Origin of the sequence: Vibrio sp., from assembly GCF_050299255.1 — a bacterium.
In the GTDB taxonomy this organism is placed as follows: Bacteria; Pseudomonadota; Gammaproteobacteria; order Enterobacterales; family Vibrionaceae; genus Vibrio.
The window spans coordinates 1-47,250 of sequence record NZ_JBNKVP010000022.1 but is presented as its reverse complement, the minus strand read 5'-3'; the positions used below and the strand labels follow the sequence as shown (position 1 = coordinate 47,250).

Here is a 47,250-nt window from a genome sequence, read left to right as displayed (position 1 = left end):
AAACCGAAGTTTCGAATTTTGATTATCATCAACGAGTGCCCACACAGATTGATAGGTTTATATTGTTAAAGAGCGTTTTCTGTCGACTTAGAAGTAATTCCCGTGTCGTCAGGGGTGCGTATAATACGCTTCCCAAATTCGGAGTCAAGCGCTAATTTTATTTAATTCATGACTTCATCTTTCCTACACTTCGTGATTTATCTCTCACTCCGTGTCGGTGAGGCGGCATTATAGGGAGGCGATGAGGGAACACAAGCTTTTTCTGGCAAATATTTTCCAACCGCTCAAAAAAAGAGCAAAGCAGTTGAAATCGAATAAAATTTCAACATTTGAGACAAGTCACACCAATCGGTTGGAAAAACCACAATCATACACGTAATATCCAATGTATCTATTTTGTTAAAAGTAGGTACTTGTCTTTTAAATTGAATAAGTTGTATTCCAATATGAATTCTACCAAAACGATGTTACTGATTGTCACTGTGGCCGTTATAGGAGCATTTCTTTTCGCTCAGCTCGATTTAACCGCCGCGTTTGCTTTTATTGCTGGTGTTATTGCTACTTTTTTGGTTTTCACCTTTTCTTCAACTTCAGCACAAATCGAAAATGAAAACGGACTGGACTCCGATATCAATAATTCAACCAAAACTCTCTATGTAGGTAACTTGCCTTATAAAGCGAACGAAATGAACGTTAAAGAGCTGTTCGCTCAGTATGGTGAAGTGTTTGCCGTGCGTTTAATGAAAGATAAACGCACAGGTAAGAGACGAGGGTTTGGTTTTGTCGTTATGGCTGCGGGCGATGCCCAACCAGCAATAGAGGCACTGAACGAAAAAGAATATATGCAGAGAACGTTAAAAGTACGGATCGCCAACGACCCTAAACACCCTCAAGAGGATAGAGACGAACAGGATTAAATTCGAGTCCCGCTAGCATCTCATTCAGCGCTTCTTCCTGCCAGGGAGGAGCGCTGGCAAAAATTTGTCCGTTGCCGACAACGCTGTTCTGCTCCCCATTGATCGCCAGCAAGGATTTCACCCGGCGGGCAATTGCTTCTCCAGAATCGATTAACTGCACTTGTTGACCCAACACCGCCTGTATCTCAGCTTTTATCAGCGGGAAATGAGTACAACCCAGCACAGCGACATCTACTTTCTGCTTTAACGGCGTCAGTATTCCGTCCAGTTCAACCAGATCTATCGGTTTGCCACGCAACTTTTCTTCCGCCATATCCACCAGCCGGGTGGAACCAAGCATTTCGACATTCTTGTCCATTGCAAAATCGCGGATCAGATCTCTGGTATATTCACGAGTCACCGTTGCCGGTGTCGCGATCAGCCCCACCGCTTTATTGGCCAGAGACGATGCCGGTTTTATCGCAGGGACGACACCCACGACCGGGATGGTCAGTTTTTCCCTCAGCTTGGGTAGTACTATGGTACTGGCGGTGTTACAGGCGATCACCACCAGGTCAACCGGGTTTTGCTCCACCAGCCGCGTGATACAGCCAACGACTCTTGGGATCAGAACCTCTTGTGCCAGCTCACCATAGGGGTAAGCCTGGTTATCAAACATATAGATATAGTTAAGCCGCGGTAGCAACTTTTTGATTTCCTGATAGACAGACAAGCCGCCGACGCCAGAATCAAATATCAGTACGGTTTGGTTGGGTTGTTGTGACACTCTGAGGTTCCGTCAAAAATAACCCAGTGATCATAGCGGCTGTTTTTTATTTGGCAATCACTGTTGCATCATAGCGCAGGTGACTGAAACGCGGCCCTCGCTCCAACAGGCAATTGCTCAACGCCAATTGCCCGCTAAAACTCGGAGCAGACAGCACCAGGGTATGAAACTCGCCATTTTCGCCACAGGGGTCGACTCCGGCCGGTAATGCCGCAACCCAAGGCAGGTTATATTGCTGGCCACAGTTTTCAGCCAGCCGCGACTCTCCATCGCAAGTCACCACTACCGCCTCAATTCCGCGTTGAATAATCTCTTCTGCCAACGCCATACTGTCTTCCCCCATTAACGGAAACAGGCATTGCCAACCCGCCGGCTCGATGTAGCTACGTCGGTACTGGGCAATACCGTTGTGGAACATATCGCCAAACGCCACCAGCGAAAAATCCAGATTACTGCGACGTAACCCTTCCACAACCCGCTGTTGATAGACAGGATTAGATGGAAAAACCTCCGGGAGCACTATCTTAACTAACGGCAGGCCGATTAAATCAGCCTGCATCTCAACAACGTCTATCGGCGTTACCTGAAACGGTACCTCATCGGCGACATAAGTGGTAAATAGCCCGACTACCTGATAATCCGGGTCGGCATTCAGCCGCTCCAGCACCAAAGCCGAATCTTTACCACTGGACCAACTGATCATTACTTTGCGTTTCATCGACTCTCCTTGAGAAAAAACCGCCCGAAGGCGGTTAATTGTGATTAAAACTGATAACGACCGGTCAGCATAAAGCGGCGGCCATCGCCGGGGTAGTAAGCCCCCCAATTATTGGCGTTGGCGGCATATTTCTGATCAAACAGATTGTCGACTCGCAGACTGGCTGTCCAGGCCTGGCGGGTATAGTTCACCGCCAGGTTACCCAGCCAGTATGCCGGTAGCTTGGCGGCGCTGTTAGCGGTATCGCCATCTTTATAACGGCTGCCGGTATAGACCCCTTCAACAAACAGCTGCCAATGTTCACTGACATCGAAGTTGCTAAACAACCGGCCACTATGACGTGCCACCCAAGGCAGTTCCTTACCCTGATTAACGCCGTTGGTAAACTCAGCATCGATAAAACTGTACTCTGCCCCCAGCAGCCAGTCTTCCAGCAGGTACAGATCGCCGCTCCAGGTCGCCCCGCGGCGCTCTGACGACTCGGCATTGACATTGGCCCCCTGGAAGAAGCCACCAATCGGTGTCGGTGCGCTGGAGTCAAAGATGATTTCATCTTCCAGCGCCAACTGGAACAGATCCAGCTTTACGCTGTAGGACGGTTTCATCAGGCTCCAACCCGCTTCGATTGACCGTCCGGTTTGTGGTTTAAGTCCCCGAACTCCCGGTGACGTATAAGCCTGCTCATCGATCTTAGCAAAGCGGAAATTGGTATCGGCACGCAGATAAGCACGCTGCTCGGCATTGATCTTGTAGTTCAGGGCCGCTTCATAGGCATCTTTCGACGCGGTCAGCGTTTCACGGTTAGGATAGATAGCCATATCGTACAACCGATCTTCAACAGCGCTGTAGCGGCCACCTAAAGTCAGGGTCAGCTTTTCCAGCAACGGATAGTTGAACTGACTATATATACTGTAACTGGATTGATCATTATCTCGGTTACTAAAGCTGGCCAGATACTGGTGAGACCGGTCTGCCCCATCCAGACCAATTAGTAGGTTGCCAGCACCGCGTTGGTTATTGAAGCGGTTTTCTAGCTTCACCGCCCCTTCTAGCTGGCGGCTGGATTTTTTGGTGTCACTGCCGTAAGAGAGACCGGACGCGGTACTGCGGTCGTAAAATGCGCTGCTATCCAGCGACCAGCCCGCCTGCAACGGCTGCTTATAACCGATCCGCACCGCTTTGGTGATATCGTGTGAATAGTCGGTATTGCTTGGTGAACTGGCCTGACGCGGGTCTTGCTGGTATTGCTGCTCACTTAGCGAGCCAGCGTACTGGCGGTTGTTGTCGTAATAGCTGGCTTCAGTATAAAACTCGGTCAGGTCGCGCTGATAGCTTACTCGTCCCAGCAACACGCCCGTTTCACGGCGGTTGTGCTGGCGATAATTATCGCTGTTGTCCTGGCTGGCGCTCAGATAGAGACGCCAGTCATCGCTGATGTCCGTCGAAACACCGGCTGAACCAGCAAACGAATCATAGTTACCGGCACCAATCGACACATGGCCACGCTCACCCTGGCCGCTCTTGGTGATGATATTGATCACGCCGCCGACCGCCTGATCGCCATACAACACACCAGCACTGCCGGACAGAATTTCCACCCGCTCAATCTGGCTGATCAGAATCGAACTTAATTGAGGGCTACTTAAGTCCTGCTTATTCAGGCGGCGACCATCCAGCAGGATGAGAGTATTGTGACCGGCCTGCCCGCCGCTGAATCCGCGCATCGCAAAAACCGGGCCGCTGTTAGTATCGGAAATTTGAATCCCGGCGCGGCCACGTAACAAGCCACTTAAATCGGTGGCGCCGCTGGCGGCAATTTCATCGCTGGTCAGTACCACTACGTTGGCGGGTATATTTTCGATGCTGTTATTAAATTCACTGCGGCCAATCACCAGCATGGTTTCCTGGCTATCAGCCTGTGCGGCGTGTGAAAGTGAGGTATACGAAAGCAGCGATGCTACCGTCACCGCTAAGATAGATTTGTCCATTATGTTATCCTAAGTCGCGTAAGTCCTGCTGAGCGACACTGTCTGTGCCTTTACTCAGCCGGCTGGCAGGTCTTCGGACTCAAGAGCAGGGGGGTATTCTCCCACCTTCCACCCGACTTCCCATACCGGAGTACAGTGTCTGCTGAGTGGTCGTTCTCTCTTACCGCTGCGCGTCAGTTCTGGATTCGCACCAGATTCCCTATTAAGCCATCTAGATATCTAGCATGGCACCAGCTTGGCGCTCATCGTATTGACGACATGATGGTTTGTCCAGCCCAAATTGGCATAAGCTATAGTTTTATCAGCGCTTTGCCCTTATCAACTCAACGGCTTAACCAGACAAAATGGAACAAGACTGGACATAGCGCTGAGATTGAATAAAATCTGCGCTCTTTATAGATGCACCACAAAAGGTAAACCGATGGCTTCTCTTGATGTAAATCCACAGCACTACCAGCAACAGTTGGCGGAAAAGCGCGAACGTCTGACCACCATGTTCGCCGAGTTCAACGTGCCAGCGTTGGAAGTGTTTGAATCTCCAGAGCAGCATTACCGGATGCGGGCAGAATTTCGGGTCTGGCATGAAGGCGATGAGCTTTACTACATCATGTTTAATCAACAGACCCGTGAAAAATACCGGGTTGACCAGTTTCCGGCAGCCAGCCGCCTGATCAACGACTTAATGCCGTTGTTAATCGATGCCATGAAAGAGAGCCCGGTGTTACGGCGCAAACTGTTTCAGGTCGATTTTCTGTCTACCCTTAGCGGCGAAATACTGGTGTCACTGCTGTATCACCGCCAACTGGACCAAGAGTGGACCGAACAGGCGAAGGCACTCAAGCAGCGCCTCAATGATGAAGGGTTTAACCTCAATCTGATTGGCCGGGCGCGGAAAATGAAGGTTGTCCTCGACCGTGACTACGTAGTGGAAAAGCTCTCTGTAAACGGCGACAGCTATGTCTACCAACAGGTGGAAAACAGCTTTACCCAGCCCAACGGTAAAGTCGCTGAAAAAATGCTTGAGTGGGCAGTGGACTGTACTCAGGACAGCCAGGGTGATCTGCTGGAGCTGTACTGCGGTAACGGTAACTTTTCGCTGGCTCTGGCACAGAACTTTGACCGGGTACTGGCGACAGAGCTGGCCAAGCCTTCGGTCGACTCTGCCCAGTATAATATTGCCGCTAACCAAATCGACAACGTGCAGATCATTCGCATGTCTGCGGAAGAGTTTACCGAAGCGATGGAAGGTAAACGTGAGTTCCGCCGCCTCAAGCAGGCCAATATCGACCTTAGCAGCTATAACTGCAACACCATTTTTGTCGATCCACCGCGGGCCGGTATGGATGATGATACCTGTAAGATGGTTCAGGGTTACCAGCGTATTCTGTATATCTCCTGTAATCCGGATACGCTAAAACACAACCTGGCGATGTTAAGTGAAACCCACAAAGTGACCCGCTTTGCCCTGTTCGACCAGTTCCCCTATACCCACCACATGGAGGCGGGTGTGCTGCTGGAAAGAAAGTAATTATCCGTTGTACAAACAAAAAACGAGCCATCAAGGCTCGTTTTTTATTGGATCAGTTAGTTAATCATTGCGGCGACCGATAAAGCCCATCTTTTTGCCAATCCAGACCATCAATAGCAGCACAACGATAATGGCAAAGAAGTTGGACCCCGATTCCGGATACTGAGCTTTGATAAAAGCCGAATGACCAAAAGCGCCGACAAAGAAGCAGGCCAGTCCCACCAGAGGGATATCTTCCGATACCGGGTGGCGTAAATACTCCTGATACAGCGCCTGCAGTGCCAGCACTAACGCTATCAGAGGAAAAATGGAAAAGCTCACTTCACTCATGGTTAGCCAGGACAACAAAGCATCACCACACATACCGGCGACAATCGCCAAAATTAGAGTCTTTTTCTCTGAACCGCTATTCACGGAAATATTTTCATTCGACATCAGCTAGTCCCGCCTTTTACTTTATTTCGATCACGTTCTCTGCAATACAAATGCGCCCCTTTGGCGATCATTCGCAACTGAATAATCAGACGCTCTGCCAGTACTTCCCGCTCACGCCTGTCTAAGTCGAGTGCCTCCGCTCCGGAACTGAACACCAGGGTAACCGAAGCCTCCGCCTGAGCGTACGCCTCCTCCCGGCCAGTGCCACTACTGATCAAGTATTCGCTCAATTCAGCGACAAAATGTTGAATTTCCCGTGCCACCGCGGCACGAAATTCGAACGAGGTCCCAGACCGTTCCCGTAGCAGCAACCGAAACACGTTCGGACTGCTTTCGATGAACTCCATAAAGGTTTCCACCGAAGTGCGAATCACACTTCCTTCCTTGACAATTCGCTGTCGAGCCTGACGCATCAACTGTCGTAATAATAGACCACCTTCGTCAACCATGGTCAGCCCAAGCTCATCCATATCTTTGAAATGGCGATAAAATGAGGTGGGTGCAATACCAGCTTCACGGGCCACTTCTCGCAAACTCAGGTTGGAGAAACTGCGGTCAGCACTGAGTTGACGAAATGCCGCATCTATTAACGTCCGGCGTGTTCTCTCTTTTTGCTGTGCCCGAATGCCCATCGACTTCATTATTGCCTGCTGTTTCCATGTTAACTGTGCGGAAGGCTACTATAGCGCGAATCCTGCCAGGCGGTAAGCCATACCACCCAAGTCCGTTGCCGGTCAGTAAAACGGGGTTTACCATAAATTTCAATCTTAAAGATGTAAATTGGAGACCTGTCGCACCCGCTGAGCAATTTAGCAGCAACTGGCTAAGATGTCGTGATCGCCTCCACTGTCTGGTAGGCACACCATTTACCCGCCGGCAGTTTCGGTTAAAATATCGCAACAGCAATGTTAAGTATTTATAACAAGGAAAACCTATGACCAGCAGCAACCACTTTGATGTCATCGTAATCGGCAGTGGCCCCGGCGGCGAAGGGGCCGCGATGGGATTAACCAAAGCCGGACTCAACGTGGCGATCATCGAAAAAGAGAGCAGCGTCGGTGGTGGTTGCACCCACTGGGGTACTATCCCCTCAAAAGCACTGCGTCATGCGGTTAGCCGGATTATCGAATACAACAATAACCCGTTGTTTTGTCACAATAACACCAGCCTGCATGCGACTTTCTCGACCATCTTAGGTCATGCCAAATCGGTGATCGACAAACAGACTCGCCTACGGCAGGGTTTTTATGATCGCAACCAGTGTACGCTGATTTTTGGTACTGCTCGTTTTACCGACAGCAATAAGGTCACGGTCACCCAGCAGGATGGCACCGAGGAATTTTACAGTGCCGACAAATTCGTTATCGCCACCGGCTCGAGACCGTATCAGCCGAACGATGTCGATTTCCAACACGAGCGAATCTACGACAGCGATTCCATCCTCAGCCTCAAACATGACCCGCGCCACATTATTATCTATGGTGCCGGTGTGATCGGCTGTGAATATGCGTCAATCTTCCGCGGCCTGGGGGTGAAAACCGACCTAATCAACACTCGGGACCGACTGCTGGCATTCCTGGATAACGAAGTTTCCGACGCGCTGTCTTACCACTTCTGGAACAGTGGTGTAGTGATCCGGAACGATGAAACCTACGAGCGGATAGAGGGCACCGATGACGGCGTGATCGTTCACCTGCAGTCCGGCAAAAAGATGAAAGCCGATTGCCTGCTGTACGCCAACGGCCGCACCGGCAATACCGATAAGCTTAACCTGGAGGCAGTCGGGCTAGAGGCCGACTCCCGTGGCCAGGTTAAAGTCAACAGCAATTACCAGACTGAAGTGGATCATGTCTACGCGGTGGGTGATGTGATCGGGTATCCGAGTCTGGCCAGCGCCGCCTATGACCAGGGGCGCTTTGTCGCCCAGGCCATTACTCGCAGTGAAGTGCAGGGGTATCTGATCGATGACATCCCAACCGGCATCTACACCATTCCGGAAATCAGTTCCGTCGGTAAGACTGAGCAGGAGCTTACCGCCGCCAAAGTGCCTTATGAAGTAGGCCGCTCGTCATTCAAACACCTGGCCCGGGCGCAGATCTCCGGCAAAGACATCGGCAGCCTGAAAATCCTGTTCCACCGCGATACCAAAGAGATACTCGGCATCCATTGCTTTGGTGAGCGTGCCGCCGAAATTATTCACATCGGTCAGGCGATCATGGAGCAGAAAGGCGAAGCGAATACCATTGAGTACTTCGTCAACACCACTTTCAACTACCCGACCATGGCGGAAGCCTACCGGGTTGCCGCGCTGAATGGCCTGAACCGATTGTTCTAAAACCATATTCGGTACTTAATCAAACCGCAGCCTGGGCTGCGGTTTTTTATTTAGACAAATTCGCTCCGTTGCCACTGATAGCCGAACACCAGCGCCAGCGTCAGCCCCCGTACCGCCATAAAGGTCAGCATCGCTAGCCAGAGCGCGTGGTTTTGCCAGCCTGCCATGATAAAAAACACCAGGAAGAAGCTGGAAGTGGCAACGAACATGCAGTTTCTCATCTCCCGTCCTTTGGTCGCACCGATAAAAATACCGTCGAGCAAGAAACACCACATCGCCACCAGCGGCATCGCCACCAGCCAGGGCAGATATTCATCGGCCTGGCGCTGGACAGACGGGATGTCGGTGATCAAAGCGATCAGGCTGGATCCCTGCCAGGCAAATACCAGCGTTAGCGCCACGCAAATGATTAGGCTCCAGAACGTTGAACCGACCATGGCACTGCCGAGCTGTTCGCGGTCTTTGGCGCCGACCGCTTTGCCCACCATGGCTTCCATCGCATAGGCAAAGCCATCCATGCCATAGGAGATCATCATCAGAAAGCTCATCAGCACCGCATTGGCCGCCACCACCTGGTCACCATAGCTGGCACCCTGAAAAGTCATGAAACTGAACGCCGCCTGCAGGCACAACGATCGCAGAAAAATATCGCGGTTCAGCTTCAGCATTCGCCCGGCACCATGGCTGGCCTGGCCGATCAGGGATATCGGCGACGGCAGCTTGCTGGTGCGCCAGATACGCCAGACACACCATAAGCCAAAACTCATACCGAGATAATCGGCCAGCACCGACGCCAGGGCTACCCCTGCCACCTGCCAGTTAAAACCGACCACAAACAACAGATCCAACACGATATTGGCCAGGTTGGTAATGATCACCATCCACATCGGTGCCCGGGCATTCTGGGTGCCCAGCAGCCAACCCAGGATAACAAAGTTAGCCAGTGCCGCCGGCGCGCTCCAGACCCGGATGGCAAAATATTGCTGACCGTACTGTTTTACCTGTTCGCTGGCATCGGTGAGCATGAACACCCAGTCATTAAGCCAGGGATGCAGCAGCAAAAAGGTGACGGCCAGCGTGAGTGCCATCATGATGCCCTGGACAAACACCAGTGCCAGTTGACGTTGATTGCCTGAACCATAGCTTTGCGCGCACATACCCGTGGTGGCCATGCGCAAAAACCCCAGCAGCCAGAAAGTGACGCTGATCATGGTGCTGCCAAGCGCCACGCCCCCCAGATACCAGGCGTGTTCAAGGTGGCCGATCACCGCCGCATCCACCAGACCCAATAGCGGGATGGTGATGTTGGATAGCACCATAGGAATAGCGAGCAGCAGTACCCGCTTATGGATAGAAGCATCAGAAAGGATGGCTAGGATCGGCACGATGAGTCTCTTGTCAGTTTTTTTGCTGACCCGAGTGTAACCGGATCACCAGTTAAGCTGAACCAAAACTGGTGTAAGTCGATATTTTAATGCAGGAAACTTAGTGGCCCAGCGTTGCCACCATGCCAAACGTCGGCAGTCACGGTCGAAGGGGGCAAAACAACTGACTGCACGCGCCCAAGGCAGGCAGTCCAGTACGGTCTGAACCGGGTCGCTGACACCGTGAGCGTAGTGAGATGTCCCTAGCTTTCGACCGATAGGCTTATTGGCCAGATCACCCGCCAACACTAAGCAGGCACTGGCATGGACGAAATCCCGTCCCAGCGTCTGGATAAACTGACGCACCTGCTGAATGTCGCACTCGAGTAGTGCCGTCTCACAGACGATCATCACCGCCGCGTTGTCGGGAATGGTCACCTGTTCTAGCCAGCTAAAGTCATCCACACTGCCACATATCTGTTGGTACCGTTCACTGGGATGGAACAGCTTTTCACGCCACAACAGATTGCTGCTGATATCCAGTTCCAGCCAGTGACAGCGTCCGTTATCGAGCCGATAGAATCGGGTATCCAGCCGGGCACCGACGTTGATCACCCAGCCATCGGCGTGCTGGTGCAAAAAGTCAGCGATACGCTGATCGCACAGGGAGGTTAACGATGCCGTCAGTAGCTGCTGCTGTTTGAGCGCCGCCATGTCACAGTCCGGCGAATAATGGCAGCGGCGACAGGCGGAAGCCGCGATAGGGTCATACAACAAACCATCATTCACCAAGCTTTCCTGACCACGTAGCCAAAGTGGCTGCATCAGATGCTCGGGGACCTCCCAGGCGGATGAATCAGGCTGGTTGAGTTTGCTGTTCGATTGCGGACCGGTCATTATCATCTCCTTTTATGACAAGAAGATGATAATGAATATCAATTAGATTGGCAAGTAATTGCGAATTAATCTCAACAAGTTACATCCAATCGGTGTTACGAATGATGCCGACCGCCAACCCTTCAATCGCCATATGTTGGCTGGTCAGATCAACCTTGATCGGAGCAAACTCACTATTCTCTGCATGCAGCAACACTGTTGAACCTTTTCTCTCCAGACGCTTCACCGTAACATCGTCATCAACCCTTGCGACCACGACCTGGCCATCACGGACATCCTGAGTTTTATGCACCGCCAGCAGATCGCCATCCATGATACCGATGTCTTTCATACTTTCACCATGCACACGCAGCAGAAAATCGGCTTGCGGTTTAAACATGGCAGGATCCACCTGATAGTGCGTCTCGACATGTTCCTGTGCCAGGATAGGTTCACCGGCGGCTACCTGACCGATCAGCGGCAAGCCGTGCTCTTCCTCATTGGCGGAATCATCCAGCAGAATTCGCAGACCGCGAGACGCTCCCGGAACAATCTCAATCACTTGCTTACGCGCCAACGCTTTGAGGTGTTCTTCAGCAGCATTGGCGGAACGAAATCCCAACTCGCGGGCAATTTCCGCGCGGGTGGGTGGCATACCAGATTCTTCGATCTTGGCTTTGATCAGATCGAATACCTGTTGTTGGCGTGGCGTTAAAGGCTTCATAAGGCACCTGTCTTTTTATACAGTTAACTGTGAGTATATCCAGTAATTTGTCTATTGCCAAGCCAATTGACTGTTTTTTCGCTGCCAGGAAAAAAGTGACTCATGCGTCGATTAAGCTGCTGAAGGATAAGCTTTATCTCATTAGCGATGCACAGCGATGAAATTTCAACCCGGATGTTTAACTCACCCTGTTCAGCGCCCGTCTTATGGGCTAATAGTAATATTGGTGAGTTTGAAACCGGGCTATTCCCCCATGACAGAACTGCGGCGAATTTTAATTAAAAGGTTGGACCAGTTTCTGGTATCCTTGCCGCTAAAAATTTCACTCAGATCCCGCATCGTTCGCGTCACTGTCGAACTGGGGTCTTTGCAAGCTAATATTTGAGGTCTCGACCTTTATGTCTACAGGACTTACGTTTACTCAGTCGCTGCTTAAGCTTCCTTTGTCGCTGCTGGTCAAGGGAGCCACGATTCCGTCTAATCCGATTGACGATCTGGACATCGACCTCGACAAGCCGATTGTCTATGCCCTACCGTTTCGTTCTGGCGTCGATCTGCTTACCCTGCAGCGCCAGGTTGTATCCCTTGGATTACCTGATCCACTCGCCCCGCTGGAAGTGCACGGCAAGCAGTTTAAACGCTATGTATTTACTTCCGCACGGCCCACTCTGGTACAGGATGATCAGCAGATCCCGAGCGCATCCATCCGCCAGTTTTCTGAATTGCTCCAGCTCCACCGGGATGACAGTCAACTGGATGTTCAGGTGATCCCGGCGACTGTGCTGTGGGGACGTAAACCCGGCAAAGAAGGCAGAACCCGCCCGTATCTGGAAGCGATGAACGGGCTGCAGAAAACGCTGGCGGTGTTAGTGGCTGGTCGCGATTGCATGGTAAGGATCAGTCCGGTGGTATCACTGCGTTATATGGCGGATTCCCATGGCACTGATCACTCCATCGCCCATAAACTGGCCCGGGTAGCCCGCATCCATTTTTCCCGGCAAAAACTGGCGGCATCCGGCCCCAGCCTGCCGGACAGAGAAGCATTGTTCCGTCGGCTGCTGCAGTCCGAAGTGATCCAGCAAGCGATAGAAGATGAAAGCAAAAGCAATAATATCTCGACCGATAAGGCGCGGCAGAACGCCCACGCCATCCTGGATGAGATCGCCGCCGATTTCTCCTATTCGCTGATCAAAAACGGGGAACGACTGCTCGGCTGGCTATGGAACCGTATCTATCAGGGGCTGAATATTCACAATGCCGCCACGGTGCGCAAACTGGCGCAAGACGGCCATGAAATCGTCTATGTGCCCTGCCACCGCAGTCATATGGACTACCTGCTGCTCTCTTATGTGCTCTACCGCGAAGGCCTGGTACCGCCCCATATTGCCGCCGGCATCAATCTGAACTTTTTCCCGGCCGGACCAATTTTCCGCCGCGGCGGCGCATTTTTTATTCGCCGCAGCTTCAAAGGCAATAAACTCTATTCGACGATTTTCCGCGAATACCTGGCAGAGCTGTTCAGCAAAGGCTATTCGGTGGAGTACTTCAGTGAAGGCGGGCGTTCTCGCACCGGTCGCCTGTTGCCCGCCAAAACCGGCATGCTGGCGATGACCATCCAGGCGATGCTGCGCGGGCTGAACCGTCCGGTCACTCTGGTGCCTGTCTATATCGGCTACGAACATGTGATGGAAGTGGCCACTTATGCCAAAGAGCTGCGTGGCAAACGCAAAGAAAAAGAGAATGCCGGTCTGGTGCTGCGCACCATTCGCAAACTGCGCAATTTTGGCCAGGGCTATGTCAACTTTGGCGAACCCATCTCGCTCAATCAGTACCTGAATGAGCAGGCCCCCGAATGGACCCAGGATATCGACCCGCTCGGAGCTAGCCGCCCGCAGTGGCTCAGCCCGGTAGTCAATCAACTGGCCAACAAAATGATGACTCACATCAACGATGCCGCCGCCACCAACGCTCTGACGCTGTGTGCCACCGCGCTGCTGGCGTCCCGGCAGCGGGCGTTATCGCGCGACAGCCTGATCAAACAGATCGACTGTTACCTGTCACTGCTAAGTAACGTGCCCTATTCCAGCACCTATACCCTGCCGGAGCAGAACGCCGAACAGCTGGTACAGCACGCGGAATCGCTGGATAAGTTTGTGATCGAAACCGATAGTATGGGCGATATCGTCTCTCTGGATCGCAATCAGTCGATCCTGATGACCTACTATCGCAACAACATCATTCATCTGCTGGCGATCCCATCGCTGATTGCTCAGTTACTGATCCGCCAGCAGCAGCTCACGCAACCGCAGCTGCAGCAGCAGGTAGCGATGATCTATCCATTCTTGCAGCGGGAGCTGTTTTTGAGCATCGAACCCGAACAATTGGCTGATAAAGTGCAGGCTTATCTGGATGAGCTGCAGCGCCAGGAGCTGCTGACCCAGAACGAACAAGGTGTGGCGATCAACCAGGCCAACACTCAGCGGCTGATGCTGCTTGGCCGTACCATCAGTGAAACCTTGCAGCGCTATGCGATTGCGGTCAACCTGCTGGTCGACAATCCTGAACTGGGTAAGTTAGACCTGGAGCAGAAAAGTCAGGGCATTGCCCAGCGGCTGGGGCGGCTGCACGGCATTAACGCGCCGGAATTCTTTGATAAAGGGGTATTCTCCGCCATGTTCAGCACCTTAAAACAGCAGGCTTACCTGGACGTCAATGGCGACTGTGAAGTGGAAAAATGTCGTCAGCTGGCTCAGCTGCTCTACACCAGCATCTACCCGGAAGTGCGTCTGACTATCCAGGAAAGTGTGTTTCAGAGCCAGTAAGCTCACTGACCTATCAGCAAAACTAAAAAGGCATCCAAACGGATGCCTTTTTTCCCCTGCCAATAGCTAGCTGGTGTTACCACAGCGCCACCAGTAACCCCAGCGTAATCACCATGCCGACATAGTTGTTATTCAGAAAGGCCTGAAAGCAGGCTTCGCGCTGACGATGACGGATCAACTGCTGCTGATAAACAAACAGCGCCCCCACACCCAACAGGCTCCAGTAATAACTGCTGCCAAGTTGATACCAGTCGCCGAGCTGCATCAGCAGCACTAAGGTCAGCAGTTGCAGGACACCGATGATCAGTTTGTCAAAACGGCCAAACAAGATCGCGGTAGATTTGACCCCGATGGTCAGATCGTCATCCCGGTCAACCATAGCGTACTGGGTGTCATAAGCGATGGTCCATAAGCCATTAATAACAAATAGCAGCCATACGGTTGGCGGCAGTTCATTGGCCTGAGCCGCCCAGGCCATCGGAATTGCCCAACTGAACGCCAGGCCAAGAAACAGCTGTGGCAAATGCGTGAATCGCTTCATAAACGGATAGATGAACGCCAAGCCGATGCCGATAAAAGAGAGCTGAACCGTCAGCGGGTTCATGGTCAACACCAGCAGAAAAGACGCCAGCGCCAGCACAACGAATAAGCTCACCGCTTCCCGGGCGCTGACCAGCCCGGCCGGGATCGGCCGCTGCTGGGTACGTTTAACGTGGCCATCGACATTTCTGTCAGCAAAATCATTGATCACGCAACCGGCTGAACGCATCAGTACCACCCCGGCGACAAACACCAACAGCACATCGAGCTCGGGAATACCTTCCGCAGCCAGCAGCAACGCCCACAACGTTGGCCATAACAGCAGCAGGGAGCCAATCGGTCGATCCATCCGCATCAGTTGCCAGTAAGCACGGGCTTTTACGTTAGTCATTCACCTTCTCCTTGGCGTAAATCGGTGCATGCGGCAAAAACAGCTCTGCGACCAGCATAGGTTTGTGATTCATCCACAAGCGGGAGCGACGGGCCAACAGGCGGCCCTGCTCACAGTCTATCCAGCCCACCTGCATTGCGTCTCTGGTGACGTTCTCGGCACTGAATACCGTCAGACCAAGCGGGATCTCCCCCTGCTGAGCCAGATCATACGGCTGGTCGAGCAGCGAAGAGCGTGGGATCAGGGTTCGTCCCAATACCCAAGCGTGCAGGTCACCGCTTAATACCACTTTCCGCAGTAAGCACGATTCCGCACTGAGCAGCTCAATCTCCTGCTGATCCAACTGCGCAGCAGGTATCTCGCCATTATGTAACAGATCGACACTCAAGGTCTGGCAGTGCCGCTCCAACAGCCGGGACAGAGAGCCGGGTTCCAGTAGCCACAGGCGTGCTTTTTCGCTCGGAAAGTCGAACTCTTCCGGCCGTTGCCAAATGACTTGTCGTAAAGCCGTGAGATAGGTCGAAGTTAATTGATTCATACTAGTATTCAATAAGCCACTGTATCGTCGTACAATAAAGCTACAGTCTCGGTAATTACCGTCGGCTTAACCGCGTTGTTGATACATATTGATGCTCTATTGTAACAAGTCTCAGCCGATTCGAGTATCGCCAATAAAACAAAGAAAAGTTAGAAATATGCTTAAACGTTATGTAGTGCAAATATTGATCGTCCTGAGTAGCTTGCTCGCCCTGCCGGTTATAGCTGAGCAAGAAGATGTGCCTAAACTGGCTTACTTCACTCTGGAGCCGGATTTAACCACCAACTTCTATACCAAAGGCAGTAAACTGGGTTACATCCAGGTCAGAATCGACATTATGGTCGCCAGCCCGGCCGACTTGCCGGTGGTCGAACTGCATCAGCCGCTGATCCGCGATGCGGTGATCGAACTGCTCGGTCAGCAATCGGAAGACACCATCAAATCGCTGGCGGGAAGAGAAGATTTACGCAAAACTCTGGTTGAGCAGCTTAACGCTATCCTGATCCCGGAGACGGGCAAAACCATTATTGCCGACCTGCTGTTTACTAAGTATCTGTACCAGTAAATATTAAACGGTCTAAAAATAAGCGGCTCAGGCCGCTTATTTTGCTTGTAGTGGCGTCAGTGACCACCAGCTGGTCAGCGACGCTGATATTTTGCTTTGCTGGCATCCAACAGCGCCAGTATCAGCCCGGAGCCAAAACCAACCAAGTGGGCGGTATTGGCAATCGCCATGTACGGCTGCACAAACCCTAGCACCATCCACACCAGCATAAACACCAGTATCGGTTTGGGTATGCCGAGACCAAGCTGCGGCGCCCGCACGCCGATCAACCACAGATAGCCGACCAGTGCATACACCACTCCGGATAAACCACCAAAATTGGCGCCTTCAACCCAAAACTGTCCCGCGCCGGACAGGGCGGCGGAGACCAGCATTATCTGCAGCAATTTCGCCGGGCCAAGCCGCTTTTCCACATCACCACCCAGTTGCCACCACCAGAGTAGATTAAACACAATGTGCAGCACGCTAAAATGCAATAGCGCATGAGTCACCCAGCGCCACAGCTGCCACTGCTGGCTTGCCACGGCGGGGAAATGGAGCAAATTAAATACCGGATCGGCCATACCAGCGATAAACAGCACGAACACCAGCAGGCAGATAACCATCACAGAAAGGGTTACCGGGCCCGCTTTGGCTTTCAGCAAGCTGAGCATACTGGGCGAATGATAGGCAAACTTTTGCTGACGTGTCTCGGCCAGCTCCCAGGACGCGGCCTGATAGCGCGGCGCCAGTGGATCCTGAATAAACCGCTGCCACTCCGCTTCGACTTGCATTTGGTGCTCTTCGCTTAGCAACCAAAGCGCAAACTGTCCCTCGCCTTCAGGCATCATCGCCACCTCGACACCCTGGCTGGCCATATAGTCGATAAAGGCTTGCGCCATTCTTGGATTATTGATGCTGGCTAAGCGTAACATAACGATTCCTAGTGATTGTCGACCGGCAAGTTGGCCCGCTGCCAGGCTTCAAACCCACCATCCACACTGTACACCTGCTCAAACCCCTGGTTGACCAGATACTGCGCCGCACCCTGACTGCTGATACCGTGATAGCACATTACCAACACAGGTTGATCGAATTCGACCTGATCCATAAAACTCACCAGACTATCGTTGGTCAGGTGGAAGGCCGATTGGGCATGAGCCAGGGCATAAGATTGCGGATCGCGGATATCCACCAGCGCCGCCTGCTGTTGTTCGATCAGGTTTAATGCGCCCTGCACATCGATTTGTTTAAACTGCGCCATCTGTCATTTTTCTCTCTCAATGATTTGCCGTCATTGTAACCTATCCATAGCCAGACAAGTACACGGTGTGTGTAAGGTTATCCACTCCTGTTTACTTTACCACCATTTGTGGATAATTCTGTGGATTACGTTGATAAAGTGTTCTGTGATAAATAGATCCACAAGATGTAGTAATGATCTTTATTTTTCTGTGTGTAATTCTGCACATATCCCCAGTGAAAAAGTCGCTCTGATGCCAGTATTTACCCCGCTTGCTGACAGTTGGCAAAGAAATTTACCACAGAGTTACCCACAGGCTAGTGGCACTGAGAGATCCCGCTTTCGATCAGGCATAAAAAAACCGAGATCATCTGATCTCGGTTTTTTCAATCTTACGTTAGACGCTTACGGTCAGAGTTCGCCGACCGCCAGCTTAAGCTTTTTCATTGCGTTTTTTTCCAACTGGCGAATTCGCTCTGCAGAAACGCCATATTTATCGGCCAGATCCTGTAAGGTCGCTTTGCTGTCCTGCAACCAGCGCGAGCGGACGATATGCTGGCTGCGATCATCCAGGCTGGCCAGGGCTAAACCCAGACGGTTGTTGGTATGCGCTTCCCAGTTGGCCGCTTCGACATTGTCTGCGACATCTGAATGCTTATCTTCCAGATACAATACCGGCGCTGAATAAGAGCTGTTGCCCTCATCGTCGTCACTCGGCATGTCAAAAGTGGCATCTTGTGCCGCCAGTCGGGATTCCATCTCGCGCACTTCTGCCGGCTCTACACCTAACTCACGTGCGACGGTTTCAACTTCACCGTTACTGAACCAACCGAGACGTTTTTTAGACTTACGCAGATTAAAGAACAATTTACGCTGTGCTTTGGTGGTGGCGATTTTCACAATCCGCCAGTTACGCAGCACATATTCATGAATTTCAGCTTTGATCCAGTGCACGGCAAACGACACCAGTCGCACACCCACTTCGGGGTTAAAGCGTTTCACCGCTTTCATCAAGCCGATATTGCCTTCCTGAACCAGGTCGGCCATTGGTAAGCCGTAACCGGAATAACCGCGCGCCACATGCACAACGAAACGCAAATGCGACAGAATCAAGCCTTTCGCTGCATCAATTTCACCTTGATAATGCAAACGTTCAGCCAGTTCACGCTCCTCATCAGCGGTCAGCATTGGGTAGCTGTTCACTGAACGGATATAGCTGTCTAAGCTATCTTGTGTTACGACTGTCATTGGATATGCTTGGTTAGTCATTCATTTCCTCATCATGTCTGATCTGGAGTCTGGTTAACCCATCAATTCTGTACTGAATTTAATCAACTTGCAAGCTGAAGGGGGGACTCATTATCCACAACCACAGCAGCAGTACAAGGCTATCCGTATAAGAATGCGGGGGCTTTTTTCATTTGTATGACCACATCACATCAGACAGGTTCAATTTCATCCAGATGGCGCTTGGCCGACAGCCTGGCAGCCAGGCAGCCAAGCAGGGTGCCGAGCATGACGAGCAGTAAGGACTCGTCCCAGTTGAGGCCAATCAGGCGAAACGGACTATCGTATAACTGCGCCAGTTGTGCAACGCTGCCGTTCAGCAATACCGTGATCAGCGCGGTCAGTACCCAGGCAGTGATGCTGCCCAAAACGCCAAACCACATGCCGGAGTATAGGTAAGGACGCAGAATAAAACTGTCAGTGGCGCCGATCAGTTTCATAGTCTGGATCTCATCTTTGTTGGCCTGGACATTAAAGCGCAGTGTATTGCCCACAATCAGAAACACCGCGGTCAGCATCAGTGCTGATAACACGGCCACCACCAGCGTCACCAGGTTGCGCAGCGCATCGAGACGGCTAATCCAGTCCTCATCCAGACGAACATCGCTAATATCCTGCTCCTGCTGCATTTGCTGCGCCAGCGCGGTGATCTTCGCTTGCTCGCTGCTCGCCGGGGTAATCACCAGCACTCCGGGCAGGGAATAATCGTCCAAAAGACTCAGAGCCTGATCAAAACCGGAAAAGCGGCTCAGGTCGTCCAGACCTTGTTGGGGGGAAATGTATACAACTTGCGCTACCTCAGGTAACGATTCCAGTTGATCTTTTAACACCATTACCCGGGCTTCCGGCACCTGCTCATTCAGGTAGCCACTCACCTGGGCGGGTTGTGTAAAGTCCTGCGACACGGCGGCAACATTCTTGCCGAGCAGGTACAGGCAGGCTGGCATCGCCAGCGCCATCGAGATCACCGCCAGCGTCAATAAATTACCCAGCGGACGAACCCACAGCGCGGTAAAGGCAGCTTTGGCCTGCTTGATATGCACGGTAATAAAGCTGTCGGTTTTGACCTTGTGTTTGCTGCGATTTTGGGTCGACTTTTTCTGCACCCGTGCGTTAGCGGCCATAATCTTCCACCTCGCTCAAAAATCCCTGGTTCAGCTCCAGATGGCGATACTGAGGACGGGTATTGACCAGACCAATATCATGGGTCGCCAATAAAATGGTCACCCCGGCGCGGTTAAACTCTTCGAACAGGCGCAATACCCGGTTGGACAGTTCCGGGTCCAGATTACCGGTTGGCTCATCGGCCAGCAGCAGGGTTGGCCGGTTGACCACTGCCCGGGCAATCCCGACTCGCTGCTGTTCCCCACCTGACAGCTGGCTGGGCAGACAACGGGCCTTATCCAACAGCTCGGTTTTATCCAGCGCCGCCGACACGCGGCGCTTGATTTCATTTTCAGCGATCGACTCTATTCGCATCGGCAGGGCGACGTTGTCGTAAACCGTCCGGTCCATCAGCAGACGATGGTCCTGAAAGACGATGCCGATATTACGCCGCAATAGCGGGATATCTTTGTTGGGAATACGGGTGATGTCGTGACCATTAAACCAGATCTGGCCGTCCGTCGGCCGCTCAATGGCACAAATCAATTTCAACAAGGTACTCTTACCGGCACCGGAATGACCGCCGAGAAACGCCATTTCACCTCTGCGTAAATGAAAATCGACTTTCTGCAGCGCCTGGCGGCCGCCTCGATACGCCTTACTGACATGCTGAAATTTAATCACCCGTCAAACTCTCCTAATCCCAGGCTGGCTGCCGTGTTCGCGCTGTTAGTCTTCGCGACTGAACAGGGCATCAATAAACTGCTCGGTTTCAAATGGACGCAGATCGTCGATCCCTTCGCCTACACCAATAAAGCGAATCGGGATCTGGAACTGATCGGCAATGGCAAAGATCACCCCGCCTTTGGCGGTTCCGTCCAGTTTGGTCAGCGTGATCCCGGTCAGAGGAGCCGCTTCACTGAACAGCTTGGCCTGGCTGATGGCGTTCTGGCCAGTACCGGCATCCAGCGTCAGCATAATTTCATGCGGTGCGGAAGGATCAATTTTCTTCATTACCCGGACTATCTTGCGCAGCTCTTCCATCAGGTTACTCTTGTTCTGCAACCGTCCGGCAGTATCGGCGATCACCACATCGACGCCGCGCGCTTTGGCCGCTTCAATCGCATCATAGATAACCGATGCGCTGTCCGCCCCGGTGTGTTGGGCAATCACAGGCACATTGTTGCGCTCGCCCCACACCTGCAGCTGTTCAACCGCTGCAGCGCGGAACGTATCACCCGCAGCCAGCATCACCTTCTTGCCCTGAGCCTGGAACTGTTTGGCCATCTTACCGATAGTGGTGGTCTTACCGACCCCGTTCACACCAACCATCAGGATCACGTACGGCGTTTTTTCACTATCGACTTGCAGTGGCTGCTCAACCGGGCGCAGGATCTCGGTCAGTTCCTGCTTCAGCAAGCCGTACAATGCTTCACCATCTTTCAGCTGCTGACGGGAGGCGTTTTCTGTCAGGTTTTCGATGATTTTCAGCGTGGTGTCCATGCCGACATCGGCCACCAGCAACTGCTCTTCCAGTTCTTCGAACAGGTCTTCGTCGATCTGTTTGCCTTTAAACAGGCCGAAGAAACCGGCACCGATATTGGCTTTGGTCCGGCTCAGGCTGCGTTTGAGCCGGGCAAAAAAGCTCTCGGTCGGTTTTTCCTGCTCCTGCACCCGAGCAGTTTCAACTTGCGCTTGTTCCGCTTCAATCTCTTCTGGTTGCGATGTTTCCGCCTGCGGCTCTTCGGCAACCGGCTTTGGCGCCAGTTCCTGTTCGGCTTCGACTTGCGTTGCTTCCGTTTCGCCTTCGCTATACTTTTCGGCGTCTTCGCTCTCAAGGCCGGCAACTTCTGCATCAGCAACAGGCGACTCTGATTCCGCTTCAACCTGCTGGGATTCTTCTACCTGTGGTTTTTTCTGCTCGGCCGTCTGGCTATCGTCGTCTCCAAAACCAAGCCATGAAAGGAGGCCGCGCTTCTTTTTTTCCGTCATCTGGGGATATCCTAGATTGTCTAAACTGTTAATGGCACTGTTGTTACTGGGCAACCCCAAGTGGACCAAGTCACCTGATGACTGTAGTCATATCGAGATACACATTGGCGCGATCACGCCAGGTGCTCTCAACGTCAATTCAGTATACACTCTGTCATCATGTTGTTTTCAGGGCTATCGTCAAGCCTGCCACTTGGCTAAAGGCGTATAGTACCACTTTATTTACGGTCGAAAAATCTATGCTAAGACGTCGCCAGCAAACCCCATCACAAAAACGACCTCAAACAGGATTTGTCAGAATTATCAGCGGCCTGTGGCGGGGACGAAAATTACCGGTGCACAATGCCGACGGACTGAGACCAACCACCGACAGGGTGAAAGAGACTCTGTTCAACTGGCTGGCGCAAGATGTGCCGCGTTCAAGATGCCTGGATTTGTTTGCCGGTTCCGGCGGTTTAGGCTTTGAGGCCGCTTCGCGTCAGGCGTCAGAGGTGGTGATGGTTGAACTCAATCCCGCCGCTTTCAGACAACTGCAGCAGAATATCACCAGCCTGAAGGCAGATAACCTCACCGCGATCAATGCGGATGCGCTGCAATATCTGCAAGCCACGGCCAATCCTTTCGATGTGGTGTTTATCGACCCGCCATTTCGTCAGGATCTGCTCGCCGATACGGTTCAGTTGCTGGAAGCCAACGGCTGGCTCGCCCCTAACGCGATGATTTATATTGAGACAGAAAAAGAACTCCACCTAACCGGTATCCCTGAACACTGGCAGCTGTATCGTGAAAAAACCGCGGGCCAGGTCAGCTACCGCTTATATGAAAGGACCACTCCATGAAAGCACTTCTCCTGTTAGCCAAGTGTGCCATCGCCTTTGTCTGGCTGGTGCTGTTGATCAACATCGTCCACCCCTTCCCGGGCAAAGCGGCTATCGCACTCTATATCATGACGGCATTTTTGTTCATCATGCATGGTCTGCAGATGCTGATTTTCATCGGCGCGTTTGGCGATAAAGTGAATTTAAGCCGCTGGGAACAGTGGTCCATCCTGGCGTTTGGCATCTTTGCCCTGCTGGATATCCGGCGTAAGCATATGATGTAAGCCAAATAGTAAAGCCGCCCAATCGGGCGGCTTTTTTTATGACAGGTAACTCTTCACGCCGTTGAGGAACATCTGGGTCGAAATCATCACCAGCAGCAGCCCCATCAGTCTTTCCACCGCTTTTAGCCCCCGCTCACCGAGTATGCGGTGGAAAAAGCCATAAAACATCAGAATGAACGACGTCGCACTCCAGGCCAGCACTACCGCACCGGATAGTTGCAGCAATTTGTCCGGGTGCTGGGTAGAGAGCAGCAACAGTGCCGCGATTACCGACGGCCCGGCGATCATCGGGATCGCCATCGGCACAATAAATGGCTCTTCACCGGCCGCCAGTCCGGTAATACTGCCAGCACTGGGGAATATCATCTTAATGGCGATGATAAACAGGATAATCCCGCCAGAAATACTCAGCGTTTCCGGCTGAACATGCAAAAAGTTGAGAATGCTCTGGCCGGCAAACAGGAACAGCATCAGGATCACCAGGGCAAAACAGAGCTCCCGGATCAGCACTTTGCGCCGGCGTTTAGGGTCAAGATGCTTGAGAATCGACAGTACTATGGGCAGGTTGCCCAAGGGATCCATGATTAAGAACAGCATGGTTGCTGCAGAGAGAATTTCCATCACCTGATAGCCTTATCGATTGAAACCGCCGAAGTATAACACCTGCCTACGTATTTTCGATGACTCTCAAGCAATTAAAAAAGCAGCGAAAAGTTTCGCTGCCAGTACAAGATTGCCTTGGTCGTAACCGTTCTGTTTAATGGGAACAGACTCGCGCCTGGTTAAGCATCCACTTGCCATCCTGTTCAACAATCTTCTCGTGGGTTTTGAAAAATACCAGCAGTGCATCTAGGTTAAAACCATTCAGTGAGCAAGTATGAAACCGCGCCTGTTGGCCAAATTCTGCTGTCACCGCCTGGCGCAAATCAGATTCTGACATGGCCTGTGCAGCCAACATATTAAGCACTTTATGAGCATGAATTTCTTGAGTCATCGACTATTCTCCTGATTGAATTGGCTGAGCATAGCGATTTATCCAACCGACGTTTTGATTTCAGATAATCAAAGCACCGATCATCAGACTGTAAGCCAGCAGATAACTGCCTGAGGTCCAGAACCGGCCATAGGCATACTGTTTACGAAAATCGTAAACAAGTACCAGCGCCGCAGACAACGTCAGCATCATGGCCCCGGCCAACGCAAGCAGACTGGCGGTCGAACGCATCAGCAACCAAACCTCCACCGCAACCCAGTTTAACTGGATCAGCATGCCTCCCATCACCACAATAGGCAGAATAAATCGGTCGATTTGCGGCAATAAGAGCAAAAAGATCACTATGGCTATTGCCAGCATCATGATCGGCACCCACCAGACAAACTGGCCGGATAACAGACTCCAGAAGGCGCCACTCAAACAGGCTTGTGCCGCGACAAACAGTGAAAAGCTCAGATTGTGATGTTTGTTGAACAGATACAAACCGTCGGCAACAGCAGATACCAGTAGCGCCAGTGTCATCCAGCCTAACACTGGCAGAGAAGCATCACTTCCGCTCCAGAGAATCGCGAGTAACATCAGCAAACTGAGTGTCTTGAACACTACTGCTTGCTTGAGCTGGTTTGATTGATGAGCAGTAATACTGATATAGCCTGCAAGGGCAACAGACAGCCAACTCCACATAATTACCTCAACTATGAAATGCGCCGCCAGTGTAGGCCCCGAGTATCAGATGTCCAGAAGCAAGTCGCAAAACTTGGATCTTGATTAGCCTTCTTTCAATTCATTGCATATTTGCTGGTGAAAATGTGCTGCGGGCTCCGCAGGGCCGGATTGGCCCGCAAGCCAACCCGACAATAAATCTTACAAACTAACCCTTAACTAAAAATATCCAATTTAAGTGACATTGTTGCCATTTTGCGAGCAAAAAACAGTCCAAAAAACCAAAATTATTACAAAATAATCAATAATTTCATTATCTTAAATAATTTTTCAGTTGTGCAAAATAGTCGCAATCTGCAATTTACTCTCCTTAAATTTATCAACCGCACCTTTTTTAATCAGACTTACCAAACTGACAAGCTTATGGCAGACTAAAAATAGCACTCATACCACAATATTCGCACACTAATGATCAACACATTAAAAACAACACTATTATGTTTTCAATAAACTTCAATAAACAATTTAAAACCATTAAATACAACAAGTTACAGAAACAATAGGTGACAAAATAAACAAATAGAACACAAATAAAACAGCACAATTTCCTGACTTTACCTGACGCTTTCCGGACATATCACCGAGAGGTTTTTGTGGATTTCAAGCTTTTTATCCTGAAATACTTGATCAAGCCAACAAATGAGTGCTATTCTTTAATACATAGTCTTGAACATCAGAAAAGAGGAGCAGTGTTATGATTTCATCTTCACAAAAACAAGGACTTGTTATGATCGCAGTAATTGTTGGCCTAATGACACTGCCAATGATGTACTGAGTGAATACATAAAAACAAAAAGGGACGCATTTGCGTCCCTTTTTGTTTTTATCCACGATCTACTCAGTTAATCTGGCCATAATCCAATTATTATCGATATTTATCCACATCAGCTTATCAAGCCATTTTAAACCTTAGCGAAGCAAATTACTTCACAATAGATGTTTTGATAAAATATCCCAGTTGGCATAATAAAAAGCCAGCGCGGCCAGGGTCATCAGCATCATTAACATGATGGCGACACGCCAGATAAAACGGCCGCTTCTTGGGGTCAGCTCTTGCTCGCACTGTTCACAAACTTCAAAAAAATCCTTAATCGCATCAGATGAGTTTTCCTCATCGTGGACCAGTTTATTCTTGATCGTAGCCACATAGCGCAACTTGGCGATAACGTCATGAGGCAGGCGGTCTTCACAGCTGGTGATCAGTTGGTGCAGCCCTTCTCCCTCGGCATGGTATCGAACCCGAAGCAATGTCTCTAACTTACGTGTGCGCAGTACGACTCGTTCAAATTCAGACATATTCGCCTCCGTAATGGTAAGTATAGTGTGGATCAACCATAGAGCGATCATCGCTGTCCCTGTCGTTATTTCAACCATAACACTTAGTGTTATCAATCGGCTAGGTCAATCTGACAATGTGAAGCGGGTCTAAAAATTGTCGCAATCTGCACGGAGGAGGACAAACAGCTGGCGGGCTAACAGCACTAAAACGTCACTGACCATATAATCAGTAGCAGCAAATAAGAGAGGTAAGCGGATGCCCATTGAACTCACCCTGATGATCCTGCTGTTAATCACCGTATCCGGCGGCCTGTTTGGTTTTGTCTATCGACGCCATGTCCAGGGCCGGCAAGCCCCGGAACGTCAGTTGGAGGTAACCATTTTAGATAAGCAGGTAATCGACATCGAAGCTGCCCTGCCCGGGCAGGAGCAGCAGCAATATTGGATCTACGTTCAACGCGGCCAGTTCGGCAGCAAGCGTGAATTCCAGGTCAGCGTCCACTACTACCACGCGCTCAACCCGGGAGATAGCGGTCTGCTCACCTATCAGGGCGATCGCTTCATTCACTTTGCTCTCAAGCGCTAGGGCAACAGCCAACGGGTCAGCTTGGATTTTGACAGCAACCAACTGGTGGCCAGCGATCCGGCACCACTGATCACAATCCACAACGGGATCACCCAGCCAGGGTGGCCCTGATGCCAGCCAAACGCTTTCATCGGCCAGAGGAAGATCGGGTGCAGCAGGTAGATACCCAGGCTGTGACTGCTGATCAGGCTGACCAGCTTGTGCAGTTTGGCCGACAGACGATCAGCAAACGCCCGGCAGAGCATAAACACCATACTGGCAGCCAATACCACATTCAGGGTCTTATAAGACAACCAGCGACCCACGGTGTACTCGCCCTGAAGTAAGCTGAGCGAGACGACCGACCAGGCGGTCAGCAGCAGCGCCAGCCCGCCCAGTAAGAAGGAAAGCGACACCGTACCCCGGTTAAGCGGAACCCGCTGGTAGAGCAGATAACCCAGCGGCAGGTAGCCGGAATAGAGCCACAACTCATGACTCCATGGGCCGTCAAATTTAAGCAGATACAACAGCGTCGTCAGCAGCCACATCGCCACATAGGCATACAGCGCACTGATATCGTAGTGCTTGCGCACATACTGAAAAATGGGGATCAAAAAGTACAGCGGGATAAAATAGTAGAAAAATCCCAGGTGGTAGTAAGTTTCATGCTGAGGGGCATCTGCCAACACCTGCCAGGCCAGGCTGGCATCAAAGCCGTCTAAGCTCCAGCCAGACAGATAAGCATAAAATAGCGACCAGGCGGCAAAGGGAACCAACACTTTACCCAGCCGACGCTTCACGTAGTAGCCGAAATCAAACGGCCGGTCATCACTGAGCAGCAGAGCGCCGGAAATCAGAATAAACACCGGAACAGCCCAGCGGGTAACGCTGTTGACGCTGACGGCAGTCAGCCATTGGTCAAACGGGATCTGACCCAGTTCATGCCGGTAAGGGGCCAGTACATGAATGGCAACGACCGCCACCGCGGCGACGCAACGCATCAAATCAAAAAACACTACCCGTTGTTTCATTCGCAGACCTCAACTACCTGATGAGTGTTGACTATATCAGCAATTGCCCTTTTTCACTGCGCTGGCCGGTTAAAATATGGTTAATTATCAGCCTCAGGCGGTCGCAGCCGAAGTCGGTTTCGGTAGCCAGAACGAGATAACGCTGGTCAGCAGCAAAAAGGCAAACGACACCCAGAGGCAGGCCGCCAGCCCGGCGATCTGGAAAATCCAGCCGGACAAAATGGTACCCACTAGCCGGCCCATCGCGTTGGCCATATAGTAGAAGCCGACATCCAGTGACACGCCATCTTCTTTGGCATAGCTGACGATCAGATACGAGTGCAGTGACGAGTTAATGGCAAAAATCGCGCCGAACAGCAGCAACCCGACCACGATCACCAGTTGCGGCTGCCAGCCAACCTGCACTGCATACGCGATGACCCCGGTGACCAGGCTCAGCACGGTCGCCCAGTAGATAGCCGCGTGCCCGTCCGGCACTTTACCCGCCGCCTTGCCGGTCAGACGCGGCGCTATCCCCTGGACAAAACCGTAGCCTATGACCCAGGTGGCCAGAAAACCGCCCACCCACAAGTGATCCCAGCCGAACACGCTCCCCAGGTAAACCGGCAGCGCCACAACAAACCAGACGTCGCGGGCACCAAACAGAAACAGCCGCGCCGCAGACAGAATATTCACCGCTGGTGATTTGGAAAATATCTGGCTGAACTTAGGTTTTGACTTGGCTTTGCCAAGATCAGACTCGAGCCAGATCAGGCTGCCGATAAACACCAGCGTCAGTAGAGCCGCCATCGCCAGCACCGCATGAGCGAATCCAAGCCAGGATAAAAGTAGCCCGCCGACAAAAAAGCCCGCTCCCTTCAGGGCATTTTTAGAACCGGTTAAAATCGCCACCCATTTATACAATGCGCCTTGCTGGTTGGCCGGCACCAGGGTTTTGATCGCACTCTTGGCGCTCATTTTATTCAGGTCTTTGGCGATCCCCGACAGCGCCTGGGCGGCCATCACCCAGGGAATCGTCAGGTAGCCGACCGGGACCGCCAGCATACTGAGTGCGACGATCTGCATCGCCAGCCCCAGGTTCATGGTCCGGTTGAGGCCTAGCCGGGCCCCGAGCCAGCCGCCGACCAGGTTGGTCACCACGCCGAAGAACTCATAGAACAGAAACAGCGAAGCGATTTCCAGCGCGCTGTAGCCCAGGTCATGAAAATAGAGCACCACCAGCATGCGCAGCGCACCGTCGGTGAGAGTAAAGTTCCAGTAATTAAAGGTTACCAGCATGTACTGGCGAACCGATTGACTCAGCTGACTTATCATACTTATCTCTGTGACTAGGGGCGCGGCTATTAAGGAGGCGCCCCGGGATGGCTATTCGCCGCTAGCGTTCGCAGCCAGCTTGGCCTGCTCGCGGATGTAGTCCAGTTGTACCGCTTTAGTGAAAGCGCCCGGGCGCAATGACTGCACCTGGGTGATGATCTGCTCCAGTGGCCAGCCCTGCTCAAGCAACAGGTGAGCCGCCAGCAGCCCGGTACGACCGGAGCCGCCCATGCAGTGCAGCGCCAGTTTATGGCCTTCCGCCATCAGGGCGTGCAACCGCGGGCTGGCGTCGGCCCACTGGCGGGTAAAATCATCGTCGGGGGCACAGTCATCTTCAATAGCCAGGTGGAACCACTGCATACCTTGCTGCTGCACTTGCTGGCCAAGGCTCTCAACCCCTTTTTGCTCCATCTCGTGCCGGCTGATGGCGGTGACCACCGCGGCCACGCCAAGTTGCTTCAGCTGTGCCAAAGATTCCTGCAGGGGCACGCCTTTCGTCCCCGGGCAAGGCGTCAGCACCAGAGCAGAACTATCCAGTTCCAGTTGCCAAGTAGGATGTTGCATCTCCGTCTCCTTACGCCTGGCCAACGGTACGTACCAACTCTGCGGTACGGGTGGCGTAGCCCATTTCGTTGTCATACCAGGCGTAGATCTTCACCATCCGGCTGCCAACCACCATAGTGGACAGCGCATCGACCACGGTAGAACGCTGGTCACCTTTGTAATCGATCGACACCAGCGGACGCTCTTCATAACCCAGGATACCTTTCAGATCACCCTCAGCGGCCTCTTTCAGCAACGCATTCACTTCCTCCGCGGTGGTATCACGTTTAACGTCGAAAATAATATCGGTCAGTGACGCATTAGCCAGTGGAACCCGCACCGCGTGGCCGTTGATCTTGCCGCTCAGCTCAGGGAAGATCTCCACAATGGCGGTCGCACTGCCGGTGGTGGTCGGGATCAGGCTCATACCACAGGCCCGGGCACGACGCAGATCTTTGTGCGGCGCATCCAGAATGGTCTGGGTATTGGTCAGGTCATGGATGGTGGTAAATGCACTCTGCTCAATGCCCAGTTTTTCATGGATCACTTTTACTACCGGTGCAATGCAGTTGGTGGTACACGACGCCGCGGTAACAATTCTGTGCTCTGCCGGGTCGAAGATGGCATCATTGACGCCGACCACTATGTTGGCGATGCCTGGTTCTTTCACCGGCGCGGATACCACAACGCGCTTAACACCCTGGTCCAGATACTTCTCCAGCAGCGCCCGCTTACGGTGAACACCAGTGGCTTCGATCACCACATCGCACCCAGACCAGTCGACCGCGTCGATGTCACGCTGCTGGGTGGTGTGAATACTCTTACCTGCGATCACTATCTGGTCACCTTCGCAGTTTACCTGGTGATGCCAGCGCCCCTGTACTGAATCAAACTCCAGCAGGTGAGCTAAGGTCGCGGCGTCGCCGGCAACATCATTGATCTGGACAAATTCCAGCTCCGGCCAGTCAAACGCCGCGCGCAGAGCCAAACGGCCAATACGGCCAAATCCATTAATTCCAACTTTAATCGTCATGATTCTCTTCTCTGAATTGGTGGTGATTCGTTACTGACAGCAGACCGGGCGCTCATGCATTTGCTGTAAGCGCTGCTGGTCGGCCTGATACTGCTGCTGCAGGCAATTAGACGCGACCAGGTCGTCAATTAATTTGTTCATCCAGCCCGGCTGGGACTCAGCCAGACGATAAAATACCCACTGCCCCTGTCTGACATCGTGCAGCAATCCGCTGGAACGCAGCAGCGCCAGATGGCGGGAGATTTTGGGCTGACTCTGTTGCAATGCTGCGGTCAGCTCACCCACCGACAGACACTGCTCACGCATGATCAGCAGCACGATCCGGACCCGGGTTTCATCCGCGAGTAATTTAAAAAACTGATGGGGCAACATAGGCAAACATTCTTATATATGGATAAGCGTATATATTAGAAAAATAAAAAACCCCGTCAAGACGGGGCGTGCCGATGTCATAAAAATTTCATCTGCCGTTAGAGCAACTGGTAGATATCCTGACTCCATTTCTGCGCCGCACTGAGATTGTCGAACACCTCATCCAGCTCCAGGTCCAGTTCCTGACAGCCACGCTGTAAACCCTGCCAGTCTGCCTGCTCAAAACACTCTTCTACATTGAGCAAAGCGCCGTAAGGGCCGTGTCGCTCCAGCAGTGCCAGTTTAATCGCCTGGGTCAGCGGCAGTTGCTCCACCAGATAATCGAGTGACGAATCCAGCAGCGCGTCCATAATCGAGAATAGCCCGATCAAAAATGCCTGATCCTGGTACTGGGTACTCGGTAACTGACCGGACATCAGCCAGCAGAACTGGGCCCGCTGCAACGCCAGGTGGTACAACTCTTTGGGCTTTTTCGCCGAGACATAGGAAGCCACCGCCAGGGCGACAAACAGGCGCAGTTTATCTTCGCCCAGATAGACCAGCGCCTGACGAAATGAGGAAATGGTCACTTCCAGCCGGCTGGACATGGTATTAACAAACCGCAGCAGCTTGTACGACAGGGCGACATCTTTGGCGACGATCTGTTCCACCCTGGCAAAGTTGACCTCAGGCAGGCTGACTTCCCGAAACAGCTCCATCGCTATCATCTGTTCGGGGCTGATATAGCGCTGCTTGATCAGCTCAGGATGACTGAAAAAATAGCCCTGAAAAAACTGGAATCCGGCTGAACGCGCCGCCTGAAACTGGGCTTCGGTCTCCACTTTTTCCGCCAGAAACTTTTTCTTCGAGCCCTGACTGCGCCAGCGCTTAACCAGCTGACAGGCCTGCTCTAGCCCCAGCGTCATTATGTCCAGTTTGACGATATGTACCAGCGGCAGAAAACGCTCCCACTGCGGGCTGTAGACAAAATCATCCAGTGCGATCAGATAGCCCTGCTGATTGAGCTCTTCGACTACCGCAAACAGCTTGTCATCGGCTGGGCAGTTTTCCAGAATCTCCACCACGATTTTCTCTTTCGGCAAGCTAAACGGCAGACGGCGCAGCAAACTCTGGTAGGGAAAGTTGATAAAGCAGCGTGAAGCCTCCAAGGCTGGATTGGTGCCGATAGAGAGAAAGTTTTCCACGATCAGACGATAGGTCGCCCGGTTGGATTCGATATGAGCCGGGAAGCCATTGTGCTCCCCATCACGGAACAATAATTCATAGCCAAGCGTTTGCCGCTTGGCATTAAAGATCGGCTGGCGGGCCACATAGGTATGGGTCATGTCAGTCTCTTGCTGCTATTTACTGGTGGCCAGCAGCGCACCGAAACCGACAAACAGCGAACCAAATACCCGGTTTAGCCGGGTCATTGCCCGCTGTGAGCGGACGAAGTGGCCCATTTTCGCCGCCAGGCTGGTATAACCCAGCATCACCAGCGTATCGACGGAGACCGTAGTGATACCCAATATCGCCAACTGGCGCAGCTGATCACCGGCCGGATCGATAAACTGCGGAAACAGCGCCACCAGAAAAACGATCGATTTGGGGTTGGTCAGGTTGATCAGAACCGCCCGGCTCATCAGCGCTTTAGCACCAAGAGTCTTTTGTCCTTCCATTACAGCCAGGCTGTGGTTGTCCCGCCACTTCTGGATGCCCAACCAGATCAGATAGCCGGCACCGATCCACTTGATAACACTGAATGCCGTGGCAGATTGCGCCACCAGCGCACCCAGTCCGGCGCCCACCAGCACAATGTGGATTGTCAGACCGATCTGCAGCCCGGCAATGGCGGCCAGTGATTTGCGGGTACCATAGCAGAGACCATTGCTGATTGAGTTTACGGTGCCGGAGCCCGGCGCCAGGCTGAACACCACCGCGGTGACCAGGTAGGCCAGCCAAATATGCAGATCCATCGAATTTCCTCTTAACTATCTTATTGAACAGTCTGGCGATTCTGCTTCAGAATGCGAAATGGTAGAACACATTTTCTCGATTCAACAGCTGACTATTCTGGCAAAGGAACTTAACATAAGCGGTAGAGTTGCTACAACCCAACGCCATACTGAACAATTATGCACAAGTCGCACGAAGTATCCCCAAGCTATACGCAAGAATCGGACTTTACGCAAGCAATCAATACCCGCATTGGTCAATTTTGGTCAGAGCGTCAAGAAGGCTTTATTTCCGCTAAAGATAAAACACCTCTGTTCTGGTGTTCGATGACTTCACCACGACACGAGAAAGCCGTCGTCGTGGTCAACGGCCGTATCGAATGCTGCTGGAAGTATCAGGAGCTGTTTTATGACCTGTTCCAGCAGGGCTATGATGTCTATTCGTTCGATCATCGGGGCCAGGGCTTATCCGGACGCCTGATCGAAGACCAACAGATGGGCTATGTGGAAGAGTTCGATGACTATATCCAGGATATGGCCCAGCAGGTTGAGCACTTCAACCTGGATCGCTATCGCCATCGAATGATACTGGCCCACTCCATGGGGGCAACCATCGCCACCCGTTACCTGCAAACCCATCCCCAACATGCCTTTTGTGCCGCGGCGCTCAGCGCACCGATGTTTGGTATTCACCTGCCCTGGTACCTGCGGCCAATTGCCATGACCATAGGTCAGGTGCTGACCGGGTACCATGGCAAGCCGGTGTATGCGCCGGGCCACCGCGCCTATTACGCCAAACCGTTTGAGCAGAACCCTCTCAGCCAGAGTGAAGTGCGCTATCAGTGGTTCCGCGACCTGTATCAGCAGCAACCGGTACTGCAGATCGGCGGGCCGAGCACCCGCTGGGTCTGGCAGAGTTTGATGGCGGCCAAGCTGTGCTACCTGCTGACCCGACAGATCAAACTGCCGCTGCTGATCATGCAGGCCGGCGACGATCAGATCGTCAGCAACCCGGCCCAATACCGCTTGTACAAAAAACTGGTCAAAACCAATCCCGCTTGCCAGTTTATCCGCATTGCCGGCGCCCGGCACGAGCTGCTGTTTGAGCAGGACGTCTACCGCAACCAGGCGCTGGATACCACGCTGGACTTCTACACTGCCCAGCAAAAATAGGGAAATTTCGCCCACTGAAGTTGGCCTCTTTTTTTTCCCGCTTTTGCATTACACTGACTGCGTTGTCACCACGCTCAGCTTGAGCCTGGTTCCGTGAATTGAACTCGAGGGTACTATGACCGAATATCGCAAAGAGACGCCGTTTACTATTGTCGCTTCTGACCTGGATGGCACCTTACTCGCCCCCAACCACCAGCTCAGCGACTTTAGCAAGCAGACCTTGCAGCGCCTGTATCAACAGGGCTTCAACTTTATCTTTGCCACTGGCCGACACCATGTTGATGTGGCCGAGATTCGACAGCAGACCGGGATCCCAGCCCATATGATCACCTCTAACGGGGCTCGAGTTCACGATCATAATGATCAACTGCTGTATAGCAAAGATGTCCCCTCAGACCTGGTTCAGTCGGTGATCGACGTGATCAAAAATGAGCAGGATATTCTGATTCACGTCTACCAGAACGAAAGCTGGCTGATGCATCAGGACGATGAAGAGTTACGCCATTTCCATAAGGATTCCGGCTTTAATTATCAGCTGTTCGATGTCGACAACGCTCCGACCGACGGAATCGCAAAGATCTTTTTTACTCACCGGGCGAAAGATCACGACCACCTGGCCAACTTCGAAGCGCGGCTCAACCAGCTGTTTGGTGACCAGATCACCGTGGCATTCTCTACACCTTGGTGTCTGGAAGTCATGGCGGCAGAAGTATCAAAAGGTGAAGCCCTCAAAGCGGTGGCCGATTCGCTGGGCTTTGGTCTGGAACATTGTATTGCTTTTGGCGATGGGATGAACGATGTGGAAATGTTATCTATGGCGGGATGCGGTCTGGTGATGGGCACAGCACACGTTAAAGTTAAGCAAGCACTGCCAGATAATCTGGTGATTGGCTCTAACGAGGAAGATGCGGTGGCCCACTACCTGCTGGAGCACCTGATTAACTAGCCCCCTAAAAAGCAAAGGCAGCGCATGAGCTGCCTTTATTTTTACTATTCCATTGCCAGTATCGCCTGCCACTGCTGTTCACTGACCGGCATCACCGACAGACGATTACCCCGTTTGACCAGCGCCAGCTCATTCAGGGCCGGGTTGGTTTTCAGCTCTGCCAGAGGGATCAACCGCCGGCTATGGCGCTGATACTCGATGTCGACCATATACCAGCGTGGATTGTCCGGATCGGATTTGGGGTCAAAATATTCGCTTTCGGCATCAAACGCAAAATGGTCCGGATACGCGGCTTTCACCACTGTAGCGATCCCGGCCACACCGATTTTCTGGCAGGAGGAGTGGTAAATCAGCACTTGGTCGCCAAGCTGAATTTGATCTCTGAGCATATTGCGCGCCTGATAGTTGCGCACGCCTTCCCAACAGGAAATGCCTTGCCGTTTCAGGGTATCTATCGAAAATGTATCCGGCTCTGTTTTGAACAACCAATATGCCATAATAGTAATCCATTTCGTTCAGTAATCAGGAAGGTATACCATGAAGATGGTAAGAATCCTAACCGCTACTCTGGCTTTGCTATTCATCCAGGCGTGTAGCCAGCTTTCAACTTCACCTTCAGCGCCACAGCCAGTGACCGTCGCCACACTCGGGCAACCGGAAACCATTCAGCCGCAATCGTTCCTGCTGCGCGGTCAGTTGGTGATCGGCCCGGAAGTGCGCAGTTTTACTCCGTGCGGCAGTCAGCAGCAGTACTGGCTCGATCTAACTTCCGCTCAAGCTGAGCAATTGATCCCGCTGGCCCGTGCGCCGTATCAGCCGCTTTATGCTGAACTTATTGGCACCCTGACCATTCCGTCCGAAACTGGCTTTAATGCCGATTACGTCGGCCGTTTTCAGGTCCAGACGCTGAACCTGGTCAGTGCGGAAAACCCGCAGCGCTGTCAGCTCGCCGCCAGTGGCAGCCGGATGTTTGGCACCGAACCGTTCTGGTCCGCCCGTTTCGTACCAGGTGCGGTGGAATTTGAGCCTATGGGTCAGACAGCCAGTCGCCTGCCGATAACCAGTCAACAGCTCAGCGCAACTGAGCGCCACTATCAATTACAGGATGGCGAAGCCCGTATCACCGCCCAGTACTGTAATGACGGCATGAGCGACAGCCTATACGGCTGGCAGGCCAGCCTGACTATTCGCGGTGAACAATACTGGGGTTGCGCCAGCCTGGGCAATCAGGACGGTAGCCGTAACTGGGTCGGCCATTATTTTGCTTCTTCCACCCAAACCAGCCAGTTTACCATCAGCCTGGAGCTAAAACCGGACCACAGCGCCAGCACCCGCTACGAATATAACAATGGAGATCCGGCCATTTTGGAAACTGGCTTCTGGCAACCGCTGAATGAAACTCAGATACTGGTGGTAATGACCCAGCACCAGGGCCAGTATCTGGTCTCGCAACGCATCTTTACCCTCGATGGAGAACAGCTATCGGCCAAACAGGAACAGGTTGGTGACATCGTCTACCCGATCGCCGATGGCGGTCTGGTGCTGTTTCGCGGCGGAGATGAGGCTGCAACAGGCTCAAGCAGCAACATGGCGGCCGGCGGATGACCGCCTGCCCCGGCTGCGGCCTGCGCCATCAGTGCCTCTGCAGCCTGCTGCCAAGCTTATCCAGCCCGCTGTCACTGGCACTGCTGACTCATGCCAATGAGCTCAACCGCCCAACCAACAGCGGCCGCTGGCTGTGGAAAACCCTGCCGCAGTGCCGACGGTTTGTCTGGAGCCGCACAGCGCCGCCCGCCGAGTTACTCGACTGGATACAGCAGGACGATTACCAGCCGCTGGTGCTGTTTCCGGCCCCCGATAGCCTGCCGCTGACGACCGAGACACTCAGCCGTACAGCACAAAAACAGCCGCGGTTTATTGTCTTGGATGCCACCTGGCAGGAGGCGGCGAAAATGTGGCGCCAGAGTCCCTGGCTGAGAAAGGTTCAGGCGGTCCGACTGGAGACAGCACCGCCATCTGGCTATACCCTGCGGCGTAATCAGCAACCGGGCAATCTATGTACTCTGGAAGTAGCTTGTGAGCTGCTCAGACTGCAGAATCAACCGCATCAGGCAGAGCAGTTAACGACGTTTTTTCATCACTATATGCGAGCTTATCAGGCCGATAAAAGCGGTCACCGGCTAAAACAGTAACAACAGCAAGCAGAGATGTTTTTTACAGCAACAGCAGCTCATCCAGCCGCTGAATCTCAACGTGGGGCAGCAAGCGGGTTTTCGGACTGAACAGCGTGTCCTGCCACTGGTCATTGAACCAGCAGGCCTGCATCCCGCACGCCAGTGCGCCGGCAACGTCTTTAACCGGATGGTCGCCGACGTGCAGTATCTGCTCAGGCGGAACCTGCAGCCCGGCAATCGCCTGCTGGAACATATCCGGATACGGTTTGGCGCGCCCGTGGGGGCCGGCTTTGAAATCGAGCTGGAAATATTCGCTTAGGCCAATCCGCTCCAGATCGACATTGCCGTTGGTGATCGCCACCAGCGGAATGCGCGCCGCCAGTTCCGCCATCACACGGTGGGTTTGCTCAGGCACGGTAAAATCACTGCGCCAATGGTGCACTTTTTCCATCGCTGCGTCAGCGACCTGACAAGCTTGCTCATTGTCGTAGCCCAACAGACGCAGTCCCTGTTGCAACTGCCGATGGCGCAAGATAGAGACATTGTGCCGCAGCTCTGGCTGCTGTTTCACCAGCGAACGTTTGATCTCCAGCCACCAGCTCTGCGACTGGGTTTCGGTGACCGGGTGATTACGGTGCAGCCAGTCAATCAGTTGCTGCTCCATGCGGACGATAACCGGCCGGTTGTCGTACAAGGTGTCGTCCAGGTCGAAACTCTTTGCCCGCACGGGATTATATTGTCGATAAATCCGCATTAATCGTTCCCCCGTTTTTTCTTCGCCCGAGGATGTGCCTGATCATACACCTGCGCCAGGTGCTGGAAATCCAGGTGGGTATAGATCTGGGTGGTGGAAATATTTTCATGACCCAGCAGTTCCTGTACCGCCCTGAGGTTGTGGCTGGATTCCAGCAGATGGGAAGCAAACGAGTGACGCAGCTTGTGTGGGCTGATATGACTGGCGACGGCCTGCTTTTGGCCCCATTCCGACATTCTCTTCTGTACGCTGCGGTGGGAAATGCGCCGGCCCAGTTTGGAGACAAACAGCGCCGCTTCGTCCGGGTCGGCCAGTTGCTGGCGTATGGTCAGCCACTGATTCACCCACTGCTTAGCCAGACCGGTAAACGGCACCTTACGCTGCTTGTCGCCTTTACCGATAACGCGAATTTCATCGTCGGACTGACGCACATGGCCCACGTCGATACTGACCAGCTCCGCCAGTCGCAGTCCGGCGCCGTACATCAGCTCCATCATGGCGCGATCACGCACCGCCAACGGGTCATCCGGATCGACATCCAGCAGCTGGCCGACTTCATCCACATCGAGGTTTTTGGGTAACGGGCGCTGTTTTCTCGGTGCCGAGACCCCTTTGGCCGGGTTGGCATTGATGTCGCCTCGCAGCAGCAGAAAATCAAAAAAGCTGCGCAGGGCCGACAGCCGGGTCGCCAGACTGCTGGCTTTCATCCCTTCCCGCATCCCTTTGCTGGCCAGCTGACGTACCCAGGCCGCATCCACTTGCTGCCAGCGCTTGATCCCCATCTGCGATAAATGCTGCGCCATGGTGGTCAATTGCTGGCGGTAGTTGCGCTGGGTATGCAGGCTGAGTCCTTTTTCGGCATTCAGATACTGGTAAAAGCGCTCCAGTGGCTGAGCCAGTCCATCAGGCAGTTGGGGTGCAGCGTCGTTCATCTTGCCGGTGCCATGGTAGAGTGAGCAACAGATGGCTGAATACCAGTGCCAGATGGCGCAGGAACAGCGTATCCATATGGGGCTGGAAATGACCACCATCTTCACTGGCAAACGCCAGCACTCCCAGCAGCTTCGACTTCACTAGCGGCAGAATCACGTAAGAGCCCATCTCCGGCGTGTGGCTGTCCTGCAGCAGACCATTGCGATCGGCCTGGCGCAAGCGGCCGAGGTAAGCACTTTTGCCGTTCAGGTGACTGGCAGCGAAACGTTGATAATGGTCCGGGCATAGCCGCAGCCTGGTCTGTTCGCAATCCACCAGACGCACGTAGCCGGCCAAACCAAGCTGCTGAGCTTTTTTCTCAATCGCCTCGATCGCGCTGTCTATCGAATCACACTTGAGCAGTTGCTCCTGCAGCTGCATGAACTCATGGAAGGTTTTGTCGTTATTGGCCGCCAGCGACATCAGGGCGGTAATTTCTTCTTCCAGTTCGCTGATCCGTTCCCGCTGACGGTTGAGCTGGATATGCACCAGAGAAACCGCGCCCGGTTGTTCAACCGGTAGCCTGAGCTGCTCAACCAGCTCACGTCGCTGCTGGAAAAAATCTGGATTATCCCGAAGATACTGTGCGACGACTTCCGCCGTCAGTGCGTCTGCTTCAATTTCAGCCACGCCGGTTCCTTCTGTTAACAAGAGAGTTGTCCATCAAATACGTGACTGGCCGGGCCGGTCATATACAGAGGTTTTCCGGGACCCTGCCAGCGAATTTTCAGACTGCCACCTGGCAGATGTACCGTCACCTGGTCATCGAGCAGCCCCTGCAATACACCAACCGCTACGGCACCACAGGCACCGCTGCCACACGCCTGCGTTTCTCCTGCGCCTCGTTCATACACCCGCAGTTTCACTTCGTTACGGCTGATCAGCTGCATAAAGCCGGCATTGACCCGCTCCGGAAAACGCTCGTGCGACTCCAGCAGAGGCCCTAAGGTATCAACGTCGGCCAGGTCGATATCATCGACAACCGTAACCACATGAGGATTGCCCATGCTGACGGCACCGCAGAACAGGGTCTGTTCACCAGCGCGCAGAATGTAAGTTTTTTCCTGCTGCTTGGCGCGAAACGGGATTTTTGCCGGTTCAAATTCCGGGATGCCCATGTTCACGGTAACCTGATCATCCTGTTCGATGTTAAGAATCATCTTGCCTTTTTTGGTGCTGACACTGATGCTGTACTTATTGGTCAGCCCTTTCATTCGCACAAAGCGGGCAAAACAACGCGCTCCGTTACCACACTGTTCCACTTCACTGCCGTCGGCATTAAAGATCCGATAGTGAAAATCCGTCTCAGGATCGTACGGCGCTTCCACCACCAGCAATTGGTCAAAGCCGACACCGGTATGGCGGTCAGCCAGACGGCGGATCAGCTCTGGTGAGAAGAAGATGTTCTGAGTAATGCAATCCACCACCATGAAGTCATTACCCAGACCGTGCATTTTTGAAAAATGGAAATGCATATTGTTGTTTTTACTCCGGCAAAATATTTTCTAGCGCCCACAGGCTGGCTAACTCTTCACGCTGACGCACCAGATGGGCTTTGTCACCATCGACCATCACTTCCGCGACGCGAGTACGGGTGTTGTAGTTAGACGACATAACAAAACCATAGGCACCAGCCGAGCGCACGGCCAACAAATCGCCCTGCTCTAACACCAAAGCGCGATCTTTGCCAAGAAAGTCGCCGGTTTCACATATCGGCCCGACTAAATCGTACGTCACAGGTTCACCCTGACGAGGGCAGACCGGCACAATATCCTGCCATGCCTGGTACAGGGCCGGGCGCATCAGGTCGTTCATCGCCGCATCGATTATGGCAAAGTTTTTGTGTTCGGTATGCTTGAGAAATTCCACCCGAGTCAGCAGCACCCCGGCGTTGGCCGCCACTGCGCGACCGGGTTCAAACACCAGTTCCAGCTGCTGATGGTTTTCCAACCGGGCCAGCAGCGCTTTGGCATATTCGGAAGGCTGCGGCGGCAGTTCGTCACGATAGACGACGCCCAGGCCACCACCCACATCCAGATGCCGGATGGTAATTCCCTGGGCACACAGATCGTCGATCAACGCCAGCAGGCGATCGGTGGCATCAATAAACGGTTCGATGTCGGTCAACTGGGAGCCGATATGACAATCGATGCCTTGCACATTGAGGTTAGGCAGACTCTGAGCAAACTGATACACCGCTGGTGCACGGTCAAAGGCGATGCCGAATTTATTGTCGCGCAAGCCGGTAGAGATATACGGGTGGGTATTGGCATCCACATCCGGGTTAATGCGCAGTGAAATCGGCGCTTTCACACCCAGCTCACCGGCAACCGCATTCAGGCGTTCCAGTTCCGGCTCAGACTCGACGTTAAAGCATTTGATACCCAGTTCCAGCGCACGGCGCATTTCCGCGGCCGTCTTACCGACGCCGGAAAATACCACTTTGCTCGGGTCGCCACCGGCGGCGATAACACGCTCCAGTTCTCCACCAGAGACGATATCAAACCCGGACCCCAGACGGGCCAGCGCATTTAACACCCCCAGGTTAGAGTTGGCTTTGACGGCATAGCAGACCAGGTGGGGATGATCACCGACCGACTTGTCAAAGGCGTGCCAGTGTCGTTCCAACGTCGCGCGCGAATAGACATAAAGTGGCGTGCCGTATTGTTCGGCCAATTGGCTAAGTGGCAGTTGCTCGGCCCACAGCTGGCCATCATCCTGATAGTTGAAGTAATCCAAAATGCTTTCCTTTTAAATTCGAGTCTGACTTACTGGCCTGGTTCATTCTGTGGTGCCTCTTCAGGCATATAGAGCGGACCGGTCTGACCGCATCCGGCGAGTCCTAATACAGAGAAGAGAAACAGCACTAAAATTGATTTTTTCATTGGCCTAATCGTGATTATTATTCAGATGCCCCCTATAATCGCACCACAATCAGGAAAAGCAATAGGATAGATAGGATGAACGATACTGAATTTCATCAACTGGCTGATGTACAAATGCAATTGATCGAGCAAGCGATTGATGATTCAGGCGCGGACATTGACTATGAGACCGCGGGCAACGTGATGACGCTGGAATTTGATAACCGCAGTCAGATAATCATCAACCGTCAGGAACCGATGCGCGAGATCTGGCTGGCGTCGAAATCCGGTGGTTTCCATTTTCAGTACCAGAACAACCAGTGGGTCTGTTCAAAAACCGGTATTGAGCTGATGACGATGGTCAAACAAGAGTGCGAAAAACACGCAGGCGAAGCCATCGACTGGGAATAGATGGCAAAAGAGCACCTGTAAAGGTGCTCTTGGCAGCTATCAATTTTTAAGGCTGGGCCGAGCTATGCATTTACCGCGCGCGATGGCTTGGGATGCACCAGGTTGTCGTTGCGGTATGGCACCACATAAGCTTCACCGTCTTCAGGATGCACCACCTGGTAGTACTGCGGCAGGTTAAAGTTGATCAGCTTAGCCGACAGCTTATTGTCGTCCCGAATCGAGGTGTAAAAGCCATTCACGCTGGCGATCATGTCATCTTTTTCACCACTGTACTGGTGATACACTTCCAGCCGGTTGGCTTCATCCAGCACGAAGATATTAAACCCGCGTTCGGTATCTTCGAAGAAGAACTGAATCAGCCCTTCACTGGCAAAACTTTCCACCACTTCCGGCAGGCGATAACTCTGCTCACGGTCCAGCATCAGTACCGGTGAACCCTGCACTTTGCTGCTGGAGATGGTGCGGTAGAAATCGACCGAATTTTCCAGTTTCTGTACCGACACGCCACGGCGTTCGAAAAACAGGCCGTACATCTGCTGGCCAATCCGAATCGCTTTAAAGCGGCGACGTTTCTCCTGTTCCATCGGTTTCAGGCGCATATCGATACATTCGGCCACCAGTTGGTAGACCATGTTGCGCATCACGCCGCGTAAGTTCTTGCTGTAGCAGAATACGTCCACAGACTCAGGTGGCAGCGCGTCCTGGTGCATTTTGCCCAAGATGGTTTTCAGCGCTTCCAGCATCGCCGTTTCACCACGGAAATGCATGGTTCTCACTTCATGCCAGGAGTTGCGGTAGACCAAATCGACGCTGCCGACCAGGCTCTCGCCATTCGGGCCGAAGCTGTGGATATCGATGTTTTTCAAATCCACTTTGAGTGACTGGCCGGACAGTTCGCAGGTGGGATCATTTTCCACATTAACAAACATGGCCAGCTGGCGGATTTCACACGGGCTTGCCAGCGCCTGCATGCTCGGACGACGCTTATTGAGTGAGAAAGTATTGCGCAGGTCACTGACCATCTGGTAGAGCTTGTCGATATCCAGGTGCGCATCTCGAACCACCGCATGTAATCGGCTTGATTCGGTTAACAGACCATTGAAAAACGCCCAGGCGACCAACTTGCTCAAGTACTCATGATGCTCAAGGTATGGCTGCCCCAGAATTCGATGCGGTACCAGTGGCTGCTTGTACAAGTACCAGCCTTCCTGGTTGGTCCGCCCCTGGCTGACCTGGATAAAGGAGAGATCCGCTTCATGCAGATCTGGGGTAATTTGCGGATTCAGCAGTGTCACTTTACCTGGCAACACCTCAAACGCCGCGTACAGCTTGCGCGCCAGGATGGAGATATCTTGTGGACTGATGGCTGAAGTAATGTCATTACGACGGGCAAACTGGATAAGGTTTCGGTAACTGAGCATTAATGCATCCAGCAATGCATGGTGCACCACTTTCACCTGCTCTACTTTCCAGTTACGACGATCATCCAATTCAGCTATCACAGAGCTGTCCCAGTCCCAGCGCTGTATCATGTCGGTCAACGCTTCACGACGCCAGGCCACCGAACCCACGCCAGGCTGACGGGACAGTTTTTCATGGGTTTTGAGATAAAAGCAGCGACGAACCAGATCGAGCCGGCTGTGATCGCCGATACGCTCCAGGTAACGGGTCACTTTTTCCAGCATCAGATAGTACGCGTCCATACCGTACAAGTCCGGCTCCTGAGCGAAGAAGCGGCGCTTAGTATCGATACTCAACAGTTGGGTATTCGGGTATTCCCAGGAATAGGCTTCGAGCAGAATCGCTTTCAGCACCGATTTGTACGGTGAATCTATGCTCTTATACAGCTGCCACAGGTTGGAGCCGAAATACTCTTCCGCCGGAATGCGGTTTAGCTGGCCAAAATCGATCCACTCTCCACAATCGATGATACCTTTACTGCACAACTCGGCCACGTAGCTGTCGTAGCACTCTTCCATTTCTGGCGGAACAATTTGCCATAACAGCCGCTGGCCGGCCAAGCGTACCGCCGAGCGATAAAATTCATCCAACAACAGCAAATGCTGCGAAGAGCCGCAGTTGTCACCGGTCATCTCTTCGGAGAAATTGTTGCGGAAACGCTCTTCATCCATCAGGAAAAAGTTCGCTTCGACGCCCTGGCTTTTCGCCCAGTCAGTGATTAACAGACATTTATTGGACAGGCTTTCGCGTTCTTCTGCCGACATGGCGGGAGAGATACAGACCCAAATATCCAGATCACTGGTGGTGCTCTGACCTATAGACGAGGTACTGCCCATGGTATACAGGGCTAAAATGGCGGGGCGGTCAGAGGTCGGCAGCGGTTGGCCGATGGTTAACTGGGCATCATCAATAAACTGCTGTTGAACCGAATTGTATTCCAGTCCGTACACACCAAAAGGAACCTGATGGTCATAATAGCCGGGAAGGGTTGGATGGTTGAAGTGCAGCAGCGCCGGAATAAGGTGAAAAACCCGCTGACTTTGCAAGTCCATAAGAGCCAGCGCACGCTCGCAGCGTTGCCGGTTAAGATCATCCAATCTCTTAATTAATGTCTCGGTGTAAGCCTGCAAGGTTAAATCCTTGATAATGATATAATTTGATGCCCTGACCAGAAATCACTCGAAAGCACCGATAAAACGTGATCAATCTATCATTTTTATCCGCACTGGTAAAGATTTATGCGACATCCCTAACACATAACCTTAACCCGATGAGGTCCACCAACGTTGCGACATAGTTTGGTACGTAAATCTCTTTTCTGATAATAGCTCATTTTTGTAGCGTGAGCCAAATCACACATATTTAATCATATTGTGCTAGTTCGGTATCGGTTCGGCATTGGTGCGATCTTGTAGTAAGACTTTGGTTACGACAATGGTAGGATGGTCATCATTGACCATTCAATTTACCAAGTTATCAAGCAGCCAATGACACAATCTACACCGATCCGAATCGCTACCCGCAAAAGTCCTCTTGCCTTGTGGCAAGCCCACTATGTTAAAGATGCCCTTCAAGCCGCTCACCCCGGCCTCGACGTCGAACTGGTTACTATGGTAACCAAAGGAGATGTCATTCTCGATACCCCTTTAGCCAAAGTCGGTGGTAAAGGGCTGTTTGTGAAAGAACTGGAAGTGGCCATGCTTGAAGGCCGCGCCGATCTCGCGGTGCATTCAATGAAAGATGTGCCGGTAGATTTTCCACCAGGATTGGGGCTGGTCACCATTTGCGAACGTGAAGATCCGCGCGATGCGTTTGTCTCAAATACTTATCAGAACATCGATCAGCTGCCGCAAGGCGCCGTCGTGGGGACCTGCAGCCTGCGTCGTCAATGCCAACTGAAAGAAGCCCGCCCGGATCTGCAAATCAAAGAGCTGCGCGGCAATGTCGGCACCCGGCTTGGCAAACTGGATGCAGGTGAATACGATGCCATCATACTGGCGGCGGCTGGTCTGAAACGACTCGGACTGGAAGAACGTATCAAAAGCTTGATTGAACCGGAACAATCGCTACCCGCGGTCGGCCAGGGCGCGGTAGGTATCGAGTGCCGTCTGGATGACCAGCGACTGATTGAACTGCTCAAACCACTCAATGACACCGATACCACCGATCGCGTCTTGTGTGAGCGCGCGATGAACCTGACTCTGGAAGGTGGTTGCCAGGTGCCAATCGGCAGTTATTCCCTGCTGGACGGCGACCAGATTTGGCTGCGAGCTCTGTTCGGCGAGCCAGACGGTTCTAAAATCGTCCGTGGTGAAATCCGTGGCCATCGTCAGGATGCAGAAGCGCTGGGCGTTCAGCTCGCTGAACAGTTACTCGCGGATGGAGCCAAAGAGATTCTGACTAAACTCTATCAAGAGCACGAATAATATATGGCAGTCTTGGTCACCCGTCCAGAGCAGCAAGGGCAGCAACTTTGTCAGCAGTTAGCCGGCGCGGGGATCGAGACCTATCACCTGCCATTAATCGAATTTCTTCCCGGGCAACAATTAGCTGCGTTGCCCGGTAGCATCAGCCAGTACCAGATCATTATCGCAGTCAGTCAACACGCGGTCGATTTTGCCCAGCAGACACTAAACGAAGCGGGCGTCCCCTGGCCCAGCCACTGTGTATACCTTGCCGTTGGTCAAAAAACCGCACAGATATTAAGCAAAGCCTGTCAACACACAGTACACTACCCCTCAATAAGTGACAGCGAACACCTGCTGGCGATGGATGTTATGCAAACTGTTCATAACCAACAGATTCTTATTCTAAGAGGTAACGGTGGTCGCGAGTTAATTTACGATACACTTATACTCAGAGGTGCAAAGGTCGACTATTTAGAAGCCTATCAGCGTAAAAATGTCGCATTTGATGCCCACAACCTGGTACCTGCCTGGCAAGCTCAGGGAATCGACAGCTTGATTATCACCAGCAGTGGCCAGTTGACACATTTTGTGTCACAAATTGATGTCCAAGACCTGCCATGGTTGCTCACACTGCGCCTGTATGTCCCCAGTGAGCGTATCGCCAGTGACGCCAGGCAACTCGGTTTTTGCGACGTGATTAATACCGGCAGTGCGGCGAATGCTGACATCGCCGCAGCTCTCCAGCCTTCAACCAGGACTTTAAGCAATGACAAGTAAAAAAAACAATCAGCATAATGACCCTGAATCCCTCGATAACCAGGTAAAAGCCGAAACAGAAGCTGAGCAAACCAAGGATGACAACTCGCCAGCCGAACAAGCCAGCTCTGACGTTGAAGAAAAACCAGCCCAAGATACCAGCACTGAGTCCCAACCTGCTGCAACGCCAAACAAAAAGTCCGGCAGTAAATTAGGGGCCGTCGCGATCGTACTGGTTGCCATCGTACTTGTGTCACTGCTCGGGCTGATTCCTCCTCTTCTATACCGTGCGCTAATCGACGATGTACTACCAAACGGAGATATGCGCAG

At 52.6% G+C, this 47,250-nt stretch carries 51 protein-coding genes, 1 pseudogene and 1 riboswitch; of the genes and pseudogenes, 17 read left to right on the top strand and 35 right to left on the bottom strand.

What is annotated here, in order from left to right; genetic code table 11:
• Positions 1-446 precede the first annotated feature (446 nt).
• Positions 447-917, top strand: coding sequence for an RNA recognition motif domain-containing protein (locus tag ACQY6F_RS08575; protein ID WP_428773656.1), 471 nt, complete (start codon positions 447-449; stop codon positions 915-917).
• Here ACQY6F_RS08575 and murI read toward each other — a convergent pair.
• From murI to ACQY6F_RS08560, 3 genes are read right to left on the bottom strand one after another with little or no spacing between them, the layout of a single operon-like run.
• Positions 880-1,683, bottom strand: a complete 804-nt coding sequence (gene murI, locus ACQY6F_RS08570; protein WP_428773654.1) for a glutamate racemase — start codon at positions 1,681-1,683, stop codon at positions 880-882. The two genes, ACQY6F_RS08575 and murI, sit on opposite strands and share 38 nt — an antisense overlap.
• Before the next feature lie 46 nt (positions 1,684-1,729).
• Complete coding sequence (locus tag ACQY6F_RS08565) at positions 1,730-2,401, bottom strand: ATPase (protein WP_428773652.1); 672 nt, start codon at positions 2,399-2,401, stop codon at positions 1,730-1,732.
• A 44-nt stretch (positions 2,402-2,445) separates the two neighbouring features.
• Positions 2,446-4,389 (bottom strand): TonB-dependent receptor, encoded by a 1,944-nt coding sequence (locus ACQY6F_RS08560; RefSeq protein ID WP_428773650.1) that lies wholly within the window; start codon positions 4,387-4,389, stop codon positions 2,446-2,448.
• Between the two features lie 47 nt (positions 4,390-4,436).
• Positions 4,437-4,639, bottom strand: a riboswitch (cobalamin riboswitch).
• Positions 4,640-4,810: 171 nt separating this feature from the next.
• Between ACQY6F_RS08560 and trmA the strand changes: the two genes are divergently transcribed.
• Positions 4,811-5,917, top strand: coding sequence for a tRNA (uridine(54)-C5)-methyltransferase TrmA (gene trmA, locus ACQY6F_RS08555; RefSeq protein WP_428773648.1), 1,107 nt, complete (start codon positions 4,811-4,813; stop codon positions 5,915-5,917).
• A 60-nt stretch (positions 5,918-5,977) separates the two neighbouring features.
• Here the strand turns inward: trmA and ACQY6F_RS08550 are convergent, their stop codons facing one another.
• A complete protein-coding gene (locus ACQY6F_RS08550; protein WP_428773646.1) occupies positions 5,978-6,352 on the bottom strand; it encodes a YijD family membrane protein in 375 nt (124 codons plus the stop codon).
• Positions 6,352-6,993 carry an HTH-type transcriptional repressor FabR gene (gene fabR, locus ACQY6F_RS08545; RefSeq protein WP_428773645.1) on the bottom strand — a complete coding sequence of 214 codons (642 nt, stop codon included), beginning with the start codon at positions 6,991-6,993 and terminating at the stop codon, positions 6,352-6,354. The genes ACQY6F_RS08550 and fabR overlap by 1 nt, the downstream gene beginning before the upstream one ends.
• Positions 6,994-7,286: 293 nt before the next feature.
• Here fabR and sthA point away from each other — a divergent pair, with 293 nt between their 5' ends.
• The gene (gene sthA / locus ACQY6F_RS08540) at positions 7,287-8,687 is read left to right on the top strand and encodes a Si-specific NAD(P)(+) transhydrogenase (RefSeq protein ID WP_428773643.1); all 1,401 of its coding nucleotides are present in this window, start codon (positions 7,287-7,289) and stop codon (positions 8,685-8,687) included.
• Positions 8,688-8,737: 50 nt separating this feature from the next.
• On the opposite strand, the gene dinF is transcribed toward sthA, so the two are convergent.
• The 3 genes from dinF to lexA form a co-directional block, all read right to left on the bottom strand.
• Positions 8,738-10,072, bottom strand: a complete 1,335-nt coding sequence (dinF, locus tag ACQY6F_RS08535; RefSeq protein ID WP_428773641.1) for an MATE family efflux transporter DinF — start codon at positions 10,070-10,072, stop codon at positions 8,738-8,740.
• 45 nt (positions 10,073-10,117) lie between these two features.
• On the bottom strand, positions 10,118-10,948 hold the full coding sequence (locus tag ACQY6F_RS08530; RefSeq protein ID WP_428773639.1) for a class I SAM-dependent methyltransferase: 831 nt from the start codon (positions 10,946-10,948) through the stop codon (positions 10,118-10,120).
• Between the two features lie 79 nt (positions 10,949-11,027).
• Positions 11,028-11,651, bottom strand: coding sequence for a transcriptional repressor LexA (lexA, locus tag ACQY6F_RS08525; RefSeq protein WP_428773637.1), 624 nt, complete (start codon positions 11,649-11,651; stop codon positions 11,028-11,030).
• 398 nt (positions 11,652-12,049) lie between these two features.
• Between lexA and plsB the strand changes: the two genes are divergently transcribed.
• Positions 12,050-14,473, top strand: coding sequence for a glycerol-3-phosphate 1-O-acyltransferase PlsB (gene plsB, locus ACQY6F_RS08520; protein WP_428773636.1), 2,424 nt, complete (start codon positions 12,050-12,052; stop codon positions 14,471-14,473).
• A gap of 76 nt (positions 14,474-14,549) precedes the next feature.
• Here plsB and ubiA read toward each other — a convergent pair whose 3' ends face one another.
• Together ubiA and ACQY6F_RS08510 are read right to left on the bottom strand one after the other, a co-directional pair.
• On the bottom strand, positions 14,550-15,404 hold the full coding sequence (ubiA, locus tag ACQY6F_RS08515) for a 4-hydroxybenzoate octaprenyltransferase (RefSeq protein ID WP_428773635.1): 855 nt from the start codon (positions 15,402-15,404) through the stop codon (positions 14,550-14,552).
• Complete coding sequence (locus tag ACQY6F_RS08510) at positions 15,397-15,942, bottom strand: chorismate lyase (RefSeq protein WP_428773633.1); 546 nt, start codon at positions 15,940-15,942, stop codon at positions 15,397-15,399. The genes ubiA and ACQY6F_RS08510 overlap by 8 nt, the downstream gene beginning before the upstream one ends.
• Before the next feature lie 157 nt (positions 15,943-16,099).
• Between ACQY6F_RS08510 and ACQY6F_RS08505 the strand changes: the two genes are divergently transcribed.
• A complete protein-coding gene (locus ACQY6F_RS08505) occupies positions 16,100-16,507 on the top strand; it encodes a flagellar basal body-associated protein FliL (protein ID WP_428773632.1) in 408 nt (135 codons plus the stop codon).
• A gap of 74 nt (positions 16,508-16,581) precedes the next feature.
• On the opposite strand, the gene glpG is transcribed toward ACQY6F_RS08505, so the two are convergent.
• The 6 genes from glpG to ftsY all read right to left on the bottom strand — a co-directional run bounded on the left by glpG (position 16,582) and on the right by ftsY (position 22,112).
• The gene (gene glpG / locus ACQY6F_RS08500) at positions 16,582-17,421 is read right to left on the bottom strand and encodes a rhomboid family intramembrane serine protease GlpG (protein ID WP_428773631.1); all 840 of its coding nucleotides are present in this window, start codon (positions 17,419-17,421) and stop codon (positions 16,582-16,584) included.
• An 8-nt stretch (positions 17,422-17,429) separates the two neighbouring features.
• Entirely contained in the window at positions 17,430-17,750 is a 321-nt protein-coding gene (gene glpE / locus ACQY6F_RS08495) for a thiosulfate sulfurtransferase GlpE (RefSeq protein ID WP_428773629.1), read from the bottom strand.
• A 390-nt stretch (positions 17,751-18,140) separates the two neighbouring features.
• On the bottom strand, positions 18,141-18,998 hold the full coding sequence (gene rpoH, locus ACQY6F_RS08490) for an RNA polymerase sigma factor RpoH (RefSeq protein WP_428773628.1): 858 nt from the start codon (positions 18,996-18,998) through the stop codon (positions 18,141-18,143).
• A gap of 170 nt (positions 18,999-19,168) precedes the next feature.
• Positions 19,169-20,140 carry a permease-like cell division protein FtsX gene (gene ftsX / locus ACQY6F_RS08485; protein WP_428773627.1) on the bottom strand — a complete coding sequence of 324 codons (972 nt, stop codon included), beginning with the start codon at positions 20,138-20,140 and terminating at the stop codon, positions 19,169-19,171.
• Complete coding sequence (ftsE, locus tag ACQY6F_RS08480; protein ID WP_428773626.1) at positions 20,130-20,804, bottom strand: cell division ATP-binding protein FtsE; 675 nt, start codon at positions 20,802-20,804, stop codon at positions 20,130-20,132. Before ftsE ends, ftsX begins: the two co-directional genes overlap by 11 nt.
• Before the next feature lie 45 nt (positions 20,805-20,849).
• Positions 20,850-22,112 (bottom strand): signal recognition particle-docking protein FtsY, encoded by a 1,263-nt coding sequence (ftsY, locus tag ACQY6F_RS08475; RefSeq protein ID WP_428773625.1) that lies wholly within the window; start codon positions 22,110-22,112, stop codon positions 20,850-20,852.
• A gap of 16 nt (positions 22,113-22,128) precedes the next feature.
• On the opposite strand from ftsY, the gene ACQY6F_RS08470 reads away from it, so the two are divergent.
• The 3 genes from ACQY6F_RS08470 to ACQY6F_RS08460 are packed head-to-tail and all read left to right on the top strand — an operon-like array spanning position 22,129 to position 23,214.
• Positions 22,129-22,323 (top strand): hypothetical protein, encoded by a 195-nt coding sequence (locus ACQY6F_RS08470; protein ID WP_428773623.1) that lies wholly within the window; start codon positions 22,129-22,131, stop codon positions 22,321-22,323.
• Positions 22,324-22,351: 28 nt separating this feature from the next.
• Positions 22,352-22,951: a 16S rRNA (guanine(966)-N(2))-methyltransferase RsmD gene (rsmD, locus tag ACQY6F_RS08465; protein WP_428773622.1), complete on the top strand. Its 600-nt coding sequence runs from the start codon at positions 22,352-22,354 to the stop codon at positions 22,949-22,951.
• A complete protein-coding gene (locus ACQY6F_RS08460; protein ID WP_428773620.1) occupies positions 22,948-23,214 on the top strand; it encodes a DUF1145 domain-containing protein in 267 nt (88 codons plus the stop codon). The genes rsmD and ACQY6F_RS08460 overlap by 4 nt, the downstream gene beginning before the upstream one ends.
• A gap of 36 nt (positions 23,215-23,250) precedes the next feature.
• Here the strand turns inward: ACQY6F_RS08460 and ACQY6F_RS08455 are convergent, their stop codons facing one another.
• The 4 genes from ACQY6F_RS08455 to ACQY6F_RS08440 form a co-directional block, all read right to left on the bottom strand.
• Positions 23,251-23,835, bottom strand: coding sequence for a YhgN family NAAT transporter (locus tag ACQY6F_RS08455; protein ID WP_428773618.1), 585 nt, complete (start codon positions 23,833-23,835; stop codon positions 23,251-23,253).
• Between the two features lie 136 nt (positions 23,836-23,971).
• Complete coding sequence (locus ACQY6F_RS08450; RefSeq protein ID WP_428773617.1) at positions 23,972-24,208, bottom strand: YecH family metal-binding protein; 237 nt, start codon at positions 24,206-24,208, stop codon at positions 23,972-23,974.
• A 60-nt stretch (positions 24,209-24,268) separates the two neighbouring features.
• Complete coding sequence (locus tag ACQY6F_RS08445; RefSeq protein WP_428773616.1) at positions 24,269-24,892, bottom strand: lysoplasmalogenase family protein; 624 nt, start codon at positions 24,890-24,892, stop codon at positions 24,269-24,271.
• A 966-nt stretch (positions 24,893-25,858) separates the two neighbouring features.
• Complete coding sequence (locus tag ACQY6F_RS08440; protein WP_428773615.1) at positions 25,859-26,227, bottom strand: DUF4145 domain-containing protein; 369 nt, start codon at positions 26,225-26,227, stop codon at positions 25,859-25,861.
• Positions 26,228-26,465: 238 nt separating this feature from the next.
• On the opposite strand from ACQY6F_RS08440, the gene ACQY6F_RS08435 reads away from it, so the two are divergent.
• Positions 26,466-26,795, top strand: a complete 330-nt coding sequence (locus tag ACQY6F_RS08435) for a DUF2500 domain-containing protein (protein ID WP_428773614.1) — start codon at positions 26,466-26,468, stop codon at positions 26,793-26,795.
• Here the strand turns inward: ACQY6F_RS08435 and ACQY6F_RS08430 are convergent.
• From ACQY6F_RS08430 to rhtB, 7 genes are all read right to left on the bottom strand, one after another.
• Positions 26,792-27,805: an acyltransferase gene (locus ACQY6F_RS08430; protein ID WP_428773612.1), complete on the bottom strand. Its 1,014-nt coding sequence runs from the start codon at positions 27,803-27,805 to the stop codon at positions 26,792-26,794. The genes ACQY6F_RS08435 and ACQY6F_RS08430 overlap by 4 nt on opposite strands.
• Positions 27,806-27,898: 93 nt before the next feature.
• Positions 27,899-29,119 carry an organoarsenical effux MFS transporter ArsJ gene (gene arsJ, locus ACQY6F_RS08425; RefSeq protein WP_428773611.1) on the bottom strand — a complete coding sequence of 407 codons (1,221 nt, stop codon included), beginning with the start codon at positions 29,117-29,119 and terminating at the stop codon, positions 27,899-27,901.
• 51 nt (positions 29,120-29,170) lie between these two features.
• Positions 29,171-29,683, bottom strand: coding sequence for a phosphatase (locus ACQY6F_RS08420; RefSeq protein ID WP_428773609.1), 513 nt, complete (start codon positions 29,681-29,683; stop codon positions 29,171-29,173).
• A gap of 10 nt (positions 29,684-29,693) precedes the next feature.
• Entirely contained in the window at positions 29,694-30,695 is a 1,002-nt protein-coding gene (locus tag ACQY6F_RS08415) for an ArsJ-associated glyceraldehyde-3-phosphate dehydrogenase (protein ID WP_428773607.1), read from the bottom strand.
• A 30-nt stretch (positions 30,696-30,725) separates the two neighbouring features.
• Positions 30,726-31,067 (bottom strand): metalloregulator ArsR/SmtB family transcription factor, encoded by a 342-nt coding sequence (locus ACQY6F_RS08410; RefSeq protein WP_428773605.1) that lies wholly within the window; start codon positions 31,065-31,067, stop codon positions 30,726-30,728.
• A 98-nt stretch (positions 31,068-31,165) separates the two neighbouring features.
• Entirely contained in the window at positions 31,166-32,392 is a 1,227-nt protein-coding gene (locus ACQY6F_RS08405) for an EAL and HDOD domain-containing protein (RefSeq protein ID WP_428773603.1), read from the bottom strand.
• A gap of 15 nt (positions 32,393-32,407) precedes the next feature.
• Positions 32,408-33,022 carry a homoserine/homoserine lactone efflux protein gene (gene rhtB, locus ACQY6F_RS08400; protein ID WP_428773602.1) on the bottom strand — a complete coding sequence of 205 codons (615 nt, stop codon included), beginning with the start codon at positions 33,020-33,022 and terminating at the stop codon, positions 32,408-32,410.
• 159 nt (positions 33,023-33,181) lie between these two features.
• Here rhtB and ACQY6F_RS08395 point away from each other — a divergent pair, with 159 nt between their 5' ends.
• The gene (locus tag ACQY6F_RS08395) at positions 33,182-34,174 is read left to right on the top strand and encodes an alpha/beta fold hydrolase (protein WP_428773600.1); all 993 of its coding nucleotides are present in this window, start codon (positions 33,182-33,184) and stop codon (positions 34,172-34,174) included.
• A 115-nt stretch (positions 34,175-34,289) separates the two neighbouring features.
• The gene (locus tag ACQY6F_RS08390) at positions 34,290-35,120 is read left to right on the top strand and encodes a Cof-type HAD-IIB family hydrolase (protein ID WP_428773598.1); all 831 of its coding nucleotides are present in this window, start codon (positions 34,290-34,292) and stop codon (positions 35,118-35,120) included.
• Positions 35,121-35,164: 44 nt separating this feature from the next.
• Here the strand turns inward: ACQY6F_RS08390 and ACQY6F_RS08385 are convergent, their stop codons facing one another.
• Positions 35,165-35,617: an EVE domain-containing protein gene (locus tag ACQY6F_RS08385; RefSeq protein WP_428773597.1), complete on the bottom strand. Its 453-nt coding sequence runs from the start codon at positions 35,615-35,617 to the stop codon at positions 35,165-35,167.
• A 40-nt stretch (positions 35,618-35,657) separates the two neighbouring features.
• Here ACQY6F_RS08385 and ACQY6F_RS08380 point away from each other — a divergent pair, with 40 nt between their 5' ends.
• Together ACQY6F_RS08380 and ACQY6F_RS08375 are read left to right on the top strand one after the other, a co-directional pair.
• Positions 35,658-36,725, top strand: coding sequence for a COG3650 family protein (locus ACQY6F_RS08380; RefSeq protein WP_428773596.1), 1,068 nt, complete (start codon positions 35,658-35,660; stop codon positions 36,723-36,725).
• A complete protein-coding gene (locus tag ACQY6F_RS08375) occupies positions 36,722-37,312 on the top strand; it encodes a tRNA-uridine aminocarboxypropyltransferase (RefSeq protein WP_428773594.1) in 591 nt (196 codons plus the stop codon). The genes ACQY6F_RS08380 and ACQY6F_RS08375 overlap by 4 nt, the downstream gene beginning before the upstream one ends.
• 22 nt (positions 37,313-37,334) lie before the next feature.
• Here ACQY6F_RS08375 and yigB read toward each other — a convergent pair whose 3' ends face one another.
• The 6 genes from yigB to lptM are packed head-to-tail and all read right to left on the bottom strand — an operon-like array spanning position 37,335 to position 41,905.
• A complete protein-coding gene (gene yigB, locus ACQY6F_RS08370) occupies positions 37,335-38,048 on the bottom strand; it encodes a 5-amino-6-(5-phospho-D-ribitylamino)uracil phosphatase YigB (protein WP_428773593.1) in 714 nt (237 codons plus the stop codon).
• Positions 38,048-38,980 (bottom strand): tyrosine recombinase XerC, encoded by a 933-nt coding sequence (gene xerC / locus ACQY6F_RS08365; RefSeq protein ID WP_428773592.1) that lies wholly within the window; start codon positions 38,978-38,980, stop codon positions 38,048-38,050. Before xerC ends, yigB begins: the two co-directional genes overlap by 1 nt.
• Positions 38,952-39,650, bottom strand: coding sequence for a DUF484 family protein (locus ACQY6F_RS08360; RefSeq protein WP_428773591.1), 699 nt, complete (start codon positions 39,648-39,650; stop codon positions 38,952-38,954). The genes xerC and ACQY6F_RS08360 overlap by 29 nt, the downstream gene beginning before the upstream one ends.
• Before the next feature lie 14 nt (positions 39,651-39,664).
• Positions 39,665-40,495, bottom strand: a complete 831-nt coding sequence (gene dapF / locus ACQY6F_RS08355) for a diaminopimelate epimerase (RefSeq protein WP_428773590.1) — start codon at positions 40,493-40,495, stop codon at positions 39,665-39,667.
• A gap of 10 nt (positions 40,496-40,505) precedes the next feature.
• A complete protein-coding gene (lysA, locus tag ACQY6F_RS08350) occupies positions 40,506-41,759 on the bottom strand; it encodes a diaminopimelate decarboxylase (protein WP_428773589.1) in 1,254 nt (417 codons plus the stop codon).
• A 29-nt stretch (positions 41,760-41,788) separates the two neighbouring features.
• On the bottom strand, positions 41,789-41,905 hold the full coding sequence (gene lptM, locus ACQY6F_RS08345; protein ID WP_428773588.1) for an LPS translocon maturation chaperone LptM: 117 nt from the start codon (positions 41,903-41,905) through the stop codon (positions 41,789-41,791).
• Between the two features lie 75 nt (positions 41,906-41,980).
• On the opposite strand from lptM, the gene cyaY reads away from it, so the two are divergent.
• A complete protein-coding gene (cyaY, locus tag ACQY6F_RS08340; RefSeq protein ID WP_428773587.1) occupies positions 41,981-42,295 on the top strand; it encodes an iron donor protein CyaY in 315 nt (104 codons plus the stop codon).
• A 62-nt stretch (positions 42,296-42,357) separates the two neighbouring features.
• Here cyaY and ACQY6F_RS08335 read toward each other — a convergent pair whose 3' ends face one another.
• On the bottom strand, positions 42,358-44,886 hold the full coding sequence (locus ACQY6F_RS08335; protein WP_428773585.1) for a class I adenylate cyclase: 2,529 nt from the start codon (positions 44,884-44,886) through the stop codon (positions 42,358-42,360).
• Between the two features lie 357 nt (positions 44,887-45,243).
• Here ACQY6F_RS08335 and hemC point away from each other — a divergent pair, with 357 nt between their 5' ends.
• The 3 genes and pseudogenes from hemC to ACQY6F_RS08320 all read left to right on the top strand — a co-directional run.
• Complete coding sequence (gene hemC / locus ACQY6F_RS08330) at positions 45,244-46,182, top strand: hydroxymethylbilane synthase (protein ID WP_428773584.1); 939 nt, start codon at positions 45,244-45,246, stop codon at positions 46,180-46,182.
• A gap of 3 nt (positions 46,183-46,185) precedes the next feature.
• Positions 46,186-46,941 carry a uroporphyrinogen-III synthase gene (locus ACQY6F_RS08325; RefSeq protein ID WP_428773583.1) on the top strand — a complete coding sequence of 252 codons (756 nt, stop codon included), beginning with the start codon at positions 46,186-46,188 and terminating at the stop codon, positions 46,939-46,941.
• A pseudogene (locus ACQY6F_RS08320) lies at positions 46,931-47,250 on the top strand (hypothetical protein); the annotation flags it as partial. The gene ACQY6F_RS08325 and the pseudogene ACQY6F_RS08320, both read left to right, overlap by 11 nt.

What these genes read in the sequence shown, in the direction of transcription:
- xerC (WP_428773592.1), bottom strand. Translation starts at nt 38,980, where the DNA reads ATGAACGACGCTGCACCCCAACTGCCTGATGGACTGGCTCAGCCACTG.
- lptM (WP_428773588.1), bottom strand. Translation starts at nt 41,905, where the DNA reads ATGAAAAAATCAATTTTAGTGCTGTTTCTCTTCTCTGTATTAGGACTC.
- trmA (WP_428773648.1), top strand. Translation starts at nt 4,811, where the DNA reads ATGGCTTCTCTTGATGTAAATCCACAGCACTACCAGCAACAGTTGGCG.
- ACQY6F_RS08440 (WP_428773615.1), bottom strand. Translation starts at nt 26,227, where the DNA reads ATGTCTGAATTTGAACGAGTCGTACTGCGCACACGTAAGTTAGAGACA.
- dapF (WP_428773590.1), bottom strand. Translation starts at nt 40,495, where the DNA reads ATGCATTTCCATTTTTCAAAAATGCACGGTCTGGGTAATGACTTCATG.
- ACQY6F_RS08460 (WP_428773620.1), top strand. Translation starts at nt 22,948, where the DNA reads ATGAAAGCACTTCTCCTGTTAGCCAAGTGTGCCATCGCCTTTGTCTGG.
- ACQY6F_RS08375 (WP_428773594.1), top strand. Translation starts at nt 36,722, where the DNA reads ATGACCGCCTGCCCCGGCTGCGGCCTGCGCCATCAGTGCCTCTGCAGC.
- rpoH (WP_428773628.1), bottom strand. Translation starts at nt 18,998, where the DNA reads ATGACTAACCAAGCATATCCAATGACAGTCGTAACACAAGATAGCTTA.
- ACQY6F_RS08530 (WP_428773639.1), bottom strand. Translation starts at nt 10,948, where the DNA reads ATGACCGGTCCGCAATCGAACAGCAAACTCAACCAGCCTGATTCATCC.
- ACQY6F_RS08420 (WP_428773609.1), bottom strand. Translation starts at nt 29,683, where the DNA reads ATGCAACATCCTACTTGGCAACTGGAACTGGATAGTTCTGCTCTGGTG.
- ACQY6F_RS08455 (WP_428773618.1), bottom strand. Translation starts at nt 23,835, where the DNA reads ATGGAAATTCTCTCTGCAGCAACCATGCTGTTCTTAATCATGGATCCC.
- yigB (WP_428773593.1), bottom strand. Translation starts at nt 38,048, where the DNA reads ATGCGGATTTATCGACAATATAATCCCGTGCGGGCAAAGAGTTTCGAC.
- ACQY6F_RS08505 (WP_428773632.1), top strand. Translation starts at nt 16,100, where the DNA reads ATGCTTAAACGTTATGTAGTGCAAATATTGATCGTCCTGAGTAGCTTG.
- ACQY6F_RS08430 (WP_428773612.1), bottom strand. Translation starts at nt 27,805, where the DNA reads ATGAAACAACGGGTAGTGTTTTTTGATTTGATGCGTTGCGTCGCCGCG.
- ACQY6F_RS08510 (WP_428773633.1), bottom strand. Translation starts at nt 15,942, where the DNA reads ATGAATCAATTAACTTCGACCTATCTCACGGCTTTACGACAAGTCATT.
- glpE (WP_428773629.1), bottom strand. Translation starts at nt 17,750, where the DNA reads ATGGCGCAGTTTAAACAAATCGATGTGCAGGGCGCATTAAACCTGATC.
- fabR (WP_428773645.1), bottom strand. Translation starts at nt 6,993, where the DNA reads ATGAAGTCGATGGGCATTCGGGCACAGCAAAAAGAGAGAACACGCCGG.
- ACQY6F_RS08565 (WP_428773652.1), bottom strand. Translation starts at nt 2,401, where the DNA reads ATGAAACGCAAAGTAATGATCAGTTGGTCCAGTGGTAAAGATTCGGCT.
- cyaY (WP_428773587.1), top strand. Translation starts at nt 41,981, where the DNA reads ATGAACGATACTGAATTTCATCAACTGGCTGATGTACAAATGCAATTG.
- ubiA (WP_428773635.1), bottom strand. Translation starts at nt 15,404, where the DNA reads ATGACTAACGTAAAAGCCCGTGCTTACTGGCAACTGATGCGGATGGAT.
- ACQY6F_RS08560 (WP_428773650.1), bottom strand. Translation starts at nt 4,389, where the DNA reads ATGGACAAATCTATCTTAGCGGTGACGGTAGCATCGCTGCTTTCGTAT.
- ACQY6F_RS08450 (WP_428773617.1), bottom strand. Translation starts at nt 24,208, where the DNA reads ATGACTCAAGAAATTCATGCTCATAAAGTGCTTAATATGTTGGCTGCA.
- ACQY6F_RS08325 (WP_428773583.1), top strand. Translation starts at nt 46,186, where the DNA reads ATGGCAGTCTTGGTCACCCGTCCAGAGCAGCAAGGGCAGCAACTTTGT.
- arsJ (WP_428773611.1), bottom strand. Translation starts at nt 29,119, where the DNA reads ATGATAAGTCAGCTGAGTCAATCGGTTCGCCAGTACATGCTGGTAACC.
- ftsX (WP_428773627.1), bottom strand. Translation starts at nt 20,140, where the DNA reads ATGGCCGCTAACGCACGGGTGCAGAAAAAGTCGACCCAAAATCGCAGC.
- ACQY6F_RS08445 (WP_428773616.1), bottom strand. Translation starts at nt 24,892, where the DNA reads ATGTGGAGTTGGCTGTCTGTTGCCCTTGCAGGCTATATCAGTATTACT.
- ACQY6F_RS08385 (WP_428773597.1), bottom strand. Translation starts at nt 35,617, where the DNA reads ATGGCATATTGGTTGTTCAAAACAGAGCCGGATACATTTTCGATAGAT.
- ACQY6F_RS08410 (WP_428773605.1), bottom strand. Translation starts at nt 31,067, where the DNA reads ATGTTGCCCCATCAGTTTTTTAAATTACTCGCGGATGAAACCCGGGTC.
- ftsY (WP_428773625.1), bottom strand. Translation starts at nt 22,112, where the DNA reads ATGACGGAAAAAAAGAAGCGCGGCCTCCTTTCATGGCTTGGTTTTGGA.
- glpG (WP_428773631.1), bottom strand. Translation starts at nt 17,421, where the DNA reads ATGTTACGCTTAGCCAGCATCAATAATCCAAGAATGGCGCAAGCCTTT.
- ACQY6F_RS08380 (WP_428773596.1), top strand. Translation starts at nt 35,658, where the DNA reads ATGAAGATGGTAAGAATCCTAACCGCTACTCTGGCTTTGCTATTCATC.
- ACQY6F_RS08390 (WP_428773598.1), top strand. Translation starts at nt 34,290, where the DNA reads ATGACCGAATATCGCAAAGAGACGCCGTTTACTATTGTCGCTTCTGAC.
- sthA (WP_428773643.1), top strand. Translation starts at nt 7,287, where the DNA reads ATGACCAGCAGCAACCACTTTGATGTCATCGTAATCGGCAGTGGCCCC.
- hemC (WP_428773584.1), top strand. Translation starts at nt 45,244, where the DNA reads ATGACACAATCTACACCGATCCGAATCGCTACCCGCAAAAGTCCTCTT.
- ACQY6F_RS08575 (WP_428773656.1), top strand. Translation starts at nt 447, where the DNA reads ATGAATTCTACCAAAACGATGTTACTGATTGTCACTGTGGCCGTTATA.
- ACQY6F_RS08415 (WP_428773607.1), bottom strand. Translation starts at nt 30,695, where the DNA reads ATGACGATTAAAGTTGGAATTAATGGATTTGGCCGTATTGGCCGTTTG.
- ACQY6F_RS08395 (WP_428773600.1), top strand. Translation starts at nt 33,182, where the DNA reads ATGCACAAGTCGCACGAAGTATCCCCAAGCTATACGCAAGAATCGGAC.
- ACQY6F_RS08405 (WP_428773603.1), bottom strand. Translation starts at nt 32,392, where the DNA reads ATGACCCATACCTATGTGGCCCGCCAGCCGATCTTTAATGCCAAGCGG.
- lexA (WP_428773637.1), bottom strand. Translation starts at nt 11,651, where the DNA reads ATGAAGCCTTTAACGCCACGCCAACAACAGGTATTCGATCTGATCAAA.
- rsmD (WP_428773622.1), top strand. Translation starts at nt 22,352, where the DNA reads ATGCTAAGACGTCGCCAGCAAACCCCATCACAAAAACGACCTCAAACA.
- ACQY6F_RS08550 (WP_428773646.1), bottom strand. Translation starts at nt 6,352, where the DNA reads ATGTCGAATGAAAATATTTCCGTGAATAGCGGTTCAGAGAAAAAGACT.
- plsB (WP_428773636.1), top strand. Translation starts at nt 12,050, where the DNA reads ATGTCTACAGGACTTACGTTTACTCAGTCGCTGCTTAAGCTTCCTTTG.
- ACQY6F_RS08435 (WP_428773614.1), top strand. Translation starts at nt 26,466, where the DNA reads ATGCCCATTGAACTCACCCTGATGATCCTGCTGTTAATCACCGTATCC.
- rhtB (WP_428773602.1), bottom strand. Translation starts at nt 33,022, where the DNA reads ATGGATCTGCATATTTGGCTGGCCTACCTGGTCACCGCGGTGGTGTTC.